Below are 56,782 nucleotides of genomic sequence, written 5' to 3'. Positions count from 1 at the left end.
GTCCATGACTAGGCTATGTGGCTCCTTTTTCGTTGCAATGAATTGCATGACTAATTGGATATTTATTGAAAATATTAAAATGATTCAGAAAATTTTCATGTGACGAACATGCTAACATAGGCTATAATGAGGTCTAAAAAAGAAAACGGGGCATAAGAATGAATCAATTTAAAGGTGGGAAAAATCTTATCTCGGAGAAGAACGAGCGTTTCTCTTCCGCCGGCTTTATTTTCGCAGCCATCGGTAGCTCAGTAGGTTTAGGTAATATGTGGAAATTTCCTTATATTACAGGAGAAAATGGAGGAGCGGCGTTCTTCCTTCTCTTCATTGTATGTTTGTTGTTGATTGGTTTACCCGTTCTGTTGGCAGAGCTGGCTATTGGCCGGAGCGGACGTGGAAGCGCGGCCACCGCGTTTATACGATCCGGAGGCGGGAAGGGCTGGTTGGCAGTTGGATTTCTGCAAGTCCTTGCACCGTTTCTAATTCTTTCCTTTTATATTATTGTTGCAGGGTGGACACTGAACTACGCGATGATTGCATTCAATGGACAACTGTTCAGTTCTAGTAATTATGCAGGTGAATTCAACACCTTTATCTCAGGATATATGCCGATTGTTTGGCAGGGGATAGCCATCCTTATTACGGCGGGTATAGTCATCCTTGGAGTATCGGGCGGAATTGAGAAATTTAATAAAGTATTAATTCCTGGCCTCGTCGTCCTTCTTATTGTGTTAATGATTCGCGCTGTAACCTTACCGGGTGCAAACGAAGGAGTAGCCTTTTTCCTCAAACCGGACTTTTCAGTGCTGACGGCTGAATCTGCGCTAGTCGCATTGGGACATGCCTTCTTTTCATTGTCGCTCGGAATGGGGATTCTCCTGACTTACGGATCATATGTTGATAAAAAACAATCACTGGGTACCGCTGCATTTGCAATCGGTGCAGGAGATTTGTTATATGCTTTTATCGCAGGGCTGATTATTTTTCCGACGACATTCTCATTTGGCATTGCTCCCGACCAAGGTCCTTCTCTGATTTTTATCGCTTTGCCTGCGGCTTTCTCGGCTATGCCTTTCGGTGCGTTCTTCGGTGGTCTGTTCTTTATCTTGCTGGCAATCGCCGCTTTAACCTCTGCCGTATCCCTTCTTGAAGTGCCTGTATCCTTCGCGATGGAGCGCTTTAATTGGAGCCGGAAACGTTCAGTTTGGATTTTGTCTCTAGTATGTTTCCTACTCAGTATTCCTTCGGCGATGTCACTGGGAATGTTCCCTGAGCTAGCATTTGGCGGCAAAGCGCTATTCGATTGGATGGACTTTATTACCTCTAACATTATGTTACCGCTTGGCGGTCTGCTGGTTACTATCTTTGCCGGTTATTTCTGGAAAGGTGCAGCGGAAGCGGCTGGACTTTCGGCACGATGGTTCCGCGTTTGGTTGTTTATGCTCCGGTATGTTGCGCCGATTCTGGTGTTCCTGGTGTTGCTCCATACCTCGGGAATTCTTTCCTTTTAATTCTAAAAAAAGTCTAACAAATAACCAAAAAAACTTACAACCCCTTGTGGTTGTGAGTTTTTTTGGTTATATGGGTGAGCGTATATTTCTTTCAAGGGGCTGTAATAAAGAGGGGGTTGGAATCAATTGGGTTATAGTCCATACTTTCTGAATGGCGGCGCATATTATGTCATAGGAAGCAAAAAGGGGGGGATAATCAATGAGTTGTGGAGTTGGAGGAAGATTCACTTCTACTGGAGAAATATTGGTTCTTTATATTTTATTGGTAATTGTATTATCTGCTTGTTTCTTTGTATAATAGCAAGGCTAATTAGAAAGAACAATAGTCATTGTTCCAAGACTATTGTTCTTTCTTCGCAAATGTTGATGGGCAAGTCAACACTTTATTTAGTTCCAATAAATAGAATAAATCCGATGTATTGATGATAACTGTCCATTATTCTGTTGTACTTACCTATTACTTCCCAGATGGTGTGGTCAAGAAAGGAATCAACATCCATTTGTTGATAATGGTCTGGATGCTCTATAAGATCCTCATTTGACTTAGGAAACAAGAAGGGACCATCTATCTGTGAATGATAGAATCCTATTGTATTTACTAATGCTGACCAATCACTAAGGTCCCATAACTTTTCAACATGATAAAATGTAGTAATCTCTTGAATGATTTCTGTAGACATTGGTTTATATTGGATCATTTCTCTGTCAAAAAGTTTGCCTCCAGTCCGCAAAACCCTATAATATTCCGAAAATGCCTTATCTGTATCAGTGAATATGGATACAGACTCAACAAGAATCACATCAAATGATTCGTTAGGAAAAGGAAGCGAACTTGCGTCTCCTACTAAGAATTGAATTGAAGCATTCTCTTTTTCAGCCCGCATTTTTGCTTTTGAGATCATATCTGGGTGAATATCTATACCTATTACATCATGACCCTGCGCAGCTAAATAACAAGATGTCCTGCCTGTGCCACAACCAACTTCAAGTATTCGGGAGGCAATTGGTAGAGGATATTGTTCGAATTGCTTTAAAGTTGCAGTAAACCCTCCAGGATGAGCATTCCCAATACCTAATTTAGCTAGTATATCCAAATATTTCATGAGTTTAGATTCCTTTCACTGTGGGTTTTATTTTTATAATATGAAAGAAAACTAACTTTGTACCTCAGAAGAAATATTACTGACTTAAGGACATACATAAAAAAAGGATTTTTTTGGATTTGACACTCTGAGGCTAGGCTACCAAGTGGTAGCTTTTTTTAAAAGACGGATTGTCAAGCTAAGTGCGACACTTCGGACATGAAAGATTCGTGAGCAGACTTCCACCCCAGACATTTCCGGGGGCGGTGGTTGATGAGATCTAGGGCGTGGGCAAGCTCCTCATCTGAAACTTGTGCAAAATCATGGCCTTTGGGAAAGAACTCTCGAAGGAGTCCGTTGCCATTCTCGTTAGACCCTCGTTGCCAGGACGAGTAGGGATCAGCAAAGTAGACATCCAGTCCATGAAAGGCTTCCAGAGCGCTATAGCAGGCGAATTCCTTTCCTCGATCCGCAGTAGCCGTTCGGAAAGTTTCTTGCGGATACTGGCTAGCCACAACACCAAAGGCGATCTCCATCGAATGAGCGGTACGGTCGGGCATCTTTACGGCCAGATACATCCGTGTCTTGCGCTCGATAAAGGTCGCGGCACAAGCACGGCTTTTTCCTCGGCTGGAAACCACCGTATCTAGTTCCCAGTGCCCGAAGGAATCTCTCTTTCGTACTCCCTTTGGCCGTTGACTAATGGTTTTCCCCACGAGGAATCGACCACGTGTCTCCAGTGGTTTACGTCGTTTACCCTTATGCCGTAGCACCTTTACTTCGCCTGCAACCAGACGACCTGCATATAGCCAACGGTAGATCGTCTTGAAGCATACGAAGGGTTGACCACTGGCTCTACGCTGTTCAGCAATCTGCTCGGGCGACCAGGTAAGTCGGAGTTTCTCATTGATCTCTCCGGCCAGTTCCGCGGTGAAACGACCTGTCGACTTACTCCCTTGTCGACGTTCGCTATACGCGATCTGAGCGGTCTCAGCAAGATAGGTATTTCCCTTGCCTCCTCGCTTCCGTTCTCTGGCAATGACGGAGTGATGACGTCCAAGTTCTGCCCCAATCGCTCGACTAGACCATCCCAATCCGTATAGTACTTCTAGTTTGCTTCGCTCCGTTATGCTAAGATGAGTGTAACCCATGGTGTGATTCTCCTTGTGTGAATGGTGTGTGGTAACTTCATTCTACACGAATCCCCATGGGCTTTCTCTGTTTAGCTGTCGCACTTCATATTACAATCCGTCAAAAACTAAAATCCCTCCTATAGCTGGGCATCAATCATCTGAACGAATTGCTCAGCGGCAACGGACAGCTTTCTGTCTCGTCGTACTGCAAAGCCTATACTGCGAGGTAGAAGTGGATCGTCCAAGCGCAGTTCATAAAGTTTTCCACTGTGAAGATCCTCTTGCACGAAAGAACGGCTAATAAAAGCTGCCCCATACCCTAACCTAGCGAATTCTGCCAGCAGTTCTATGCTCCCCAATTCGATATCTGGTATCACCGATAAGCCCTTAGCCGCAAACCATTGCTCGACAAATACTCTTGTGCTGCTCCCTTGAGAAAATAGGATTAAAGGTAACTGCGACACTTCTTTCATAGCTAGCGAACGACTCGCTATTTCTTGATAGGCTTCTCCTACTACAAAACAATCCTCCAACATAGCCAACGTTTGAATATTTAGCAGCGGGTCGTGGAGGGGCATATGTACAAAGGCACAGTCGATCTCACCATTTTTTAAACGCTCAGTGATCTCTGGCGTTTTTCCATGTGAAAGACGAATTCGTATCCCTGGGTATGCGCTATGAAAGGTGTTCAATTGCGGTAATAAAAGATGCTTGATCAGATAATCGCTGGCCCCGATTCGTATTTCTCCCTCATTTAGTTGCTTCAAGTTCTCAAGATGCTTCTGTGCATAATCCAGCATGGAAAAGGATTGTTCTACATATTCGAACAGCGCTCGCCCTTCTTCTGTAAGCTCTACACCTTTGGACAGCCTGTGAAACAGCTTCAGTCCCAAGGCTTCTTCCATTTGCTTAATGGCATAACTCACAGAAGGCTGTGTAATATGTAGTTCCCCTGCAGCTTTTGTTAAGTTTCGATGACGTGCCGTCTGCCAAAAAATACGATACCATTCCAAGTTGAACATGTGGTATAGATCACCTCTATATCATTATGGTAAAAATCCAATTTCATTTATTTCATTTCATTCATTATAATCAGGCTAGAGGAATAATTCAAAGGGGTGGATGAAATGGAATCCAATCAACCGGACTTAGAAGCACGTTCTCCATGGTCAACGAATAGCGATAAACACATAGTGAAGATTAGCCCAGCGAAAGCGGTAATCAATGGGACGATAACCATATCAGGAAGCAAAAGTCTGACGAATCGGGCTTTGGTAATCGCTGCTTTAGCTGATGGACGTTCAGAAATAAAGGGAATATTAAGAAGTGATGACTCTTACTGGTGTATTGAATCATTAAAGAAACTGGGGATTCCCGTTGTGATAGAAGAAGAGACAGCTGTTGTGGAGGGATGTGGCGGCAACTGGCCGAATCCGACTGGTGAGCTATATGTAGGAGCGGTAGGTACGGTTGCGAGATTCTTACCCGCTGCACTCTCGGCAGGGACGGGCACTTGGACGATGAATGGAAGTAAACGACTCTGTGAGCGACCACTCGCGCCATTACTCGACGCATTAACGACCCTTGGTGCACAATTTGAGTATAAACAAGCCGAGCGTTGTTTACCTTTTACAATAGAGGCAAAAGGTCTGCAAGGAGGAAAGGCGACGCTGCCCGGCTCCACTTCAAGTCAATTTATTAGTGGGTTACTGCTAGCTGCACCGTATGCCAAAGAACCGGTAACCGTGTATATTGATGGAGAAGTTGTGCAAAGAGACTATGTTGAAATGACTCTTGCCATGATGGCTTCCTTTGGTGTAACACCAGAAGCGTCTCAGGACGGTCAATCGATAACGGTTCCTACAAGAAAGTATCAAGGTCACATGATCACTTTAGAGCCTGATGTATCCACATGCTGTTACTTTTGGGCGGTAGCTGCGCTTACGGCAGGCCGTGTACGAATTGAAGGGATTAATGCTAGCATTACAAGTCAACCTGATATCGAGTTCTTAGACGTTTTGGAGTTAATGGGCTGTACCGTTCTTCGTGGGGAGAACTTTGTTGAAGTGCAAGGTGTCCCACGGATGAAGGGTGGATTCACAGTGAGTATGAAGAAGTGGTCGGATCAAACACTAACAATGGCTGCTATGGCTATTTTTGCAGATGGTCCAATCACTCTAAAGGATGCCGCACATATCAGACATCATGAATGTGATCGGATAGCCGCGATATGTGAAGAAATAAGTAAGCTCGGAATACGTGTAGAAGAGTTTGAGGATGGTCTAACGGTATATCCGGGTCAGCCAATCCCAGCTTTACTAAATTCTCATGACGATCATCGGATGGCTATGGCGCTTTCTTTAATCGGCTTGAAGATTGAGAATATTCAGATTATCGACCCTGGTTGTGTCTCAAAGACCTGTCCAGATTATTTTGACCGTTTGTCAGCGTTAGGCGTACAGGTCCAATACTAAATAAGGAGTGCATATATAATGGCAGGAAATACATTCGGTGAAGTGTTCAAAATTACAACCTTCGGTGAGTCACATGGTGTGTCGGTAGGGGTCATAGTGGATGGGGTAACACCTGGCGTAGAGATTAACGAAGCGTATATACAGAAACAGATGGATCGGAGAAAGCCGGGCCAATCTTCGGTGACTACCCCTCGTAAGGAATATGATGTTGTCCACATACAATCAGGAGTATTCGAGGGGAAAACAACAGGTACGCCGCTCTTTGTAGTTCTTCAAAATCACGATATGAGACCAGAAGCGTATAGTGAGATCCAGGACGCTTTTCGGCCGGGTCATGCCGATTTTACTTATTTAGAGAAATACGGTATTCGGGATCATCGCGGTAGCGGACGTGCTTCAGGTAGAGAAACTGCGGCAAGAGTGGCTGGAGGTGCGATAGCCCGTAAGTTGTTAGAGAGAAGAGGTGTACAGGTAGTAGCATACACGCAAGAAATCGGAGGTATAAAGTGTGAATCCTTCGATGAGGGTGTGATTGAACAAAATGCTGTCCGCGCCTGTGATCCGATTGCAGCTGACAAAATGATTAAAAAAATTGAGGGGTTAGCTGAGGTTGGAGATAGCTGTGGTGGCATTGTGGAATGCCGTATTCGTGGCGTGATTCCGGGACTTGGAGAGCCGGTCTTTGATAAATTGGATGCGGAACTGGCGAAAGCTATGCTGTCCATTGGCGCTGTTAAAGGGATAGAATTTGGAGCTGGCTTCGAAGCGGCAACGATGCTGGGGAGTGAGCATAATGACGCGAGGAATAGCGAAGGTTTTCTTACTAATCATTCCGGAGGAATCATCGGGGGGATTAGCACAGGACAAGAAATCGTATTTCGGATCAGTGTAAAGCCTACTTCTTCCATCTCTGTGCCACAGAAAACGACTAACATCAAAGGGGAAGAGCGAGAGATACGCACCGAAGGCAGACATGATCCATGTATTTGCCCGAGAATTGTACCTGTCGTAGAGGCTATGGCTTGTTTAGTGCTGGAGGATCAGTACAAACGACAAGCCGCAATGCTTGGATAATTCAAGAGCGGCATTAACAATAAAAGCAGCGATATACTAAGGCTTTAGTTCCAGCCTTAGCATATCGCTGCTTCATTTTTAGAGTATTCTAATCCAAAGCTGCTATTATTTCAGGGCTTTACCCAGGACTCGTTCAGATCCATTTCCCGAATACACTCAGCCGAGTCGTGCCTGTTGTTGTTAATCATTGGTGTGACCGGGTACACCTGCATTTCATCTGCTGAATAAGGCCGCAGAATCGGATTCAGTGCTTCCAGATCATTCGTCTCCTCATCAAGCCATCGAGTGATATCCTGTGGGGACAAAATCGCTGGCATCCGGCTCTCAAATTCACCAATTAGTGGGTTAGCTTCTGTCATGACCAGAGTGCAGGTGCGAAGAGGTTCCCCGCGCGTATCACGCCAAATTTCGTATAGACCAGCCACTCCGAACATACTGCGATTATTCATGACTACCCGAACTGGATAAGTCTTCTTGCCTTCTTTTTTCCAATAGTAAAATCCATTGCACGGGATAACACAGCGATGCTTGTCCACCATCTTGCGGTAGGTTGGATTCTGATGCACATTTCGGAGATCCGCATTGATCGCATCTTTTCCCCAATAAGGAACGAATCCCCAGCGGAACTCATCTAGAATTCGCTCACCATCCTGTTGCAAAACGACCGGCATATCTTGCGTGGGGCTAATATTATAGCGGTCTTTAAAGTAGTACATCACCCGGTTAATTTCAAAATGCTCCCTAATATCCTGCAGTTCGGCCGCCAGGGAAAAACGTTGACACATGAAACATCAGCCTCCTTTTGTTCCGTAGTGTTTGTTAAAGAAGGTAAATTATTCATGGTTCCCGTGATCATTCATTCACAATTTTTGAAGATTCAGCTGTAGCAAGTACTTACTGAATTACAGAAAAGTTGTTGGGAGAGGGTATCTTGTACTTACGAAGTTTTGAGATTATGAGGAAAAATGAAACGAACCATAGCAACTATCTATTTTCTATCTTAGCTATAAAGAATCTGAGCACGCCTTTTGCTGAGAAGCTAGGTGTACCTGTGATTGCCGGCAGTGACAGTCACCAATGTCTGCAATATGGGAGCGTTCTGAATCGGTTGAATACCACTTGCGCTACTGTGGAGGAATTGAAAGAAGCGATTAAGCGAGGCAACTACGAAATTGAGCTTTCGCCGTGTCTTCAAACCAAAGTGAAAGCTTCGGTCATAATGAAGAAACTATTGAAGCAGCTAAATGGCGAAGCTCCCTCCAGAGATGAAGCAGAGTTTGGCTATATGGCCTAGCCGATTCCAAACATTCCTGATATACTTTTTTCGTGAATGTAATTGGAGGTGGTACTGTGCTAATGCTGGTTTGCCCATTAGCTAGAAGTTCCTCATGCAAAGCCTAAATTAGGGCGATACTTTGCGTGAGGTGCGATAGGATGGATGATCGCCCAAACTTAACATTATCGTTTCTAATAATGGGCTTTGAACCTTATGGATTTTTCATAACAAATAAGGGGCTGAAGAGCAATGAATACACCATTTATTAGAAACCATCAATATAATTTTATTAAGAAACAAACGGATTTCCTTCTAAAGACACTACGAACTGTAGCGGATCGAAGAGTCTTGGAGACTGTAAGATATCGTTCAGTATTGAACGTTATTGAAGCTTTTCCAACGCTTACTGACAATCAGCAGCAAATGCTACAACAATTATCTACTTTTGAGACTCAATACGATTTTCAGAAATATCTAAGTGGACTAGAGTCTTATATAGATCCTTTTCCACAGATTACACCGAAACAGGTTCAGAAGTTATTCCCTAAGAATAAGAAACTGAAGGTACCTGATTTATCAGCTATCGACTTTCGATATATGACGTATCTGAGCTGGATAGATATTGCTACCAATAAATTATTTATTGTATATCCGTTCGAAGGACAGTTTATCGGGATCGAGGGAAGGATTACACCGACGAACAAGAAGGGGTATTGCCTGTTCTGTAATCGGCAGCAACAGCTTGCCTTCTTCACGGTCAAGACCAAGCTTGCGAAATCTTCGCCGGATGATTATTTCTCGATTGGTCAATATGTGTGCATAGATAGTGATGAATGTAATCATAGTATTACTGATATAGCATCACTGGAGAGGTTCATTTTCTCCACTCGTGCATAATGTTTTATTCTACGAACGGGAAAGTATTTCTCACTTTGGAAGTTTAAAAAGATAAATAAAACAGCGATTCTCTGGTTAAAGGAGAATCGCTGTTTTGCGTTTTTGGTTGATAAGTGCTCAAAGCAGCGGAGAGAACGGACTGATTGTGGAAAAGCGTAGCGTTCGCCCGAAAGCTTTCCGCAGGAAAGCTCGCTTCGAAAGCATATGCTGTCTCCGGATTTTCACCGCTAAGGGAAAAAATGAAAAATCTGGAGACAACAGCGATTGGAACAACAGTCCGTTCGCGGAGCGTTCACACAAAGTGCCTATGTCTATCCTACTCAAAAATGAAATTGAAGCTATTTCATTTCAAAGTTATTGTTTGTCTTTGGAATCTCTATTGATGACCCGTGTAGGCCGTGTTACCCAGTTTGTACGATTCATCGGTTTTACGGTATCAATTCTGGAATTCGAAAGTTCATTCGAAGGTTCTGTTGTTTCTGTTTCAGTAGAAGTTGTACCCTCTTGTTCCACTGGTTTTTTCCTCGATAGTCCTGTACCGTCATGTTTGCCTCTGTTCCATACTCTTCCCTTACTCATACATACACTCCATTCCTATACGCTTATTCATAAACCATATCATATTAGGACAAGTTAAGGAAGAAAGACATAAGCACAAATTAAAGGAATTTTCAAGTTATATTGGTTACTGGAGATTTCATTTGGGGATAGCTATAATAGTACTGATATTGAAAGGAGAGTACTTATATTATGGCAATCAAGATCATAACAGACAGCGGTTCCGACCTACCCCTTGACTACATGGAGAAGTATAATGTTTCCGTGGTTCATCTTCCGGTTCATTTTGGGCATGAGCTAATGCCTGCGGATACGGATACGAAAACCTTTTATGCTAAAATGAGTGTATCCAAGGAGCTGCCTACTACAGCAAGTCCAAGTCCAAACCAATTCCTTGAGACATTTAGGCAAGTAGAGGAAGGTACTGATATTATGGTCATTTGTATGTCCTCTAATATTAGTAGCACTTATCAGACGGCTATGATCGCTATGGAAATGTATCAAGAAGAAGGACACACCAATGCGATAGAGGTTATAGATTCTAAGACCTTCTCAGGAGGATTGTCACTGATTGTGGGCCTCGCGGCGAAGTGGTCACTAACTTGTACGAGTCTGCAGGAACTGAAGGAAAAGGTGCTTCAGCAAGTAGACGAAGTTCTCGCATATTTCACACTGGATACACTTGAGAACGTGATGAAAGGCGGACGTCTAAGTCGGATATCAGGAGCGGTTGCTTCTGTGCTAAATATCAAACTATTGCTCAAAATCAGCGAAGAGGGTACAGTAGAAGTAGTCGAGAAGACCCGGGGACTTACAAAGGCATTGAACCGTCTGCTTGCACATTTGGATGAGAAGCAGCATGATTACGAGAAGGCTGTTATCGCTATTGTACACAGTAACTGTGAGAAGTTGGCGCTTGAGATAAAAGAACGTATATTACAAAAGCACCCATTCAAAGAAGTTTTACTCTCTAGTATGGGGCCGGTTATGGGAACCTATGCAGGTGAAGGTGGAATCGGAGTAGCTTTTTAAAAATATAAGAATTTATAAGTTTCTCTGATAAATAGTTCTTATATTTCGCGTTTAAACGCTTACCGTCCTTAATTAGGACGCCGAAGGCGTTTATACTTGCCAGATGAAGTTTTTTTTCAGGAAATTTATGATCGTACATGGGACGAGTTCCTGTGTGCGATTTTTATTTAAAAATAAGAATTTATATGCTTCGCAGCTATAAGATTTAGCTATTCTTTAGATTGGATTTAGGTGGGTTTAATAATCGCGGATTATAGTTAGTTGGGGTGATTACTATGTATACGATTCTGATCGCAGATGATGAAGCAGAAATTGTGGAGTTATTGAGATTATATTTAGAGAAAGAGTACAACATTGTAGAAGCGAACAGTGGTACTGAAGCGTTAATGCAAGTTCAGAACCATAAAATTGATTTAGCGATACTGGATATTATGATGCCTGGTTTAGATGGACTGCAATTATTGAAGAAGATTCGTGAGGTTCATCATTTCCCGGTGTTGTTTTTATCTGCAAAAAGCGAACATTACGACAAAATCTTGGGTCTGGAACTCGGTGCCGACGATTACATTTCTAAACCGTTTAATCCATTAGAAATTGTAGCTCGTGCGGGAGCTTTGCTGCGGCGAGTACATCATTTTGATGCACAAATTGTTGAAGAAAAGGCAGATGAACAGATTGTATTGGGAGAATTAAAGCTGGATCAAAGCCAGTGTCTGCTCTATCGTTCAGGAGAACCCGTCGTCCTTACCTCTACTGAGTACAAAATTCTGGAATTAATGATGAAGCAACCAGGTCGGGTCTTTACACGGAAAAAAATATATGAGGCTGTGTGGGAAGATTTCTATGTGTACGAAGATAATAGTATCATGGTACATATCAGCAATATCCGTGAAAAGATTGAGCAAGACTCCAAAAAGCCGGTTTATTTAAAGACCATTAGAGGGCTGGGATACAAAATTGAAGCACCTATGGAGCAATAGAGATCAACGACCTTTACAATCATCGCTGACTTTGGATTTTATGTTATTTATTTGTATTCTGTTTTTTCTCGTGATTGTTTATTATTTGTTCATTAATCTTGATGTGAGCCATATGTTCGAAAAAAATAAAATCGCTGATCCTGATTTGAAGGTTGAAGCTAGTGCCTATCGAGATAATCTGGAGCATGGGGTAGAAACCAAACGTCTTCTGCGTAGCGGGGGATGGATCGAGGTCTTGGACCAAGACAAGCAGGTCATCGAGATTGTTGGAGAGAAGAAAGACGATGTAAGACAATATACCGATAACCAGCTTTTGAAAAGTCTGGAAAACAGAGAAGATCAGGCTTACTACTACTCGTTGACTACACGCAATAATCAGAATGAATCAGAGTGGCTGCTCCTGAAAATCCCTAGAGAAGCCATCGATATTTCAATTAATAGCGATTCATTAGTTGCATACTTCAACCACTCAATTTCATATTATGTCTTTTTGGGAGTTGGGATGGTTCTCTTGCTTATTATCGTGTACAGTTATTGGGTGGCACGAAGAATCAGGAAACCGCTACGTATCATTACGCTTGGTTTGAAGCAGATGATTGAAGGGAATTATGATACTCGTATCTCACTATATGCAGAGAAAGAATTTTCTCAAATAGGGGAGACTTTTAATTATATGGCGGACGTAATTGAGAAGACGACCAAAGAAAAACGCCAAGCGGAGGAAAGTAAGAAACGCATGATGGTTGATCTTTCTCATGACCTGAAGACACCCATTACGAGTATACAGGGGTTTGCACAGGCATTGGTTGAAGGTCGTGGTGAGGATGAAGAACGGCAGAAAAGATATTTAACCTATATCTATAACAAATCCTCGCAAGTTACCAAGCTGATTCAAAACATGGTGGAGCTGCTTAAAATAGATTCCCCGGATTTTTTGCTGCGTTTGGAGCGTCATGAACTGGGTGAATTTATTCGTGAAATCGTTGCAGACTCCTATGGTGAGATTGAACAAAAGAACTTTATCCTGCAGCTGAATGTTCCTGAACAGGAAGTATTCGCAAGCTTTGACGCGGAGCTACTTTCGAGTGTAGTTCATAATTTGATCTCCAATGCTTTGATCTATAATCCACCAGGGACACAACTGCGTGTGGAGGTTATACCCTCGGAGAGCGAGGTTGTCATTGAAATTGCAGATACTGGAGTGGGCATTCCTGAAGAGCTTTGGTCAACGTTGTTTGATCCGTTTGTTCGTGGAGATAAAGCACGGTCAACTACAGGAGGAACGGGGCTTGGTTTATCCATTGCTATGAAAAACACAGAGAAAATGGGTGGTACGCTTCATCTTAGTCGCCGAAAAGAGGAACCAACGGTATTCACCATACGTATTCCCAAATAGCGAGATGAAAGACATCCAAAATAGAAGACGGGAGAGAAACATGGCTAAACTGAACACATTCATTCGAATCTGTCTAGCAATCCTTTTGGTGTTAGGCATTGTATTTCTAGGCTCACGTGTCGATTTTATTTTCACGCCGATCCTTTCTTTGTTCAATGTTATTATCGTTCCTTTAATGTTAGCAGGATTTTTCTATTATTTACTGCGACCGCTGATCAATACTTTGGAGAGATATAAATTAAATCGCTCTGTTGCGATTATCATCGTATATGTGGTCATTTTATTTCTTTTGTTTGCTTTTAGTATTGGAGTATGGCCTTCTCTTCGAACACAATTAGTTAATTTCGTGGATAATATGCCAAATCTGATTGCTGCCATGAACCAGCAGCTATTGAAGCTGGAGGACAGTGGATTCCTAGCTTCTTTTATACCTGAAGATATGAACCTGGCCTCACAATTGACGGAATATTTGAATAAAGGATTTACACTGATTACGAATTACGTAACGGGTCTATTCTCCTTTGTTTCAAATTTTGCCATTATTTTATTTACCTTTCCAATTATGTTGTTCTACATGCTTAAGGAAGGCGGAAAATTTGGACGTAAGATTGTAAGTTTCTTCCCAAAGAAGTATCGTGGAGATGGGACTACTATGATGAGCGAAATAGACACCGCGCTTAGTGGATTCATCGTTGGGCGGGTACTTGTAAATCTGGCTCTTGGCGTTCTGATGTATATTGGATTCCTTATTATTGGTCTGCAGTATGCATTGTTGTTGACTGTACTCGCAGTTGTGATGAATTTTGTACCTTTCATTGGTGCAATTCTGTCCAGTATTCCTATTTTTATTATCGGATTCATCCAATCGCCGTCCATTGCAGTGTGGGCCATCATCATTGTTCTCGTAGCTCAGCAAATACAGGATAATTTAATCGCTCCCTACATTTTTGGGAAAAAGCTTGATATTCATCCGCTGACGACGATCATCTTAGTATTGGTTGGTGGAGATTTAGGCGGGATCATTGCGATTTTGCTGATTATTCCGGTGTATATGATTATTAAGATCATATTGATGAAGCTGTACAATTTGTTTGTCAAGAAGCACAGGGCTGAGGAGAGCCTTTAACATCTCTTAACTTATCAAATATTATGGAGGTATTCATATGAATGAAGGAACGGAGCAAGGATTAGTTCATATCTCAGATGATGTGGTCACATCGATCGTCGGACAAGTGGTTCTGGAAACGCCAGGTATTGCTGGGATGTCAGGTAGTAATATCTCGAACAACTGGGCTAAACGTCTGAGCGGTAAAAATGTAAAAAAAGGATTGTCTGTTGAAGTGAAAGAAGTAGACGTTGCCATCGATCTACGGGTTATTGTTAATTACGGATGTGTGATTCAAGAGGTCTGTTATATGTTGCAGAAAAATGTACGAAATGCTGTTGAGAATATGATGGGCCTCTCCCTTGTTTCGGTAAATGTGAAAGTTGAGAAAGTAACTCTTCCATTATAAGGATAGTTTTCGAATAGGCACCATGATATAGGCTTCTGCATAGAATGGAGCAAATCCATTTACGGAGGTCAGAACATCCATGTCGACATATAACACTGGGCAAGAGCAGAATGTGATTTATCAGGCCGATCCTGCTGCGATCCGGCACCTGCACGGTGTCCGTGATTCCTTGCATCAATCCTGCAAGCCATACCTAAATCATATGGTGAATGTACAGACTTTAGATGGCTTAGTGCATGAAGGTACTTTAGCCGGAGTAGATAATAAACACTTGTATTTGAACGTTGCAGTGAATGGGCAAATGCCGCGCGGATATTATAACCCTTACCAACCTCATCATCCGCATCCTGGTCCAGACCCAGGTCATTACCCAGGTCCTCCTTACAATAATAATGTGATCTTACCGCTTGTTTTATTTGAACTGCTTGCCATTTCTTTACTCTAAAGCTTATATTCTATGGAAAAAAGACATGTGCTGGATTCGCGATCGTACGTTGACGCGTCTAGCCATGTTTTTTTTCTGTGTAAATGAAGTTTACTATTGATATAATTGCTGTAAAACCTGGAGGTGTCATATGATTAGATATCCTATTTTGAAAAAGAATGCGACAGTAGGGGTAACCGCACCTTCATCTGGAGTAGGTGCTCAAAATGCGGAGCTAGTAAAGCTGTCTTCTAGTCGCATGGAGTCGAACGGATTCAATGTTATCTGTGGGGATACTGTATGGACGCAAGAGAAGGCTAAATCTGCACCAGCAAGAGTGCGCGCTCAGGAGTTTAATGAGATGATGGACGCTGAGCCTATTGATATCATAATTCCGCCTTGGGGTGGGGAGTTGTTAATTGAGGTTCTTGAATTTATTGATTTTGATGCCATGAGGGACAAGTGGATCTTAGGCTATTCAGACATTAGCGTGCTTTTGCTTGCAGTCACGTTAAGAACAGGGATTGCCACGGCTCATGGGACGAACCTTGTTGATTTAAGGGGAAAGTATTCTGATGATACCACAGCCATGTGGCAAGCGGTTCTAGAGACGAAAGCAGGGGGTTCTATCGTCCAGCATTCATCACTTAAATATCAGGGGGAATGGCAGCATGATGTTCCTTCACCTTGTGTGTTCCACTTGACAGAAGATACCCGTTGGAAGACTGTATCATCTGGTCCTGTAACTATGAAAGGGCGTCTACTAGGGGGCTGCATAGATGTAATTAGGCACTTAATTGGCACGCCATTTGGCAATCTAAAGTATTTTCAAGAACAAATGATTAATAATGAACCGATTCTATGGTATTTGGAAAATTGCGAACTGAATACGGTTGATGTACGTAGGTCATTAGTCCAGATGAAGCTGGCAGGATGGTTCGAGAATTGTTCTGGCATTATGTTTGGCAGAAGTCCTGCTAATCGACCTGTAGAGAACTATACGGCCGAAGACATCTACGCAGAGCTTTCTGAGGAGCTCCAGGTACCTATTGTTTATGATATCGATTGTGGTCATATTCCACCGCAAATTACGCTTATTAACGGGGCATATGCTGAAGTTGATGTGTCGGACGGAGTAGGGACGGTAAAGCAATTTTTCTATGAATAGGTGCATACCAAAAAGGGACAACCACTTGGGCTGTCCCTTTCTTTAAAATATAAGAAAGTATAAGTTTCACACTATACTTTTTGTCTTATATTTCTCGCATAAACGCTTAGCGTCCTTATAGGGACGCTAAGCGTTTATGCTTGGTTCTGTGTAGTTACAATAGCGGTGATTTCCTCATCCAGATCTAACCTTACATCTTCGCGATATGCGCGAATGCTATATTCGCTAAGCATGTAACGTAGGATCGCCTCGATCATGTTGGACTCAACTAGATATTGACTTCGTCCCTGTACCCAAACCTCAGCAGAGTATCCGGTGTCTTCTTCCCAGCTCAGTTCTACCTGAACATCTTCAGGGCGAACCGCTTTACGTTCAGCCATGTGTAGACAAAGGGCATTGATGATCTCATCCATACTTAGAACCATTGTTGACATTAGTAACGCCCACCCTGATCTTCTAAGCGACGACGTTCTTTTCTACGACGGAAGAAGGACATCACGAGCATTACGAGTACATAGATGGCAAGCATATTAATGGCGAAGCCTAGAATGTTACCGAAGGCACCCATACCGGCGAACATTCCGCCGAACAGTAAGCCAGCCAAACCACCAATCATCATACCTTTCATTAAGCCGCCACCGCTGAAGAAACCTCGTTTCGTATTTGCAGTAGACCCTGCTGTGGATTTATTAGTGCTATCGCTTTTCCTTACATTATCGGTTGTTGATTTTTTTGGAGTTGTTGAGTAGCTACGTGTGCCGGATTTAAATCCGCCACCACCTCGCTTCGCATCCACAAAGTTCGGGGTAGCTACGGCGAAAAATAGAGTAAAGGCCATTACAATCATCATTACGCGTTTCATTGGTTTCATTTAGTACGAAAACCCTCCTGTGAGTATGAATTTGTGTGCATGTCCAGTAATACGCAGCAAGTCCCACGAGGTTTCAATTTTTATCTAAAATATAAGAAAGTATATGCTGTGCAACTATATTATCCTTATATTTCTCACTTAAACACTTACCGTCCTTATAAGGACGCTGAAGGCGTTTATGCTTGTCATAATTTATACTTTTTTATCACAAAAGAAGCGTGGATCAAGGATCCACGCCATCAGCAGTTAGAAGGTTGTTACTTAAATCATTTATACCCGTCAGCGACTAGCTCAAGCGCTCCAGTAGCTGGATCGATGATCATGCCATGAACAGGTATATTAGGAGGAAGCAATGGATGACGTTTTATCAGATCCACCGTTTGAATTACCCCATGTTCTACGTTGTCAAACCCGCGTAGCCATTTGGTAAGCTTAATCCCGGAGTTCTCCAAGGTATTAAGCACCTCTTCGGACACTCCGCGTTCTTTAATGGAATTGATCATATGTTCTGCGTTGAGGGAAGCCATACCGCATTCATAGTGCCCAACAACGATAACTTCCTCAGCATCAAGTTCATATAACGCAACCATGACACTACGCATAACACTACCAAAGGGCTGAGAAATAACCGCTCCGGCATTTTTGATGATTTTGACATCACCGTTCTTAAAGTTCATAGCTTTTGGTAATAGTTCAACCAGACGGGTATCCATACAGGTGATAATCAACATTTTTTTATCTGGATAGCGACTTGTTAAATAAGCTTCGTAATCTTTATTTTCAACAAAACTTTTATTAAAGTTAATAATATCGGAAACATGGCTCATAGCTGTTCTTCCTCCCTAAAATCACTGAATTGTACTTACATTACGCATATCTCTTACCAGGATGTTGTTGCCGTAAATCTGTGAATCACTGTCTAACTTAAAGGAAGAGAAACTTTCCTCGGCATCGAGTCGCATCTTGTTTTCATAAAAAATTTCCTGCTGGCGGCTTACGATAAAGGGGAGGGAATCACTTTCAATCATAGAATCGCCGTCCTCCACTTCCGAAACAATTAGTAACACATTAATCCCGTCACACCCGCAGCCTTCCGTATCATAAAAGAGCTTGAAAAATCCTGGCTGATTTTCAAGCCTTTCCTTCAACTTCCTTTCTGCGAGAGGTGTAACTTGAATCATCATAGCCTGTTCACGCTCCTTCAAATTTTGTGCGAAGCAAGTCCTGTTTCTTATGTAACCCGTTGAATAATTTAAATTAGAGATGTAATCTCTGAAGTTGATTATACTCATTCAAAAAAGTATCATCAAGAGGAGTCAGCAAAACAGAGAAAGCAGGTGTAATAAAATGGAACAGCAAGTAAAGGAACAGTGGGAGAAATTTAGCGAGTTATTATCAAAAATAAGTGGATATTCAGAGGCCATAGAATTACTTCACTGGGATTTACGCACCGGTGCGCCGCGTAAGGGAGTAGAGGTTCGTTCGGGTACGATAGGGATGCTAAGTGGAGAACTGTTCAGACTCGGAATTTCGGAGGAGATGGGAGATTTTACAGCATTTTTTACCCGTCCTGAAGTGATTACCCAGCTATCACATGATCAGAAGAAGATCGTTACCGATTGCCGTAAAGAATATGAGCGCAGCAAGAGCATCCCTTCCAAAAGATTTGAAGAGTACGCTGTCCTGTCCGCACATTCCCAAACCATCTGGGAAGAAGCCAAGGAGAATAATGATTTTGCCACTTTTGAGCCTTACTTAAGCAAGATAGTTGCTATGAAACAAGAGTTTATTGATTATTGGGGTGTAAAAGGGACTCGATACGATACGCTTCTTGATATGTATGAGCCTGATCTTACTGTAGAAAAAGTGGATGAAGTATTCAGCCGCCTGCGTAGCCGCTTGGTTCCATTGGTAGAGGCTATTGCTGCTTCACCTAATAAGCCGGACACAAGTTTCTTACAGCAGATCTTCCCAAAAGAGCAGCAGGAAAAGTTCGGTAACTTTATTCTAGAGCAAATGGGCTACGATTTTGACGCAGGCCGTCTAGATGAGAGTGTGCATCCTTTTGCTACGGGATTGAATCCAGGCGACGTTCGAATTACGACTGCTTATCTGCTTGATAATGTGACTAGTGCCATATTCAGTTCACTGCATGAAGGTGGACATGCGCTTTATGAACAAAATATCAGCAAGGATTTTGTTGGAACACCATTGGCACAGGGAGCGTCGATGGGGATTCATGAATCTCAGTCGAGACTATGGGAGAACATGATCGGACGTAGTCGTGCTTTCTGGCAACGTTATTACGGTGATCTTCAACAGCAATTCCCTGAGCAGTTTGCAAATGTGGAGTTGGAAGATTTCTACCGGGCGATCAACAGCGTGGAAAACTCTTTTATTCGTATCGAAGCAGATGAGCTTACATACAATCTGCACATTATAGTGCGTTATGAGATCGAGAAGCTTATTTTTAATGGAGGACTTTCTGTAGATGATCTGCCTCAGGTTTGGAATGCTAAATATCAAGAGTATTTGGGTATTACTCCGCCTACTAACGCTCTTGGTGTGTTGCAGGATGTCCATTGGTCCGGTGGGGATTTCGGATATTTTGCTTCCTACTCCTTAGGTAATATGTACGCTGCACAAATTCTGAATACACTTCGCAAGGAGCTGCCGGAGTTTGATGAGTTAATTGCTGCAGGGAACCTACTTCCTATTAAAGAATGGTTAACTGATAAGATCTATCGTTTCGGAAATAGCTTGACCCCTTCCCAAATCATTGAACAAGTAACTGGCGAACCACTAAGCCCAGATTATTTAGCTGATTATTTAGAAGAGAAGTATACGGAGATTTACAAGCTGTAATCAAGTAGGGTACGCGTGGTATAATAGAAAGAAAGCTTAGACGGAAGGATATGGATATGGCAAATACTCACACCTACAGCCGGAGAGAAGAAGTCGCGAATGCGATTACGCACGGGATTGGAACGGTATTAAGCGTGGCTGCACTTGTGCTGCTTGTTGTTTTTGCAAGTCTGAAAGGAACGACATGGCATGTGGTCAGCTTCTCCATCTATGGAACGACAATGCTGCTTCTGTATCTTAATTCAACACTAGTGCATAGTCTCAAAGAGGGTAAGGCGAAGGATTTGTTCGAATTTTTCGATCATTCCGCTATTTATCTGTTTATTGCAGGCACATATACACCCTTTTTGTTAGTAGCTATTCGGGGTACACTTGGATGGAGTTTATTCGGCGTTATTTGGGGAATCGCAGTGTTTGGCGTTTTCTTCAAGGCATTTTTTGTTAAAAAGTTTCTGTTCATGTCCACCATATTCTACATCGCCATGGGGTGGCTGATTGTAATCGCCTGGAATCCTCTTTCGGCTGTTGTAGCGGACGGTGGTATGATCCTGCTGATGGCTGGTGGGGTGCTCTATACATTAGGTACGGTTTTTTATGTGTGGAGAGGGTTTCCGTACCATCATGCGATTTGGCATATATTTGTCCTTGCAGGTAGTGTTACACACTTCTTCGCCGTATTGATTTATGTACTGCCGATCCAATAATTTCAAGCGCATTTTCTTTGGGAATATGGGATTTTCAATAAAGAAAGAGATGACAAGTAAAAATGCTTGACATCTCTCTTTCTTTTAGGTATCATAAGGGACGTTGTGAAGGTGTAAAGTGTTTTTCCTTGACGAAGGGAGTGCCCTTAATGAGTCAGGAGAATAGGCTCGAGAAAACGAATCGTATCAATTTGCTTTTTGCCTTCTATGAACGACTGCTTACAGATAAGCAGCAAACGTTTCTTAAATATTATTTTCACGATGATTTTTCCTTGGGAGAAATCGCCGCTGAATTTGAAATCAGCCGCCAAGCCGTTTATGAACATATTAAACGGGCGGAGCAAGTCTTAGAAAATTATGAAGAAAAACTTGGTTTATTAGTGAAGCATGAGAGTCGTACCAAATATTTAGAAGAACTGCGCAGACTGCCGGAGAATGGGATGCTGCCTGAGCAATATAAACTTCGGTTCGCGGAGATCGTGGATCGCTTGCAGAGGTTAGAGTAGCATGAAGGGAGAAATCTGCATATGGCGTTTGAAGGTTTAACCGGAAGATTGCAGAATGTGTTCAGCAAGCTGCGCGGTAAAGGTAAAGTATCCGAAGATGACGTAAACGAAGCTATGCGCGAAGTACGGCTGGCCCTTCTGGAAGCCGACGTTAACTTCAAGGTAGTTAAAGAATTCGTAGCTAAGGTGAAAGAAAAGTCTATTGGCAAAGAAGTCATGGACAGCTTTACTCCTGGTATGGTCATTATCGACATCGTTAACAAGGAACTAACCGAGCTGATGGGCGGAAGCCAAGCGAAGCTGGCGAAGTCGAACAAGCCACCGACCATTATTATGATGGCGGGTCTACAAGGGGCGGGTAAGACAACCACTTCGGGTAAGCTGGCCAAGCTGTTACAGAAGGGTAATCATCGTCCATTGCTCGTTGCGGGAGATATTTATCGCCCGGCTGCGATCAAACAGCTTCAGGTGCTGGGGGAACAGATTAAAGTTCCAGTGTTCACGCTAGGTGATCAGACTAGTCCGGTAGAGATTGCCAGACAAGCTGTACAACATGCGAAGGATAACGGACTTGATTATGTAATTATAGATACTGCAGGCCGCCTGCATATTGATGAAGAACTGATGGAAGAACTGAAGCAGATTCGGGGCGTTGTAAATCCTGACGAAGTACTTCTTGTTGTAGATGCAATGACCGGGCAAGACGCCGTAAACGTAGCCGAGAGCTTTAATAAGCAGCTTGAGCTTACGGGGGTTGTATTGACGAAGCTCGACGGCGATAGCCGTGGTGGTGCTGCACTGTCTGTCAAAGCTGTTACTGGTTGCCCGATCAAATTCGCTGCGTTAGGTGAGAAGATCGACGCACTGGAGCCGTTCCATCCGGAACGAATGGCATCGCGGATTCTAGGCATGGGCGACATGCTGTCGCTGATTGAAAAAGCCCAGGCGAACATTGACACTGACAAAGCTAAGGAAATGGAACGTAAGATGCGTAATGCAGAATTTACGTTTGATGATTTCCTTGAGCAGATGGATCAGGTGAAGAAGCTTGGCCCGATTGATCAAATTCTTGATATGCTGCCTGGCATGAACAAAGCTAAGGGCATTAAGGACTTGAAGGTTGACGACAAGCAAATGGGCCGCGTTGAAGCCATAGTTCATTCTATGACTAAGTCGGAGAAGCAACAGCCTGAGATCATCAACCATAACCGTCGCAAGCGTATTGCTACCGGTAGTGGAACCTCGGTCGCTGAGGTTAACCGCCTCATCAAGCAATTTGATGAGATGCGTAAGATGATGAAGCAATTCTCCGGTATGATGGGCGGAGGAGGCAAGGCCTCCAAGAAGAACGCCATGAAGCAGCTTAAAGGCCTTGGTGGAAAAGGGATGAAGTTCCCTTTTAAATGATCTAGGTGCTCTAATATATCGAAACTATTATAAGGAGGTGATTTTTCGTGGCAGTACGTATTCGTCTGAAAAGAATGGGAGCGCATAAAGCGCCTTTCTATCGTGTAGTGGTTTCCGATTCCCGGTCCCCTCGTGACGGTCGTTTTATCGAGGAAATCGGTTATTATAATCCGATTGAACAACCGGCAGTAGTTAAGATCGATGAGGAAAAAGCTCTTAAATGGCTTCAAACAGGTGCGCAAGCATCTGATACCGTCCGCAACTTGCTTTCCAAAGCAGGCGTGATGAAGAAGTTTCATGAGCTTAAGCAACAGAAATAATGACTGATTGCGAGGGTCCTCTATGGAAGAATTAGTTGGAGTAATTGCTAAGGCTTTAGTGGATCATCCGGAAGATGTGACGGTACGAGCGGTGGAGAAGGAACACCTAATTGTCTATGAACTGTCCGTACATCCTGATGATGTAGGGAAGGTCATTGGCAAGCAAGGAAGGATCGCTAAGGCGCTCCGTACAGTAGTCACATCTGCAGCAGTCAAGAGCGATAAACGCGTAACTGTAGATATTTTATCTTAAATGATGCGTACAATGAGGGGCTAGGGATAGTATATCCCGGCTCCTTTTTGTTCAAATATATAGATGAAGCTTGTAAAGGAGAGGGTTATATGACAGAAGAATTAACCGTAGGCAGACTTGTGAATACACATGGTATTCGCGGGGAGGTTAAAGTATTATCCCATACCGATTTCCCTGATGTTCGTTTTGCTGCAGGTAAGAAGCTGCTGGTTATCCCCGCAGATGGCAGTTCTAAATTCGAAGTAACTGTAGATTCCGCTCGTGAGCACAAGGGTATGTTCATCGTTAAGCTCAAGGGGTATACGAACATCAATGAAGTGGAAAAGTATAAAGGTAGTCTCCTGAAGGTTCCAAGCAATGATTTGGTTGATCTGCCTGAGAACGAATACTACTTCCACCAAATCGTTGGTTGTGAGGTATACACGGATGAAGAGGGAAGCCAGCCGCTTGGTACCATTACGGAGATCCTACAGCCAGGTGCGAATGACGTGTGGGTTGTTAAGCCTGCAAAAGGACAAGACATCCTTATTCCTGTAATCAATGATGTAGTGCTGAATGTGGACATTGAGGCCAAACGAATTACTGTTCATTTGATGGAAGGGCTATTGCCATGATGAGAATTGATGTGCTTACGCTGTTTCCAGAAATGTGCGAAGGCGTATTTAGCACAAGTATTCTTGGCAAAGCTCGTGAAAAAGGAATCGTATCCTTAAATGCTGTGAACTTCCGTGATTTCTCGGGAAATAAGCACAATAGTGTAGATGATACACCGTATGGCGGCGGTGGGGGCATGGTACTCAAGCCTGATCCGATTTTTGCTGCAGTAGAGCATGTACTCGGTATTACACCAATTAAGGATGACAACGATAGTTCAGATAAAGCCGTATCTGTTAAGCCGCGTATAATCCTTATGTGCCCGCAAGGAAAAACCTACAATCAGAAGATTGCAGAGGAGCTGGCACAGGAACAGCATCTGATCTTCATATGTGGGCACTATGAGGGATATGATGAGCGCATTCGTGAGCATCTGGTAACAGATGAATTGTCAATCGGAGATTACGTATTAACTGGCGGAGAGTTGCCTGCGTTGACGGTTATAGATTCCGTAGTTCGGCTGCAGCCGGGAGCACTTGGAAATGAAACATCTGCGATATCCGACTCCTTCAGTACAGGGTTGCTGGAATATCCACACTACACACGGCCTGCTGAGTTTCGCGGCTGGAAGGTACCGGATATTTTGCTGAGTGGTCATCATGCTAACATCGACATATGGCGGAGGGAGCAGGCGCTGTTGCGCACGTTGGAACGTAGATCGGACCTGCTTGAGACTGCAGAACTTACGTTGAAAGACAAGAAGACACTGGAACGTCTAAGAAATGCAGACAACCCGGAGTGATAATTTAATGAAACAGGTATATCTGACGTCTTTTTAACGTATCTTACGTTAAGGAGGCGTTTTTGTTATGCATACTTGAGAACAAATAAATCAAAAGTTTTCAAATTAAAATGAGCATATGTGCGTTGAAAGCTTCTTTTTAGGGTAATGAATAGAGGTGCCGCACTAATATATGCAGCTTATGATACAGCAAGCTTAACTATTGAAGGGAATGAACTGAAGTGACTACGAAAACGCGTGAAGAATTCAAGCCTAACGTGGACACCATCCACAAGGAAGCGGAGCCGCTCCGCACCGTGAATGATATTATCGATTTTTATACAAATCGCAATTCCCATTCGCCATTTAAAGAGTGAACATATAAGACTGAACATATAAGACTGAACGTTAGGTATTGATCATTAGGCTGAATAAAACCATTAGATCCAGTGAATTTTCGATTCGCTGTCGCTAATGGTTTTATTCTTTTTTAAGAAGAGAAATGGCTCGCATAAGTAATATTCCCACTCTAAAAGCATATATTGTACAAGCTAAAGTATATGTCGGGGTATAGCGCAGCCAGGTAGCGTGCGCCACTGGGGTGGGCGAGATCCGGTTACTCCGATTAAACTGTAAATAACCACTTTTCAATGAGATCTAGGATCTCAGCGAAAAGTGGTTATTTTTTGACTATAAGAGTTCGTGGAGGCACATGTTATTCTTTGCGTAAGATTTTGTGTACTCCTGTAAGGAGTGAGTACAGCGCAACACATACGAGAACAGTAACAGCCCATGCATAGTTGCGAACGGTGTAAGTAAGCGAAGCTAAAATAACGAAAATGGTGATACGCAGTACGCCTTCCTTAATAAACTGTCTTCTTTCTACATTCATGAGATTGGCCTCCTCGAATGGATGGGATATTACGAACTGCAAACCGAAGATAGGTCTTTCATTATTTATAGCCTTGAGGAATACGAAAGATACAAAGATCGAAAAAAAGTAAATATTGACCCAAAGTCCGACCTATGTAAGTTCGCCGTTACCGACCTATACTCCTACACATAGAGTATATCATTACGAACAAGGAGGAGTACACTAGTGGAAGCTTATTATAACTGTTTGCGTTGTAAAAATAAAAGGGTGCGGATTCTGACTAGAGATGGTAGACAGTACGAAGGCGTTATTACAGATGTAGACAGAAACAATGTTTACTTAAGAACTGACAATGGTTCTGTGCATACTTCTGCTTTTTGGGGAAATCCTTTTGCCTCAAATCAGATATTAACTTTGAGTTTATTCACCCTGCTGGCTATTGCATTAATCTAATCATTAGGAATCAAAAACAGACCGCCCGGTTATCCGGACGGTCTATTTATTGCTGATTACTGTACTGTAATTGCACCTATATCCGAGCTTAGGGACAACAATGGTCCCCCACCATTAATATCGGTTTTTCCACCTTCTAATCCTTTGATCTGCCCAAGGTCACTTTCGGCTTCCACGCTACATTTCAGGCCATCGGCTAGTACCGCACTGAGGCTACCAACATTCGTTTTGGCTTTTAGACTGCTGTCATCCTTCATCACCGCTATATCCATGCGAATGCTACCAGTATTGGACTCTACAGTGGATTTGCCAGAGAGTTTAGCTCCTTCAATATTAATCGCTCCAACGTTGCTGACGATATGATAAATCCCTTCTAGATTCCGAAGACGAATTTGACCGACGTTATTTGTAATTTTATATTTATCTATGCTGGCGGGGATCTCTATATTATAGCTTATGCTAAAATCTGAATAACCATATTTGTCTTGAGCCCATGTCCATAAATCCTTCTTAGGACTTGATTTGGAATGCGTGGACACCTTTAAGGTATCTCTACTAACCTCTATTGAAACTTCAGCATCATCCATAATCTTTTGACGGTCAGATTTATGGAGAGAGCTGTTGTGGGATAAGATTGTCGCACTTACATGGATTTGATCTCCTGAAATAGATGTAACCTCTATTTCTCCGACAGCATTTTCTATGTTGAGTACGGATGCTGAACCGATCTCTTGTGATACTGAAAGTTCTTTGCTAATGCTATCTGCTTTAACTTCGTCAACCACCTTAGTAGCTGTTTCCTCAACGGCTTGCTGCACAATTGCAGATGCTTTGCCTATCTCTTGCTTGACAACTTCACCAATATTCTGCTGCGCATCTTCAGAAATACTCTTCTCTACCTCATTTTTTGCAGACTGTCTACCTGGTAATTCAGTGCATCCAGCCAGAAGTACAATGGACAATACGGCTACTGCTGCCAATACACTATTATTATTTCTTTTCCTCATTGAACGAACTCCTCCTCATATATGGGTGTATGTGATCTTACCTATGTGACTTCGTTATGTACTTCTGTAAGTATATCTTATGGATTTTTTCTGTAAAAACGGCTGAAGGCGGGTTATTGTACTGGACCAAAGACTAGGTCTCAAAAGTGTCCACTACACTTCGATTTTTAATTGTGCTAAAATAAATTAAAGATGACTCGCTGACGAAATACGGGTATGGATACATACTAAAAAGGGCGTAGAAGCTCTCATATAGAACCTTCAGCAACTACTGGAAATCACTTTTGATGGATAGAAGTACAGAGGTGTGCTAAGGCTACTTTGTATACAGATATAGACCGTTACCTCACTTGCAGAACAGGGCGGTCTTTTTAATTTCTTTCTTTAATAAATCCTGAAGGGTGGAGGGAGCCAAATGAAATATGTAGCCATTTTGCTTGCCTTAGTAGTTTTGGCGGTCGTATATTTTTTAGTCTGGAAACGGAAAATAAACACCACAAGCGATCATTTACGCACCACAAGTAGTAACGTAATCTCAATGGACAGTCATCGTAAAGCCAAACAGAGTCCAGGGGAGCAGCCTTGCTCTTCTTGTAAGAAGAAGAATGGAAAGCTAATCTTCTATGCACAAGACAATGGAACTGTAGTTGGTCTGTGTAAGGATTGCCAGTCGAAGGCGAAAAAAAGAGATATGCTGCCGCTTTAAATAGAAAAAATAATTTGTATTAGCCCGTCCTTTATGGTATTATTAACTCTGTTGTGTGGAATACGGTGGTCCGCTGCGGATAATGAGGGAGAGCAAAGTTCTCTCCGGAAGAGGCAAGAACACCTGTACGGAAGGAGGAAGTCCTTAATGAATATCCTACAAGCTATTACGCAAGAGCAACTTCGCAAAGATATCCCGAGTTTTCGCCCGGGTGACACTTTGAAGGTGCATGTAAAAGTTATCGAGGGAACTCGTGAGCGTATCCAGTTGTTCGAAGGCGTTGTAATCAAACGTCGTGGCGGTGGAATCAGTGAGACTTTTACGGTTCGTAAAATTTCTTACGGTGTTGGTGTGGAAAGAACATTTCCAATCAACTCGCCTAAACTCGAGAAAATCGAAGTGGCTCGTCGTGGTAAAGTTCGTCGTGCTAAACTTTATTACCTTCGTGAACTACGTGGTAAAGCAGCGAGAATTAAAGAAATTCGTCGCTAGAATAGTGACAAAGGAAAGGGGCTTGAGTTCAAGCCCCTTTCGTTTTATTATTTTTTGAAAATATAAGAAAGCATAAGTTTCACGTTATACATTATTCTTATATTTCTCGCATAAACGCTTACCGTCCTTAAAGGACGCTGAGGGCGTTTTAGCTTGGTATACAATGCGTGCGACATATACGCTTGGGGATCAGCTTCTCCGAAAAGGCCTCCTGAAGGAGTATCTGTGGAGGGGTTTTTGGCAGGAGTTTTTTTGTGTTGTATAGTAAGAGTAGTAATAAGAGAGGACGGTGAACTATGCAGCAGGAACAAAGTGAAACTTTGGAATCAAGCGCGCAGAACCCACGTAAACCCAAAAACGAAGTGTTGGAATGGATAAAGGCCATTGCAATTGCTTTAGTGTTGGTATTTCTGATTCGCTGGCTTTTGTTCAAGCCGTTTATTGTAGACGGACCTTCCATGCAGCCTAACTTCCATACTGGAGAACGTGTTATTGTAAATGAGATCTTGTACGATATTAGATCTCCACAGAGGGGCGAGGTTATAGTATTCCACGTGCCATCTGAGGGTAGAGATTTTATTAAACGTGTAATTGGTGTGGCTGGAGATACTGTAAAAGTAGAAGGGGATGTAGTTACAGTTAACGGGGAAGTTGTTAATGAGACATATATCCAAGATGCAATTGATGCAAAGCATAGTATCAACGCTTTGTATAATAATAAAGATTTCCCTAATGAAGAATTCCCGGATGGTACTGTACCTGAAGGTCATGTGTTCGTCATGGGAGATAATCGCTCTGATAGTACAGACAGCCGAATGATCGGTTATGTTCCTCTGGGGGATATTGTAGGCCGTGCAGATTTAATCTTCTGGCCGTTAAAGGATATTACACTGATTAACCATTAAGTTGACAGAAGTCAAAGGAGGTGACGGCAATGGCCATTCAATGGTTTCCTGGTCATATGACGAAGGCTAGGCGGCAAATCGAGGATAAGCTGAAGCTGATTGATGTTGTAATAGAATTGCTCGATTCCCGTCTGCCGCTTTCCAGCCGCAATCCGATGATTGACGATATTTTGCGGGACAAGCCAAGATTGATTATTTTGAACAAGGCGGATCTGGCAGATCCGGAAATTACACGGAAGTGGCTGGCGTATTTCAAGGGACAAGGGCATGTTGCTTATCCTGTTGATGCATCTACTGGAACGGGTGTTAAGGATATTCCAGAGCAGGTCAAACTGCTGCTAAAAGAAAAGATTGACCGGCAGATCGCAAGGGGAATGAATCCGCGAGCTATGCGTGCATTGATCGTCGGTATTCCTAACGTCGGCAAATCAACGCTCATTAACCGGATGGCTGGTAAGAGTATCGCTGCTACTGGTGACCGCCCAGGGGTTACTAAGGGTCAACAGTGGATTAAGACAGGCGGTAATCTGGAGCTTTTGGATACCCCGGGTATTCTGTGGCCGAAGTTTGAGGACCAAGAAGTAGGTTATAAACTAGCGGTAACGGGTGCAATAAAGGAAGAAATCCTGAACATTGAGGACATCGCCTTTTACGCAGTGAAGTATTTGGTGAAGGACTACGGATCCAGATTTCAAGAACGCTTTGGTATTGAGAAGCTTCCTGAAGATTTGGAGAATCCAGATGAGATCATAGCTGTTATGGAAGCCGTGGGTCGTAAGCGCGGTTGTCTGATTAGCGGTGGACGTGTAGATCTGGAAAAAGCTTCGCGGGCCTTGTTACATGAGCTACGGGCAGGTAAGCTTGGACGCTTTACGCTGGAAACGCCTTAAGTGGCGTGAATTCTGCGTTAAATGACTAGGTATGAAAGAGCCATCCGAAATTTCGGAGGCTCTTTTTTATGTGTCAGAAAGGATATATTTGGGGCCCCCACAAAGTACCTGAGTACGCATCGAAGCTAAGCCCCACTTTGTGGGGATATTTTATGGGGAATGGATCAAATTGGAACGTCTATTTTAAGATGACCATGTAAGCTTTACTGTGATAAGCTGACTTATATAGATCATAGAATAATTCATAATTGGCGGTGACAAAATAGTGAGTTCGTTAGATATGTTGGCCTATGAAAAAGAAGGCTGGGAACAGTCTTATCGCCGAATAGCAGGCGTAGATGAAGTGGGTAGAGGTTGCTTGTTTGGGGACGTCGTCGCAGCAGCGGTGATTTTGCCGGAGGGGCTTATTATTGATGGTGTAAATGATTCGAAAAAGCTTACAGCTAAAAAGAGAGATGCTTTATACGAGATTATAATGGAGCAAGCGCTGGCGGTAGGTGTGGGGTATGTGGATTCTAATGTCATTGATGAAATTAATATCAAGCAAGCTTCACGCCTGGCCATGAAAAAAGCGGTGGAGATTCTGGAACACATTCCTGACTATATGCTAATAGATGCTGAAAAGGTAGACCTCCCATTGCCACAAAGGGCAATAATTAAAGGGGATGCTAATAGTCAGTCCATTGCAGCAGCTTCGATTATTGCTAAAGTAACTCGAGACAGACTATGTGAAGGCCTATGGGAGGAATTATATCCTGATTATGGGATTGCGATACATAAAGGTTATGCGACCAAACTTCACCGGGAACAAATCACGGCTCTAGGTCCAACACCTATGCATCGACGCAGTTTTATTGGGAAGATCCTCGCAGAGCAGCAAACGTTATTCTAGAAATATAAGAACGTATATGTTATACGCTATACATTATCCTTATATTTTGCGAGAAACGGTTGTCATCCATATAGGACGACAAAGTCGTTTCTTCTTATAGCATGCTTAAAAAAGTGAAATGAATACCGATATAGTAAGAAAAGAGAAAATAGAGGGAGGAGAAACGGTATGAATATCGGAACATTGATCCGTGGATTGCTTGGAGATCATAAACCAGGCGCGGCCAAGTCTTTAGAGTTGAAAGAAGGGCAAGTTGTACGTGGTGTTGTTCTCTCTGTATCGGATTCAGGAAAAGAAGCGGTAGTGCAAATTCAAGGTACACCTGTTCGCGCGGAATTAGAAACTCCGCTACTGCCAGGAGAAACAATGAACTTGCAAGTTGGACCACCCGGAGAAGGCGGATTACCCGTATTGAAGCCGGTCTCCCTCAGTGAAACGGCGTTAGTCACTCCGCAAAGCATGGGCGAGGCATTGGAGTCGCTTGGGCTTGCCGATTCCAAAGCAGGTCGAGAAATCGTACTAGCGATGCAATCAGGAGGCGTTCCGCTGACCAAAGAGACAGCTGCTTTGCTGGATGCGGTAATGAGTGCTAAGCCGGCAGGTGTTCCTACTTCTGAGTGGCTTGACGCGGCTGTCATTTCTGTAAAGCGGGGACTACCCGTTACAGTCGAGAGTGTGAAAGGATTGCAGCAGGCCGTATTTGGGCCGCAACTGCATCAGCTTTTGTCAGCACTAGAAGATCAGATTACGATATGGGTAGGGCAAATCGCTAGTGAAGAAATAACAACTGCGGAACCTAAATCCGGAATGGGTACCAGTACTGGAAAGCTCGAACCTTCTGTAACTGCAGGCTCAATAAGTGGGATTAATGTGGGAGCTGTAGAGGGTGGCGATGCAGAGGTGGATGCTGTGCTGCTGGCAGCTAAAGGAAATGGACAAGCTGTAAGTAAAGCCGCTGAAGGCACTGTCGCAAGCGGAAGTACTACTCTTTCGGGCGGGACAGCTGAAAGTGCTTCTGGCCTTCCGACTACTATGAAACCGGATGAACAGGGTGCAGCAGTTAAGGTGACTCTTAACATAACTTCTGATAATGAAACGGGAATTGTAACTGGCAATCCAGTGGTGCTTGATGAGGCAGGTGAAGGTGCGCAGATCTCGAAGAGTGGGATTGTTTCGGAGCCTACTGCGGCGGGCAAAACAACTCCTACTATGACCTCCGGAGCTCTAAATAGTGCTTTAAGCGCTCAAATTGATGGTGCAGCGAGTAATCTTATCGGTTCCGATGAAGTTGAGATTCAGGGTAATGCCATGAATCTGAATAAGGATGGAGCATTAGGTAGCGCTGTAAATGCAGATAAGAATCAGGCAATAAATATAGATAAGAGCGTGGGTGTGACTGGTGGCGCGAGTGTGAGCGCCGAGGGACCTGCTGCTGGTGCAGCGCCTCAGGCAGCTACACCTAGCGGAGCCGCCCTGCTTGCGAAGCTACAGGGCGTGCTCACCGAGCTGCGCGGTTCCCTGCCGCAGCTCGCAATGGTCCCGCCCGCTGACGCGGCGGGAGCAAGCCCTGCCCCCGCGGCTGCTACGGCTTCGCTGATGCAGCCGGACACCGCCCCACCCGCGGACGCGGAGTCGTGGGTGGGGCGGGTGTTGAAGCTGCTCGGTGCGGAGCACGAGCAGCAGGCGGTGCGCGGCGGCGTTGTAGCCGCCGCTGAGACGGCCCGCGCGGCGGCGGGTACGGCCGCGCTTGGCAGTGCAGGTGTCGGCGGCGAACAAGCCACCGACACCCTGAAGGGCGTGCTGCTGCAGATCATGAGCAGCAGCGAGGTGCCGCCCGCGGTAAAAGAAGCCGCGAGCGGACTAGTGCAGCAGCTGACAGGACAACAACTGCTGCTTAATACAGATCGAACAGCTCCTTTCGCGCAAGTTACTTTGTTCTTGCCACTGCAAGGTCCGGATGGGCAGGAGACAGCGTCAGTTCATATTCAATCGCGTCGGGGCCGCAAGGGTGAATTGGATGCTGCCAATTGCAGGCTCTGGTTTGATCTGGATATGAAGCAAATCGGCCAGACACTGGTAGATGTGCAGGTTGTAGATCGAATTGTTAGTCTTAAGTTACATAATGATCATCCTTGGGTGCTTGAGCTGCTGGAACAGCGGCGTGAAGATATTAAAGCTGCAGTAGAGTCTATTGGTTATCAGCTGTCGGGTTTAAGAACTGAACCATTGCCAGAACTGAATCTTTCTACAGAGCTTGCCGGTACCCATGCTAGTAAGCTTGTTGATTATGTTCCCGATGCCTACAAAGGAGTGGATTACCGTATATGAATGAGCCTGTACAACCCATTTCACAAGGGCTCAAAAAAGCGGTTGCCCTCAAATATAGTCCAGGGCAAAGCGAAGCTCCTGTCGTTGTTGCCAAAGGACAAGGGGCGATAGCGGATCTGATTCTGCAAAAGGCCAAAGAAAGCGGGGTTGCTGTTCAGGAGGACGCAGCCCTCGTAGAGGTTCTTTCAAAGATCGATCTAGATCAACAGATCCCTTCTGAACTCTATCAGCTAGTGGCAGAAATCCTAAGCTTTGTGTATCAGAGCGACCGTTCCGCCGGTGAACGGAGACCGGAATGAAAGAGCCATACACAAAGGAGCGCTACAACCGCAAACAGAAGGGAACCGCTGCTGAAGAAGGAGCTGTGCAATACCTATCTACTTGTGGGTACATGATCTTGGAACGGAATTGGCGTTGTCGAACTGGAGAGCTTGATATCATTGCCGAGAATGAAGGCTGTATTATTTTTATTGAAGTTCGCAGTCGTAGTGGAGAGCTGTTTCAGGGGACTCCGGAGGAATCGGTGAATGCCCGAAAAATACATCAAGTGCGAAATACAGCACAGGTTTATATGCATATGAAAGGTTATGATGATCGAAGAGTTTCTTTTGACGTAATCAGCATTTTGCTGAATGATGATTTAAGCATAGCTTCTCTGGGGCATATACGTGAGGCTTTTTAAGCAGCACCCCATATTCTCACTCCATTCATTATGGGCACTAGCTTTCTTGTGAAAAAAGTCTTTACATAGTCTCCGCACAGTGGGTCATTTCTCAAAAGAAATGGGTAAACATTAGAGTAACTTTTTAATGTCATCATGAGGAGGGCTGTCTAAGTGAAGAATAAGCCTATTGATATGCAGGTTAGTTTTGCTTGCCAATATTGCCAGCAGAAGATTGAAGTGAAATTTACCGCAGAGCCTATATCAGTTGTCTGTTGCGCTAATTGCAATAAGACCTTCACGGTGATGCGGCCCACTATAGCTGAAGAAATATTAATAGATTGGAAAAATGAGGCGCTATTTCAAAAAATCCGAGCTGAAAAGTCACAAAACTGCAAAAACAGCCTCTTGGCGCTTGTTATTAAAGTCATAGAGCTTCTTACATGGCGTGATAGAGGGAATGGACAGGTGGAAGCGATCAAAGAGATGCGTGGCTGGCTCATTGAGAATGAAGAGGCTCCCCCTCTAGCTGAACTGATCCAGAGCGATGTTAATAAACGAACGCGTAAGCGGCGTGACTGGAGATAATAATACAAATTATGATCAGAAAGAAGGGTGAACATGGCTAACGTTTTTTTTACATCCGACCATCATTTTGGACATAAGTTGATTATTGATTTTGAATCCAGGCCCTTTATAGATGTGGAGCAAATGAATGAAGCCATGATTGAGAATTGGAATTCGGTAGTGAGTCCGGACGATAAAGTGTTTCATTTGGGTGACTTTTCGTTTCTTAACAAGGAAGCAACACATGCTATTGTGGAGAGGCTGCATGGATATAAGATACTAATTCTCGGAAATCATGATCGTGGCCGCAGTCGGGGGTGGTGGCTTGAAACAGGTTTTGACGAGGTTAGTGAATATCCACTTATTTATAAGGATTTCTTTTTCCTCTCCCATGAGCCGATGTATATGAATAAACATATGCCTTACGTAAACGTGCATGGTCATATCCATGGACAAAAATATGAAGGAAACAATTATTTTAACATTTGTGTGGAGCACTGGAACTATAAACCTTTGACCTTTGAACAGATTAGGGATTCAGTTGTAGTCAGTGAAGAGGGTTGAAATAGGTCTATAGTACTAGTTATGCGTATTTATGCAGTATGGTTTTTCTTTATAAAGATAGAATAATTGTTGATTGCGATAAGATTCTCTTAATATAATGAGATATAGAAGCTAAATTATTGCCAGAAAATAAGGAAGCACCTTTTTTCTTGAAGTTTTGACACCCAAACAGGGGTGTATTTCAGGAGATGAGGTGTTTTTATGTATGGAAAAATGCATAGTGCGTGTTTGTATGGAATTGAAGGGGTGATGATTGGTGTTGAAATTGATCTTGCGAATGGATTGCCTCAGACGAATATCATTGGCCTACCGGATTCAGCGATTCGTGAGGCAGTAGAACGAGTAAGAGCTGCCGTTAAAAATTGCGGATACCGCTATCCGCAGCAGCGCATTACGATAAATCTAGCACCAGCCGACTTACGAAAAGAAGGCTCTGCCTTTGATCTTGCGATTGCTCTTGGGATACTGATAACTAGTGGTCAACTGATTATGCCCTCTGCCAATGAGGTGCTCTTCATTGGAGAGCTTGCGCTGGATGGCAGTCTGCGGCCAGTATCGGGAGTGCTTCCAATGGTGGAAGCAGCGCGAAAGAATGGATTTAAGGCTGTACTGCTTCCGGAAGGCAATGCAGCTGAGGCAGCTTTGATCAGTGGCATAAATGTATACGCAATCGATCATTTGCGCGCATTACCGAATTCGGGAGAACCACAGTCCAATACAGCTTTGGGTATAAAAGAGGAAGGTGAAAAGATGCTACAGGAAGGGGGAGTTTCTGCTGAAGTACCTTCTTTATCATCACTTCCTTTTCCTGTATCTGTAAGCAGGGGGATGGATGCAAATGAACGACCTCCGGTTCTCGCGCTTTCTTTGGAACATCTTAAATATACCCCAGTTTACAGTACTTCTGAGGCATCCTCATTCGTTTTGAACGAGATGTTGGATGATTACAGTGACGTGTTGGGTCAACAACATGTAAAAAGAGCCTTAACCATTGCGGCAGCGGGCATGCATAATATCTTGCTCATCGGACCGCCCGGTACAGGTAAGACGATGCTGATTAAGCGCCTCCCGAGCATCCTTCCACAGTTGTCAGAGAGTGAGGCGCTTGACGTAACCAAAATTTTTAGTGCAGCAGGAAATTTAAAAGATGCTCATAACGGCTTGCTGCGAAGCCGTCCTTTTCGCTCCCCACATCATACGATATCGGCCGCAGGACTTATTGGAGGTGGAGGAATTCCAAAACCGGGCGAAGTTAGTCTTGCTCATCGAGGCATTCTCTTTCTAGATGAGTTACCCGAGTTCTCTCGGAATGTGCTCGAAGTGTTGCGCCAGCCACTCGAAGATGGGGTTGTTACCATAAGCCGCGCACGGGCATCCTTTACTTATCCTGCCAAGTTCATGCTCGCGGGTTCGATGAATCCATGTAGTTGCGGTTTTTTTTCAAGCGGTATTTCCCAGCAAAATTGTACTTGTAGTCCTGCTAGAATTGCACAATACCGAGCTAAGATATCAGGACCCTTATTGGACCGTATCGATTTACAGGTGGAGGTTCCTCGCCCAAAAGAATGGGATCGACAGGGACATGTTCTATCCTCGGCAGAAATGCGCATGAAGGTAATGGCGGCACAGGCGATACAAGACAAACGCTATAAATGCTTACCGATTTCTTGGAATAGTGAACTTTCCGGTGCTTCTCTCCGGCGATATGCAAGTCTCAGCAGGGAGGGTTCTCAATTGTTGCATGATATTCTGGAAAATTTAGGTCTAAGCATGCGAGCGCATGATCGAATTATTAAGCTATCCCGTACGATAGCTGATCTGGAGGGTGCACAGGATATTACTACCGCCCATCTTGCGGAGGCTGTGCAGTACCGTATTTTAGACCGACAGGCGATGGTAGAGGAATTATCATAATAAACGACCAGCAGCAAGTCTCGTAATAACAGAGACTTGCTGCTGGTTTAGTTTCTTAATCGTATTTTGTTATTTCTCCCTTACAATACATTCAATTCTACGGCGATATTGCCACGGGTTGCGCGGGAGTATGGGCAAGCTCCATGAGCAGCTTCTACTAAAGAGGTTGCGGTTTCTCTGTCGACTCCTTTAACCAGCACATCAAGCTTAACCGCAATGCCAAAACCTCCATCTTCAACTTTACCGAAGCTGACTGTAGCCGTTACTTCGCTGCCTTCAATTTTCACTTTTCCGATTCGAGCAACCATGTTTAGAGCGCTATCGAAGCATGCGGAATATCCGGCTGCAAATAATTGTTCTGGATTTGTGCCTTCGCCACCGGCGCCTCCCATTTCACGTGGTGTGCTGATTGTAAGGCTGAGCTTAGGACTTTCTGATTCGATATAACCGTTTCTTCCACCTACGGCTTTAACAGTGGTTTCATACATTTTTTGCTGGATGGTCATCATATTTTATCGCTCCAATTCTTAATTTGTTTGTGTACAATCTAATTTATCGCAATTAATGTAAAAGTCAAATTGATTTTTTGCTATTATTATGATGTTATGAGTGAATTATGATAAAATAAAGCTATAAGGCAGGTGAAAAGATATGAAAATGAATGAAGAAGATATGCAAAAGATAACCACAACTCCAGAGTTGCTGATTGAGAATCAACTCTGTTTCACCATTTATGCTTGCTCTCGTGAGATCACTAAGCTGTATCAACCCTATTTGGATAAGATCGGTTTAACATACTCGCAATATCTAGTAATGCTTGTGTTATGGGAACGGCAGCAATGTACTGTTAAAGAAATAGGTGAGGCGCTATTTTTGGATTCGGGAACACTGACTCCTCTATTGAAACGCTTGCAAGCTGCAGGGTTGATTGTGCGTGAACGTTCGACTCAGGATGAGCGAAAAGTTTTAATTTCACTAACTGAACAGGGCTGGGCACTTCAAAGCAATGCGGCTTGTATTCCTGGTAAAATGATGGAAGAAACGACTATGTCTAGCGATGAGACTGTAGAGCTGCTGGAGCAGTTCAAAAGCTTGCTGAACCGTGTTCATGAGGCGAACACTCAAGATAGTAAAAAGTAAGTATGATGAGGAGTCAATGCGATCGTTCGCATTCCGGCATGAAACCAAGCGAAAAAATGTGTACAAATCATGAATATATTTAAGGAAAGCGTTTTAAAAACATGTTACACTATTCTGGGTTCCTTTATATGGCATATAGGTAAGTATAAGCTTAGTCTTATAGATTTACTCAATGTCTCTCACAGAAACAAGGCCATTCTTATATGAGTGGTAGACAGTTTCTGCTGGTTCCGGAATAGTGCTGCATGTTTAGCATCAGCCTATCCCTAACCCCGCGGCAATCAAAACGGAAGGCGAGATGACAACAGGCTGCCTGTTAGGTCACCACGCTACTTTAGGAGGCTACCGCTATGAATATCCACGAGTATCAGGGAAAAGAAGTGCTTAAGAAGTACGGTGTGGCCGTACCGAATGGAAAAGTAGCTTATACAGTGGAGGAAGCGGTAGAAGCCGCAGAGTCACTGAGTACACCGGTTGTTGTAGTCAAAGCTCAGATTCACGCAGGTGGACGCGGTAAAGCTGGAGGTGTAAAGGTTGCTAAGAATATCGATGAAGTGCGTACTTACGCAACCGAGATTCTCGGCAAGACTTTAGTTACTCACCAGACTGGTCCGGAGGGTAAGGTAGTAAAACGGCTTCTCATTGAAGAGGGCTGTCAAATTGTTAAAGAGTATTACATCGGTATCGTTGTTGATAGAGGAACTGGTCGAGTGGTCATGATGGCTTCAGAAGAAGGTGGCACTGAGATTGAAGAGGTTGCAGCTACACATCCGGAGAAGATTTTTAAAGAAATCATTGATCCGGCAGTAGGTTTGCAGACTTTCCAAGCTCGTAAGCTAGCTTACAGCATCTCTATTCCTAATGAACTGGTAGGCAAGACTGTGAAATTCATGCAAGCGCTATATCTAGCTTTTGTGGATAAAGATTGCTCTATTGCCGAAATTAACCCATTGGTAGTTACAGCGGATGGTAATGTGATGGCTCTAGATGCTAAGTTGAATTTTGACCCCAATGCTTTGTTTCGCCACAAGGATATTCAAGAGCTTCGGGATCTAGATGAAGAAGATTTGAAAGAAATCGAAGCCTCTAAGTATGACCTGAGCTATATTGCGCTTGATGGCAATATTGGTTGTATGGTGAACGGTGCAGGCCTAGCGATGGCAACGATGGATATAATTAAATATTACGGAGGCGAACCCGCCAACTTCCTTGATGTAGGGGGCGGTGCAACTACCGAGAAAGTTACAGAAGCCTTTAAAATCATTCTATCGGATGAAAAGGTAAATGGAATTTTCGTTAACATTTTCGGCGGTATTATGCGTTGTGACGTTATTGCTAACGGTGTTGTGGAAGCGGCAAGTCAATTGGGATTGACTAAACCGCTTGTTGTACGTCTTGAAGGAACAAATGTTGGATTGGGTAAGCAAATCTTGGCTGGATCGGGACTTAACATTGTAGCTGCTGATTCTATGGCGGACGGTGCCCGTAAGATTGTATCTCTTGTGCAATAATGGCTCGGAAGTTGAAGCCAGTTATCGTATTTGACAATATAAGTAGGGATGTGACTTAAGGCATGAGCATTCTTGTAGATAAAAATACGAAAGTTATCACGCAAGGTATTACGGGAGCAACGGGCTTGTTCCATACTAAGGGTGCGCTTGATTATGGAACACAGATGGTTGGAGGAGTAACGCCGGGTAAAGGTGGAACGACAGTTAATATCACCCTTGAAAATGGCAGTGAAGTTAGTCTTCCGGTATTTGATACAGTCACAGCTGCTAAGGCAGCTACTGGTGCAACTGCTAGTGTGATTTATGTACCGCCAGCATTCGCAGCAGACTCCATCATGGAGGCTGTAGATGCAGAGCTGGATTTGGTTATCTGTATTACCGAAGGTATTCCTGTGCTTGATATGGTAAAAGTCTCTCGTTATATGGAAGGCCGTTCTACTGTATTGATTGGTCCAAACTGTCCGGGTGTTATCACTCCTGGAGAGTGTAAGATTGGAATCATGCCTGGTTATATTCATATGCCTGGTTATGTAGGAGTGGTCTCGCGTAGCGGAACGTTAACCTATGAGGCGGTTCATCAGCTGACCACGCGTGGAATTGGGCAATCTTCGGCTGTAGGTATTGGCGGAGACCCGGTGAAAGGCTCTGAGTTTATTGATATTTTGAAGCTGTTTAATGAAGATCCGGGTACGAAGGCAGTGATCATGATCGGAGAGATCGGTGGAACTGCAGAGGAAGAAGCGGCAGAGTGGATTCGTGAACACATGACCAAGCCAGTTGTAGGCTTCATTGGAGGAGCAACTGCACCTCCAGGCAAACGAATGGGGCATGCTGGTGCTATCATTTCTGGAGGTAAAGGTACAGCTAGCGAAAAAATTGCCGTACTGGAAGCTTGCGGAATCAAAGTAGCCCCTACGCCTGCTGAAATGGGTTCAACACTTGTAAGTGTGCTTGAAGAGCGCGGTATTCTCAATGCTTTTACATCGCACTAATTATTGAAGTTAAGACAGGGAAATCACTCCACGTAGTGAGGTTATTTCGTGTATAATTAATTTAAGAGGTAAGCAACCTTTTGTTCCTATCTAGGGATGAAAGGTTGCTTTTTTTATTTTAAATAGAAAATTATTCAATTTGAAGAAATACTTGCATTTTTAAGATGTGTAACACAAAATAGGGAAGGCTAAGCCTTCCATTTAAGGAGAGAAAACTTATATGGAAGTACGGGATCTACTTTTCGGTTTTAATGAAGTGGAAGGTATTGGCTGGAAAAGTATCGACAAGATTCGCAGAGCAGGGCTTTTGTCGGAAAAAGCAATTTTGTGTAGCGCGGAGGACTGGGAAAAGGTTGGATTGACTGAGAAAATGTCGATTCATCTTGCTTCCATATATACGTTGGAGTGGATTGCTAAGCGTCGTTTACTAATGGAAGAAAGTGATGTGATGATGGTTACGGTGTTTGATGCAGACTATCCCAATTTATTAAAGGAGACGGCTCAGCCACCATGGATCCTTTATTATCGTGGGCGTTTGGAACTGTTGTCGACACCCAGTGTGGCGATGGTCGGCACTCGTGTGCCAACAGCTTATGGACGGAAGGTAGGGGAGATCCTTGCGAAAGAGCTTAGTGCAGCGGGTCTAACGGTAGTTAGCGGACTAGCAAGGGGGATTGATAGCGTGTGTCATGAAGCTGCGCTAAGAAGCGGTGGAGGCACTATAGCGGTAGTAGCGACAGGACTTGATCGAGTCTACCCACCCGAGAATAGGGAACTTGAGCGATTGATTTCCCGTGATGGACTAGTGCTCACAGAGTATCCCCTCGGAACAAAAAGTCATCCAGGGTTATTTCCGCAGCGCAATCGTATTATTGCTGGTCTCACATATGGGACAGTGGTCGTGGAGGCTGATAGCCGCAGTGGATCACTAATTACAGCGGACGCTGCCTTGGAGTCTGGACGGGATGTCTTTGCTGTTCCTGGGCCTATTACATCTCCTAAAAGTAGAGGTGCTCTTGACCTGATCAAACAGGGAGCAAAGTTGGTTACCAGTGCAATAGATATTTTAGAAGAATATACTTCTTATCTCCCAACAAACCTCCCAAAACCGGGTGATAGTGGCTCCCCTAAACAGGTAGTTGACGACATGTTAATTGAAAAGAAATTGACAAATGAGGAGTCTCACCTATACCATATACTGCATCAAGGACCCTTTATTTTGGATGATCTGCTTGAGAGGACAGGATGGGATTTTGGACATTTGCATTCAGTTCTGTTATCTTTAATCATAAAAAAAGCGGTAGCACAATTACCAGGAGCTATTTATAAGGTAATTTAATATAGAGGTACGAGTGTAACGAGGAGGAAGAGTCTATGGCAGATGCATTAGTAATTGTCGAATCGCCAGCAAAAGCGAAGACAATTGGCAAATATTTAGGTAGTAAATATATTGTAAAGGCATCTATGGGACATATTAGGGATTTGCCAAAGAGCCAAACCGGTGTCGAAGTTGAGAATAATTTTAACCCTAAATATATTACTATCCGTGGTAAAGGTTCTATATTGAAGGAATTGAAAGACGCTAGTAAAAAAGTGAAAAAAGTTTATCTCGCAGCTGACCCTGACCGCGAAGGAGAAGCGATCGCCTGGCACTTGGCGCATGCATTAAATTTGGATCAAACACAGGAATGCAGAGTTGTATTTAATGAGATCACTAAACAAGCAGTAAAGGATGCTTTTAAGACGCCACGCAAGATTAACATGGATCTTGTGAATGCGCAGCAGGCAAGACGTATACTGGATCGGCTAGTAGGTTACAAGATTAGTCCCCTATTATGGAAGAAAGTCAAAAAAGGGTTATCCGCTGGACGTGTACAATCCGTTGCTGTAAAGATCATTATGGATCGAGAGAATGAAATCTCCGCTTTTGTACCCACTGAATATTGGAGCATTACGGCTAAGCTAGGGATTCGGGATTCCGTCTTTGAAGCTAAGTTTCATAAGCTGAATGGTGTGAAAAAAGAACTTAATCAAGAAAGCGATGTTCAAGAGGTCCTTGAAGCGATCAAGAACGCAGCTTTCAAGGTGAGTAATGTCAAGGAGAAGGAAAGACAACGGCATCCTTCGGCTCCTTTTACAACAAGCTCCCTTCAACAGGAAGCAGCCCGGAAACTTGGATTTCGTGCGGCTAAGACGATGTCTGTTGCACAGCAACTATACGAAGGTGTGGAACTAGGCAAAGAGGGAACCGTAGGTTTGATCACCTATATGCGTACGGACTCGACGCGTCTATCTGTTACTGCACAGGATGAAGCTAAAGAGCTGATTACTGCAAAGTATGGTGAAAAGTTCTTACCCGAAGCACCTCGCCAGTATTCGAAGAAGGCGGCTGGAGCACAAGAAGCGCATGAAGCGATTCGACCAACCTCAGCACTACGTGAACCAGAAATGGTCAAAGAGTTCTTGAGCCGGGATCAATTCCGTCTCTACAAGCTGGTATGGGAGCGGTTCGTTTCAAGTCAAATGGCTTCTGCCTTGCTGGATACGCTCTCGGTGGATATAGATGCAGGTACCGCCACATTCAGAGCTGTTGGTTCGAAGGTTTCATTCCCCGGGTTCATGAAGGTTTACGTAGAAGGCAACGATGATGGAACTACAGATGAAGATAAGTATTTACCACCTCTTCAAGCGGGAGATGCCTTAAATAAGCAAGAAATCGAGCCCAAGCAGCACTTTACACAGCCGCCACCGCGATATACGGAAGCGAGATTAGTAAAGACTCTTGAGGAACTGGGAATAGGGCGTCCAAGTACGTATGCACCAACTCTAGAAACGATTCAGAAGCGTGGCTATGTGGCTATTGAAGAGAAGAAATTCATGCCTACTGAGCTTGGAGAGTTAGTCATAGAGCAGATGGAACAATTTTTCCCTGAAATATTAAACGTAGAGTTTACGGCTAACATGGAAGGGGATCTTGACCATGTGGAGGAAGGTTCAGAAGATTGGGTGAAGGTTCTTGCCGAATTTTACGAGTCTTTTGAGAAACGTTTAATGTTTGCCGAAGAAGAAATGAAAGAAATTGAGATTGAAGATGAAGTCTCCGATGAGATCTGCGAGAAATGTGGTAAACCACTTGTATATAAGCTAGGACGTTTCGGGAAATTTCTAGCATGCTCTGGCTTTCCGGATTGCCGGAATACGAAGCCTATCGTAAAAGATATTGGAGTAACTTGTCCTAAGTGTAATGAAGGTAAAGTTGTGGAGCGGCGCAGCAAAAAAGGTCGTGTCTTCTATGGTTGCGATCAGTACCCTGGCTGTGATTTCGTCTCTTGGGATAGACCATCCACTAAGCCATGTCCTTCATGCGGGGCTTGGATGATTGAGAAACGCAATAAACAAGGCACGAAGCTGCAATGTACGTCTTGTGACCATACAGAGGAAGTTCTAGACAACGAAGAAGAGTTAGCAGAATAATAGTCTCTACAGGAGGAAAGAAGATAGTGACAGATACAGCAAAAGTAACAGTAATTGGAGCAGGTCTCGCAGGAAGTGAAGCGGCCTGGCAAATAGCATCTTTAGGAGTACCAGTAAGATTGTATGAAATGAGACCTGTGGTGAAGACGCCAGCACACCACACAAATCAATTCGCAGAATTAGTATGCAGCAACTCCTTGCGGGCGAATGGTTTAGGCAATGCTGTTGGTGTATTAAAAGAAGAAATGCGACGTTTAAACTCACTTGTACTAGGTGCAGCTGACCGCCACGCTGTACCTGCTGGTGGCGCACTTGCCGTGGATCGGGACGGTTTCTCGGGAGAGATCACCAATACATTGCACAATCATCCACTCGTGGAAGTCATAAATGAAGAACTTACGCATATACCGGAGGAAGGGATTGTTGTTATTGCAACAGGCCCACTTACCTCACCGGCATTATCCGCTGAAATTAAGGGTCTATTAGGTGAGGAGTATTTCTATTTTTATGATGCTGCTGCACCGATTGTTGAGAAGGACAGCATTGATATGAATAAAGTGTATCTTGCTTCCCGTTATGATAAAGGAGAAGCGGCATATCTGAACTGTCCAATGACTGAAGAGGAGTTTGACGTGTTTTATGATGCGTTGATTTCTGCAGAGACGGCGGCGCTCAAGGATTTTGAGAAAGAGATATACTTTGAGGGCTGTATGCCTATCGAAATCATGATGAAGCGCGGTAAGCAAACCGCGTTATTCGGTCCGATGAAGCCTGTGGGACTTATTAATCCGCACACAGGAAAGCTTCCATACGCAGTAGTACAGCTTCGTCAGGATAACGCTGCCGGAACGCTTTACAATCTTGTTGGCTTTCAAACGCATTTGAAATGGGGCGAGCAGAAGCGTGTGTTCTCGCTGATCCCCGGTCTTGAGAACGCTGAATACGTTCGGTATGGTGTAATGCACAGAAATACCTTTATTAATTCTCCTAAACTCTTGCATCCTACTTATCAGATGAAGGGCAAGGAAAGGCTGTTCTTTGCTGGCCAAATGACCGGTGTGGAGGGTTATGTGGAATCAGCGGCTTCAGGTCTTATAGCCGGAATCAACGCTGCTAGGGCAGCACTCGGTCAAGAGGGGTTGGTCTTCCCACAAGATACGGTTCTTGGCAGTATGCCAGCTTATATTACTTCCGCCGATCCAGAGCATTTTCAACCTATGAATGCCAATTTCGGTCTTTTGCCGAAGGTGGAGAAGAAGATTCGTAATAAGAAAGAAAAAAATGAGCTGCTAGCTCATCGTGCACTAGACAGTCTTGCTGAGTACGCCAATCGTACTGGCCTCGCTTATGTAGAGCCGGAAGCTATCGATAACCAAGCATAAACGCCCTCGGCGTCCTTATAAGGACGGTAAGCGTTTAAGCGAGAAATATAAGGCTAATGTATAACGTGAAACTTATACTTTCTTATATTTGAACAAAGCCCATCTTAAGGAGGTAACTACAATCATGGTACCGAGCTTTCATGCGACTACAATTTGTGCTGTAAGACATAACGGACAGGCAGCTATAGCAGGTGATGGTCAGGTTACATTCGGAGAGAGTGTAATCATGAAGACGACGGCCAGAAAAGTTCGTCGTTTATACAGGGGACAAGTAATAGCAGGGTTCGCAGGATCAGTAGCGGATGCTATCACCTTGTTTGAAAAATTCGAAGGCAAGCTGGAGGAGCACCATGGAAACCTGCAACGGGCAGCCGTAGAATTAGCGAAAGATTGGCGTCAAGATCGTATTCTTCGTAAACTTGAGGCATTGATGATTGTGATGGATAAGGAAGGAATGCTCTTGATCTCCGGAAATGGTGAAATTATCGAGCCGGATGATGATGTGCTTGCTATTGGTTCCGGTGGTAATTTTGCGCTTGCTTCGGGTCGAGCCCTCAAACGTCATGCTCCAAATCTTGCCGCTGCGGATATTGCTAGAGAAGCTCTTCAAATTGCATCTGAAATATGTGTGTATACTAACTCCAATATTATTGTTGAGCAATTATAGGCTCAGTGTCATAGAGACAAGGAGGAATTCACGATGGTGAATCAATCGCTAACACCCCGTCAAATCGTAGCCGAATTGGATAAATATATTGTAGGTCAGAAACAAGCTAAGAAATCGGTAGCTGTTGCGCTTCGTAATCGTTATCGGCGCAGTCTGCTAGCTGAGGAACTGCGTGATGAAGTCGTTCCTAAGAACATCTTGATGATCGGACCTACCGGTGTAGGGAAAACAGAGATTGCCCGGCGTCTAGCAAAGCTTGTCAATGCTCCGTTCATCAAAGTGGAGGCAACTAAATTCACTGAGGTGGGTTATGTGGGGCGAGATGTGGAGTCTATGGTTCGTGATCTGGTAGAGACCTCAATTCGTATGGTGAAGCTGGAACGTACGGAAAAGGTGAAGGATCGTGCAGAAGAACTGGCTAACGAGCGGATTGTCTCTATTTTAGTGCCTTCGTCTTCAAAAAATAAATCTCAGAAGAATCCTTTTGAGATGATTTTTGGCGGGAATTCTGGTCAAGAGGATTCAAAAGAAGATTCCGAGCCGGATGGAAGCTTAAGTGAACGCCGCCGCGGGGTTAGATTTAAGCTGCTCGCTGGTCAATTGGAAGACGATATCATTGAAATAGATGTTGAGGATACTGCGCCATCTATGATGGATATGTTTGCCGGGCAAGGGAACGACCAGATGGGTATGAATATGCAAGAAATGTTTGGTAGTTTGCTTCCAAAGCGGACGAAGAAGCGCAAGCTTCCTATTCGTGAGGCGCGTAAAGTGCTGATTCAGGATGAAGCGGCCAAACTGATTGATATGGACGATGTGATTCAGGAATCTGTGACTCGGGCAGAACAATCGGGTATTATTTTTATCGATGAGATCGATAAGGTTGCAAGTCAAGGGAAGGGTTCTGGTCCGGATGTGTCACGTGAAGGTGTGCAGAGAGATATCCTTCCTATAGTAGAAGGATCTACAATTATGACGAAGTACGGACCTGTGAAGACGGATTATGTGCTCTTCATGGCTGCAGGGGCTTTTCATATTGCCAAACCTTCTGATCTTATTCCTGAGCTACAGGGGCGGTTTCCGATTCGAGTAGAACTAAGCAGTCTGACACTGGAGGATTTTGTATCCATTTTAACGGAGCCAGAGAACGCTTTGACGAAACAATACGTTAATTTGCTAAAGACAGAGAACATTGAAGTGGAATTCCAGAAGGATGCTATTTATGAAATCGCCAAAATAGCTGCTTCAGTGAATCAAAATATGGAGAACATAGGTGCTCGGCGACTTCATACCATTTTGGAGAAGCTTTTGGAGGATCTATCTTTTGAAGCTCCTGAACTGACTTTGGACACTATGGTTATCACACCGGAGTATGTGCGTGAGAAATTGGCAAGTATCGCACAGGATCGTGATTTAAGCCAGTATATTCTTTAATGCGACAAATCTTGCTCATTGGAATTTGGGCATAACGAATTAGAAAATTACAATTTAGTGTCATTAAAAGGTAAAAAAATGTAAAAACATGCAATTAAAAAGATAATTTTGAGATAAAAAAGGAAAAAAATAGCAATAAAGTGCTAAAAGCCCTGTCTTTTTTTAAAAGATAGGGCTTATTTCTTATTGTAATAATATACAAATTAAATGAAAATCAATGTATGTGAAAAAACTAATAAAGTTATACATTGCGACAAGCTTCGACGAGAAAATTGATAAATAGAGGGTTTTTGTGCTTTATTTGTCGAAATCAAGCAGTTTTTTTTAAGAGAAGTTGTGGAATTCAATTCATTATGATAGCTTTGAAAGGAGGAATTATCTTGGGATTGCTGAATAGTGTCAGTTTTCAACGATTGCAGGGAGGCATTGATGCTGCCAATAAACGACAAAGTGTTCTAGCAAATAACGTAGCTAACGAAGATACACCAAACTTCAAACGTTCTGATGTTTCATTCGAAAGTTTCCTTCAACAACAGGAAAGTGGAATAAAACCTACACTTAGCGCGAAGGTAACGGACTCCCGACATTTTCAATTTGGTACCAACAGAATTGTACCAGCTGCTGTCGTTAGTACGGATGAAACTACCTCAATGAACAATAACGACAACAATGTGGATGTAGATCGGGAAATGGCGTTAAGCGCTGAGAACCAACTCAGGTATAGTTCTTATATCGAACAGATGAACAGTCAGATTTCGATGATGCGAACTGTAATTCAAGGAGGATAAGATGGCATGAACTTTGGTAGTAGTTTTGGGATAAGCGCATCAGCATTAACAGCTCAACGGTTGCGGATGGATGTGATTTCCTCCAACGTGGCTAATGCGGAAACTACAAGAGCGTCGGTGGTTGATGGCAAAGCAGTTCCATACCGTCGTAAACTTGTTGTTATGGAAGCGTCCGAAAGTAATAAGTTCTCGAATATACTAAATTCGAAAATGAACGGTAGTAGTAGTGAAGGTGTTAAGGTGCAGTCCATCATAGAAGATGCTTCACCGTTAAAGCCAGTATACAATCCGAGCCATCCTGATGCGGATGCTGAAGGTTATGTCTATATGCCAAATGTAGATATTACCAAAGAAATGGTTGATATGTTATCTGCATCTCGTTCTTATGAAGCCAATGTAACGATGCTAAACGCATCTAAAGCTATGGTAAGTAAAGCGCTTGAAATTGGCCGTTAAAACGTAATTAACACAAGTAACGCTTCCGAAGTGAGTTTTGTACGAAATAAATCTAGGAAGCATATGCTTACAAAACTTTTAGGAGGGAAACAGTTGATACAGAATATCACTAATGGGGTTCAAGCTGTTCAGCAGCTTGCCATGAAACCAACATCTGCCGAAGTTTCATCCACTCCTGCTAATTCCATGGAGAGCTTTGGCTCTTATCTAGAGAATGCACTTAATAAAGTGGCAGACCAGGAACAACATGCTAAGGATATGAGTAATAAATTTATATTGGGAGAAGTGAATATAGACGAAGTGATGATTTCTTCCCAACAGGCTTTACTGAGTTTGCAGTTGACTACACAAGTCCGGAACAAAGTGATAGAAGCCTATCAAGAAATTATGAGAACTCAGATTTAATTAAATCCTAGCTAGTTCCGGATGGGGTGACACTGTGAATGAAAGATTTGCCCAATATCGGGAGAAGGTTACCCTGTATTGGAACAGATTTAGTGGTAAACAGAAGATTTTATTCTTTTCAACATTGTTTATCATTCTAATAATAATTGTAGTATTAACCATGCAGCTTTCAAAGACAGAATATGAAGTAGCGTTTCAAGATTTGGACAGCACGGATTCGGCTGGAGTAATGACTTACTTGGATTCAGCAGGTGTTTCATACCGATTAAGCCAAGATGGAAAGAGTATCTCTGTGCCTAGCACAGAAGCGGCTCGAATTAAGGTGGATATCGGTTCTCAGGGGATTGTCCAGGGAGGCTCAATCGGTTATAAAGTCTTTAATGATAATTCGTCAATGATAGGAACGACAGATAGTGAGTTTAATGTGAAGTATAATAATGCATTAAACGGCGAAGTAGAACAGTTAATGAGAAGTATGCAAGGAATTAAGGATGCTAAAGTGCTAATTAATCTTCCTAAAGAGACAGTTTTTGCCTCTCAAGCTGATCAGGAGCAAGCATCTGCATCTGTAGTGCTTTCATTTAATCCAGGGTTCAGACCCAGTCAAGATAATATAGATGGGTATTTTAACCTTGTGAAGACTGCGGTTCCTAATCTACCAATCGATAACATTACGATTGCTAATAATGAAGTCGAGTTAATGCCAACGGCCAAAGGTGGACAAGCAGGAGTTTCTAGCCAGGTCGAAGAGAACTTCGCTCTTCAGAAGAAATTCGAAGAAGAAGTAAAGAAAGATGTGAAACAATTCCTTAGCACTCTTACGGGTCCAGATAAAGTTGATGTTCTTGTATTTTCGAAGCTAAACTTTGACAAGGAAAACCGGAAAGAGGATCTCGTAACCCCTGTGGATACAGAGAACATGAAGGGGATTGAGATCAGTTCACAAATCATCAGTAATTCGTATTCCGGCCAAGGAAATACAACTGGCGGAGTGGCAGGCACTGGTTCACAAGATGTAACGGGCTATCCTTCGCAAGCTGGTACGGATACTTCTACCTCGGAGGAATCTTCTGAAACGAGGAATTATGAAGTTAACCGAATCACAAAGGATGTCATCGCTAGTCCTTTTACTGTTAAAGATTTAACCATAAATGTTGCGGTTGAACCACCTACAGGAAAAAATACTTTGGATGATGCTACATCAGCAGCAATTCAAAACATTTTGGTAAATATTGTTCGTGCTTCTCTTGCAGATTCAGGTATTACATATACAGACGCTGATTTAACCAAAAAGGTTTCGGTGTATTCTCAACAATTTGGCGGTACCGCTGCCAACACTACACCAGGTGGTCTCGCCACATGGATGTTATGGGCAATCGGAGCAGCTGCGTTGCTGGTTGGAGCAGGTGGAGGATATCTGATCTACCGGAGTCGTAAGAAGACTGTGGAAGAGGAAGATGAAGACATTCCATTGCAGGTTCCTACCGAATTTCCATCTATTAATTTGGAGAGTTTGACGAATGACAGTCAAGTTCGTAAGCAATTGGAAAGTTTGGCAAAGAAAAAGCCAGACGAATTCGTAAATCTGCTGCGTACATGGCTTGCAGACGAACAGAGGTGAACTAATGGCAAAGGCTAGTCAGCAGGGGCTAAGTGGTCGTCAAAAGGCCGCGATCCTGCTTATCACACTAGGGCCCGAGGTATCGGCGCAAATATTTAAACATTTAAGAGACGAGGAGATTGAACAACTGACTCTCGAAATTGCCAATGTCCGTAAAGTGGACAGCAGTGAAAAAGAGTCGATCATGTCTGAGTTCCATCAGATATGCCTTGCCCAAGAATATATATCACAAGGCGGTATTAACTACGCCAAAGAGATTCTGGAGAAAGCGCTTGGTTCAGCAAAAGCCATGGAGGTCATTAATCGTCTGACCGCAACTTTGCAGGTAAGACCCTTCGATTTTGCACGCAAAGCTGATCCTAACCAGATTTTGAACTTTATCCAGAATGAGAATGTCCAGACTATCGCACTTGTATTGTCTTATCTACAATTCGAACAATCCGCAGCTATTCTCTCCTCGCTACCTCAAGAGAAGCAGGCGGAGGTGGCTAGAAGAATTGCTGTAATGGACAGTACCTCTCCGGAGGTCATTACACAAATTGAACGAGTACTAGAGCAGAAGCTTTCTGCTACTGTAACTCAGGATTATACAAATGCTGGCGGTATCGAATCGATCGTGCAAATCTTGAATGGAGTTGACCGGGGGACAGAGCGCACAATTCTGGATTCCCTCGAAATTCAAGATCCAGAGCTTGCCGAAGAGATCAAGAAGCGGATGTTCGTCTTCGAGGATATAGTCAATGTGGACAATCGTTCGATTCAGCGTATTATTCGTGATATTGATAATGCGGATCTGCAGCTTGCCCTTAAAGTTGCAAGCGAAGAAGTACGAGATGTTATTTTCCGGAATATGTCCAAACGTATGGCAGAGACATTCCGAGAAGAAATGGAGTACATGGGCCCAGTGCGGTTGCGTGATGTAGAAGAAGCACAAACGCGTATTGTAGGCACGATCCGCAGACTCGAAGAGTCTGGAGAAATTATCATCGCTCGTGGCGGAGGAGATGACATCATTGTCTAAGCTGATTAAGCATTCTCAGTATGTTCCAGTAGATGTACTCAAAAGATTGGAGCAGGCCCGGCAATATGCGGGCCTAACTGAGGAGCCCGTTCCAGAGGAGACTGTAAGCGAGACTCACTATCATGATCCCGCACGTGAAGAAGCAGAAGTGGCACGTAAGCAAATGCTTAAGGACGCCCAGGAATTTGCTGAAGAGCAGGTTCGGAATGCATCTCTAGAAGCGGAACAGATTGTTGAATCCTCAAAAGCGGAGGCTGAAGAGTGGTGGAAACAACGCCGTGAGCAGGATGAACATCTGGTAGAGGCCGTCAAAGCAGATGCTTATCAGCATGGGTATCAGGAAGGTGTATCTCAAGCTGAACAAGAGATGCAGCTCAAAGTTGCAGCGATGATGGAAGAAGCGCGTGCTGTTTTGAATGAGGCATATAAGGCAAGAGATGTCATTATTCAGGAAGCTGAACCTTTTTTAGTAGAACTAAGTTGTGATATTGCTGAGAAAATTGTGGATAGACAGTTAACGGTAGAACCGCAATTTGCAATGGATTTGATTCGGAAAAATTTGGCCCGCAAACGAGAGCAGGGTTTGATCTCACTCTGTGTATCTCCTGCACTGTTCGCTTTTGTAAACGCAGCGAGGGAAGAATTATCATTAGTGGTTGACTCGCAGGCTGAACTACAAATCTTGCCTGACTCGACCGTGAAAGATCAAGGTTGTGTAATCCGCTCCTCCTTTGGCAGCATAGATGCTCGAATCGATACTCAGCTTGCAGAAATCAAAAAAGAGCTGGTTAGAATCGCGCTGGACACTGATGAGCAGAGAAATGGGGAAGAAGATGCTTGATAGTAGCCGTTATAAGGAGCAACTTCGTAATCTCGATCCGGTTAGGATCAATGGGAAAGTGACGCAGGTTATCGGCCTTATGGTTGAATCGGAAGGACCTGATGCTAGCATTGGTGATGTATGCTATATCTATCCTTCCAAAGGAAATAAGCCGCTGCAAGCTGAGGTCGTTGGTTTCCGAGACAACAAGGTGCTATTAATGCCGCTTGGAGAACTGCAGGCTATTGGACCTGGCTGTGATGTAGTGGGTACAGGTAAGCCGCTTAGTGTGCAGGTAGGGTCAGAATTGCTGGGTAAGGTACTGGATGGTCTAGGACAACCACTTGATGGTTCCCTAATCCCGGCTCGAATGCCACATAGTTCGACCTTTAACATTCCGTCGAATCCACTCAATAGACCGCGAGTGCAAGAACCTATTAGCATCGGAGTAAGAGCGATAGACGGCTTGTTAACTATCGGTAAAGGCCAGCGGGTAGGGATTTTCGCTGGCTCGGGGGTCGGAAAAAGTACGCTCATGGGAATGATTGCACGTAATACATCAGCGGACGTTAATGTTATTGCTCTGATTGGGGAGCGTGGCAGGGAAGTATTGGATTTCATAGAACGCGATTTGGGACCTGAGGGTTTGCAGCGTTCAGTCGTTATTGTTGCTACATCTGATCAACCAGCATTAATTCGAATTAAGGGAGCACTTATTGCTACGACGATTGCTGAGTATTTCCGTGATCGAGGACTTAATGTGATGCTCATGATGGATTCGGTCACACGTTATGCTATGGCTCAACGTGAAGTTGGACTTGCAGTCGGGGAGCCTCCAGCTATGCGAGGTTATACACCATCGGTGTTTGCAAGCTTACCCAAACTGCTGGAACGTGCTGGTACTGGCCCTTCGGGCTCAATAACAGCCTTCTATACGGTATTGGTTGATGGCGACGACATGAATGAGCCGATTGCTGATGCTGTCAGAGGGATACTTGACGGACATATCGTACTCAATCGAAATATTGCTAATAAAGGACACTTCCCAGCGATAGATGTACTTTCCAGCATAAGCCGCGTAATGAAGGATATCGCTCCAGAAGAGCAGATCGCAGCAGCAGAAAATGTAAAACGACTAATGGCCGTTTACAAGGATTCAGAAGATTTAATTAATATCGGAGCTTATCAGAGAGGCTCCAATGCTCAGATCGACGAGTCGATGGAGTACATAGAGAGTATATGGGAATTCACAAAACAAAAGGTGAATGAAAAAGTTACGCTGGCTGAAGTTCAACAATCTTTAATTTCACACTTCTCAAGGAGTTGATTCAGTATCATGAGATTTCATTATACTTTTCAAAAAGTCGTTGACTTGAAGGGTAATGAGAAGACACAGGCAGAATGGATGCTTTCAAGCGCACTTGGAGAATTGCAGGCACAGGAAAGAAGCCTGGATGAACTCGCCTTTCAACGGAGCGCGATCATGCTATCCTTGCAAAATGCCGTAGAACAAAAGACACCTATGGTGAAGATTCGTGAAATGCAAGAGTATGTAGAATATCTGGATAAATGTATTGTCCGTAAACATAAGGACATTAGAAGTGCACATCAGGAAGTCCTGAAGAAGCAAGATCAGTTAAGCACAAAGGTATTAGATGAAAAAGTATGGTTAAAGGCAAAAGATAAGGCTGAGACACAGTTTCAGCAAAGTATGATTTTACGGGAACAAAACGAACTGGATGAGATAGCAACCGTCCGCTTCGCGATGAAATCCCTCTAAACCGGGAGGTTTCCGCTAGTGGCTAACAATGATATGGAACTTGAAAATGAAGGGTCAGCGGGGAAATTTGAGCGGTTCTTATTTTTAATGATACCGATTATCTTCACGCTAGTACTGCTTGGAGTCCTGTTGACGCTTTTTAATATGGACATTCGTAATAACGTGTTTCAGATTGCGAATAAAATTCCTGTACTGGAAAAGTGGGTTCCAGATCCACCGGCAGATCCTTCTGATCCGAAACAGCAGAGCAAGAAGCAGGAAGCGAGCTCTGAGACAACGATCAAAGAACTAAAGACTAAGCTTGTGCAGCAGGAAGAGAACCTGAAGAAGGTAACGGACGAAAAAACAGCCCAGGATACCAAGGTTCAGGCGCTTGAGTCGCAGATTGAGGGAATGAAGACGGAAGCTGCTGCAACTGCTGAGGTAAGCACGGACGAAACAGAAGACCCTTATCAGAAGCAGGTTGCTGATCTGGCGAAGCTGTACGCGGGCATGAAAGCTTCCAAAGCTGCACCGATTATGGAGAATTTGACTACAGAAGAAATGGTGCAGATCTTCAGCGCAATGAATAAAGCGAGCAAAACTGCGATTCTAGAAAAAATGGATCCGCAAAAAGCGGCAGATGTAACGATTAAGTTGAAAGAAACTACTTCTTCCAGTGATATGGCTATTGCAGCTCTTCAATCTAGATTAAAAAAAGAGGCAGGCACCACACAAAAGACTACAACTAGTACAAATCTGGATAAGGAAAAGTTGAACCAAACTTTTAGTTCAATGACTCCTGCCAATGCAGCTTCACTACTAGGAGAAATGTATAAGATTAGCCCTGATAAAGTAGTAACGATTATGAACACCGTAAGTGATAGTGTTCGTTCTTCTATTCTGGGAGAAATGACTAAAAATGATAGCGCGCAAACCGCGAAGATTGTTAATCGTTTGATGGGCGCTAAATAAATATTGAAAGGAGGTGAAATTGATATGAGTTTAGTTGTTCAATCGCTTGTGAGCGCAAATACAACATCGGCAAGTGGTAGCTCATCGACTTCTACTGGCACAACAGCTGCTGTACCTTTTGCTCAGACATTAGTGCAAACTATGGGAGGAAATACAGCAAATACCACATCGGTACCTGCTGATCCGCTATTGGGAAATCTAGCTTCTTTATTGCAAGGCCTTTTAAAGGAAGTTCAGACTACTGGAGAAAAGCAAGGGAAACAAGACCCACAGAATTCAAATCTCCTTGAGAAACTTACTGCGGATGTTGAAAATCTGGATGAAAGCATCAATAGCGATCCTGCTATGCTGATAGCTTTGCAAGCTTGGCTCCTTCAGGTATCTGCTCTTTTATCAGGGAGTCATGCAAATGAGGGGGATACTACATCTGAAGCGGAATCGGCAGGAAGCTTGTCGCCGTTGGCACAGAACGCTGATACGCTGCGATTTGCTGTTCAAGATGATTTGCACAGTTTAGTTACTCTGATTCAGGAAGCTGCAGTCAATGGAAACGAAGAAGTCGCAAACAAGGGAATAAGTTTGTTAAATAATTTCACGGCACTACTAGAACAGACCGCCTCTAATGCAAATAAGGGGAAGGGAAAGAACTCCAGTTTGGATGAAAATTCTGGTGTATCTGTACAACAATCTATTGTGACTGAAAGCAACAGTAAAACGACGGACAAGACACTTCAAAATCTAAGTAACCGTACTGGAGAAGCTGCTGCAATTAAAAATGAAGCAGTCCTAACTTCGCCTGTGACCTCAGGAACTGTCCAAGATCCTGAAGCAGAGCCTACGAATACACCATTGACCAAGACCGGTGTAACCGGAGAAACGAAGCATGCAGAATCTTCACAAGACTCCACACCAGGGATTGCGACTATGGAAGGGGATCATGAGGTTGTTACTGCAGGTCAACTATCTCTTCGGGGAGGAATTACAGCTCCGTTGAAGGCAGAGGTTCCAGTACCGGTTCAGCAGTTTGCACAGGAAATGACTGGTTTCATTACAGGTAAATTGGAGATTGTGCAAAAAGGCGGCATAGCTGAGGCTACGATATCACTCTTTCCAGAAAATCTCGGACAAGTGGATGTTAAGATTACCATGCAAAATGGCCATCTGGTTGCACAGTTCATGACTGAACATGCTGGAGCTAAAGATATGCTGGAACAACAAATGAACCAACTTCGGGCAGCGTTACAATCTCAGGGCCTGCAGGTAG

General features: G+C 43.6%; 64 protein-coding genes (1 of these 64 running past the window's edge). 52 read left to right on the top strand and 12 right to left on the bottom strand.

All coding sequences use genetic code 11. The features are described from left to right. The first annotated feature begins 158 nt into the window (after positions 1-158). Both MHH52_RS18220 and MHH52_RS18215 read left to right on the top strand, forming a co-directional pair. The gene (locus tag MHH52_RS18220) at positions 159-1,511 is read left to right on the top strand and encodes a sodium-dependent transporter (RefSeq protein WP_340003903.1); all 1,353 of its coding nucleotides are present in this window, start codon (positions 159-161) and stop codon (positions 1,509-1,511) included. Between the two features lie 199 nt (positions 1,512-1,710). Continuing rightward, complete coding sequence (locus tag MHH52_RS18215; protein ID WP_082651031.1) at positions 1,711-1,809, top strand: sporulation protein YjcZ; 99 nt, start codon at positions 1,711-1,713, stop codon at positions 1,807-1,809. Between the two features lie 85 nt (positions 1,810-1,894). Here the strand turns inward: MHH52_RS18215 and MHH52_RS18210 are convergent, their stop codons facing one another. From MHH52_RS18210 to MHH52_RS18200, 3 genes are all read right to left on the bottom strand, one after another. Continuing rightward, positions 1,895-2,614 (bottom strand): class I SAM-dependent methyltransferase, encoded by a 720-nt coding sequence (locus MHH52_RS18210; RefSeq protein WP_340003902.1) that lies wholly within the window; start codon positions 2,612-2,614, stop codon positions 1,895-1,897. Between the two features lie 173 nt (positions 2,615-2,787). After that, positions 2,788-3,744 carry an IS30 family transposase gene (locus MHH52_RS18205; protein WP_340003901.1) on the bottom strand — a complete coding sequence of 319 codons (957 nt, stop codon included), beginning with the start codon at positions 3,742-3,744 and terminating at the stop codon, positions 2,788-2,790. A gap of 119 nt (positions 3,745-3,863) precedes the next feature. Then, a complete protein-coding gene (locus MHH52_RS18200) occupies positions 3,864-4,748 on the bottom strand; it encodes a LysR family transcriptional regulator (RefSeq protein ID WP_340003900.1) in 885 nt (294 codons plus the stop codon). A 105-nt stretch (positions 4,749-4,853) separates the two neighbouring features. Between MHH52_RS18200 and aroA the strand changes: the two genes are divergently transcribed. Both aroA and aroC read left to right on the top strand, forming a co-directional pair. Next, on the top strand, positions 4,854-6,200 hold the full coding sequence (aroA, locus tag MHH52_RS18195) for a 3-phosphoshikimate 1-carboxyvinyltransferase (protein ID WP_340003899.1): 1,347 nt from the start codon (positions 4,854-4,856) through the stop codon (positions 6,198-6,200). An 18-nt stretch (positions 6,201-6,218) separates the two neighbouring features. Beyond that, on the top strand, positions 6,219-7,274 hold the full coding sequence (aroC, locus tag MHH52_RS18190; protein WP_340003898.1) for a chorismate synthase: 1,056 nt from the start codon (positions 6,219-6,221) through the stop codon (positions 7,272-7,274). A 110-nt stretch (positions 7,275-7,384) separates the two neighbouring features. On the opposite strand, the gene MHH52_RS18185 is transcribed toward aroC, so the two are convergent. Then, positions 7,385-8,059, bottom strand: a complete 675-nt coding sequence (locus tag MHH52_RS18185) for an SOS response-associated peptidase (protein WP_340003897.1) — start codon at positions 8,057-8,059, stop codon at positions 7,385-7,387. A 170-nt stretch (positions 8,060-8,229) separates the two neighbouring features. Between MHH52_RS18185 and MHH52_RS18180 the strand changes: the two genes are divergently transcribed. Together MHH52_RS18180 and MHH52_RS18175 are read left to right on the top strand one after the other, a co-directional pair. Next, positions 8,230-8,568, top strand: a complete 339-nt coding sequence (locus MHH52_RS18180; protein ID WP_340003896.1) for a PHP-associated domain-containing protein — start codon at positions 8,230-8,232, stop codon at positions 8,566-8,568. A gap of 231 nt (positions 8,569-8,799) precedes the next feature. Next, complete coding sequence (locus MHH52_RS18175) at positions 8,800-9,447, top strand: FusB/FusC family EF-G-binding protein (protein WP_340003895.1); 648 nt, start codon at positions 8,800-8,802, stop codon at positions 9,445-9,447. A 354-nt stretch (positions 9,448-9,801) separates the two neighbouring features. On the opposite strand, the gene MHH52_RS18170 is transcribed toward MHH52_RS18175, so the two are convergent. Next, positions 9,802-10,026, bottom strand: coding sequence for a hypothetical protein (locus MHH52_RS18170; protein ID WP_313637746.1), 225 nt, complete (start codon positions 10,024-10,026; stop codon positions 9,802-9,804). A 171-nt stretch (positions 10,027-10,197) separates the two neighbouring features. Here MHH52_RS18170 and MHH52_RS18165 point away from each other — a divergent pair, with 171 nt between their 5' ends. From MHH52_RS18165 to MHH52_RS18135, 7 genes are all read left to right on the top strand, one after another. Further along, positions 10,198-11,037, top strand: a complete 840-nt coding sequence (locus tag MHH52_RS18165) for a DegV family protein (protein WP_340003894.1) — start codon at positions 10,198-10,200, stop codon at positions 11,035-11,037. A gap of 275 nt (positions 11,038-11,312) precedes the next feature. Then, positions 11,313-12,017: a response regulator transcription factor gene (locus MHH52_RS18160; protein ID WP_313637750.1), complete on the top strand. Its 705-nt coding sequence runs from the start codon at positions 11,313-11,315 to the stop codon at positions 12,015-12,017. Between the two features lie 112 nt (positions 12,018-12,129). Next, the gene (locus MHH52_RS18155; protein ID WP_340003893.1) at positions 12,130-13,413 is read left to right on the top strand and encodes a HAMP domain-containing sensor histidine kinase; all 1,284 of its coding nucleotides are present in this window, start codon (positions 12,130-12,132) and stop codon (positions 13,411-13,413) included. A gap of 40 nt (positions 13,414-13,453) precedes the next feature. Next, positions 13,454-14,539 carry an AI-2E family transporter gene (locus MHH52_RS18150; protein WP_340003892.1) on the top strand — a complete coding sequence of 362 codons (1,086 nt, stop codon included), beginning with the start codon at positions 13,454-13,456 and terminating at the stop codon, positions 14,537-14,539. A 37-nt stretch (positions 14,540-14,576) separates the two neighbouring features. Continuing rightward, on the top strand, positions 14,577-14,927 hold the full coding sequence (locus MHH52_RS18145; protein WP_340003891.1) for an Asp23/Gls24 family envelope stress response protein: 351 nt from the start codon (positions 14,577-14,579) through the stop codon (positions 14,925-14,927). Positions 14,928-15,006: 79 nt separating this feature from the next. Next, positions 15,007-15,372: a hypothetical protein gene (locus MHH52_RS18140; protein WP_340003890.1), complete on the top strand. Its 366-nt coding sequence runs from the start codon at positions 15,007-15,009 to the stop codon at positions 15,370-15,372. Positions 15,373-15,502: 130 nt separating this feature from the next. After that, the gene (locus tag MHH52_RS18135) at positions 15,503-16,519 is read left to right on the top strand and encodes a S66 peptidase family protein (protein ID WP_340003889.1); all 1,017 of its coding nucleotides are present in this window, start codon (positions 15,503-15,505) and stop codon (positions 16,517-16,519) included. Between the two features lie 134 nt (positions 16,520-16,653). On the opposite strand, the gene MHH52_RS18130 is transcribed toward MHH52_RS18135, so the two are convergent. The 4 genes from MHH52_RS18130 to MHH52_RS18115 form a co-directional block, all read right to left on the bottom strand. After that, complete coding sequence (locus MHH52_RS18130) at positions 16,654-16,944, bottom strand: YxcD family protein (protein WP_340009723.1); 291 nt, start codon at positions 16,942-16,944, stop codon at positions 16,654-16,656. Positions 16,945-16,952: 8 nt separating this feature from the next. Continuing rightward, entirely contained in the window at positions 16,953-17,390 is a 438-nt protein-coding gene (locus MHH52_RS18125) for a hypothetical protein (protein WP_340003888.1), read from the bottom strand. Positions 17,391-17,656: 266 nt separating this feature from the next. Then, entirely contained in the window at positions 17,657-18,217 is a 561-nt protein-coding gene (locus tag MHH52_RS18120) for a carbonic anhydrase (RefSeq protein WP_313637766.1), read from the bottom strand. Positions 18,218-18,238: 21 nt separating this feature from the next. Next, positions 18,239-18,574: an iron-sulfur cluster biosynthesis family protein gene (locus MHH52_RS18115; RefSeq protein ID WP_340003887.1), complete on the bottom strand. Its 336-nt coding sequence runs from the start codon at positions 18,572-18,574 to the stop codon at positions 18,239-18,241. A gap of 163 nt (positions 18,575-18,737) precedes the next feature. Between MHH52_RS18115 and MHH52_RS18110 the strand changes: the two genes are divergently transcribed. From MHH52_RS18110 to MHH52_RS18070, 9 genes are all read left to right on the top strand, one after another. Beyond that, positions 18,738-20,255 carry a carboxypeptidase M32 gene (locus MHH52_RS18110; protein WP_340003886.1) on the top strand — a complete coding sequence of 506 codons (1,518 nt, stop codon included), beginning with the start codon at positions 18,738-18,740 and terminating at the stop codon, positions 20,253-20,255. A gap of 56 nt (positions 20,256-20,311) precedes the next feature. Next, positions 20,312-20,959, top strand: a complete 648-nt coding sequence (locus MHH52_RS18105) for a hemolysin III family protein (RefSeq protein WP_313637774.1) — start codon at positions 20,312-20,314, stop codon at positions 20,957-20,959. 149 nt (positions 20,960-21,108) lie between these two features. Continuing rightward, entirely contained in the window at positions 21,109-21,465 is a 357-nt protein-coding gene (gene ylxM, locus MHH52_RS18100) for a YlxM family DNA-binding protein (RefSeq protein ID WP_036688609.1), read from the top strand. Positions 21,466-21,486: 21 nt separating this feature from the next. Continuing rightward, entirely contained in the window at positions 21,487-22,872 is a 1,386-nt protein-coding gene (gene ffh, locus MHH52_RS18095) for a signal recognition particle protein (RefSeq protein WP_313637776.1), read from the top strand. Between the two features lie 47 nt (positions 22,873-22,919). Further along, positions 22,920-23,192, top strand: coding sequence for a 30S ribosomal protein S16 (gene rpsP / locus MHH52_RS18090; protein WP_036688604.1), 273 nt, complete (start codon positions 22,920-22,922; stop codon positions 23,190-23,192). 22 nt (positions 23,193-23,214) lie between these two features. Next, entirely contained in the window at positions 23,215-23,445 is a 231-nt protein-coding gene (locus MHH52_RS18085) for a KH domain-containing protein (protein WP_036688600.1), read from the top strand. Positions 23,446-23,534: 89 nt separating this feature from the next. Next, positions 23,535-24,059 carry a ribosome maturation factor RimM gene (gene rimM, locus MHH52_RS18080; RefSeq protein ID WP_340003885.1) on the top strand — a complete coding sequence of 175 codons (525 nt, stop codon included), beginning with the start codon at positions 23,535-23,537 and terminating at the stop codon, positions 24,057-24,059. After that, on the top strand, positions 24,059-24,841 hold the full coding sequence (trmD, locus tag MHH52_RS18075; protein ID WP_340009721.1) for a tRNA (guanosine(37)-N1)-methyltransferase TrmD: 783 nt from the start codon (positions 24,059-24,061) through the stop codon (positions 24,839-24,841). Before rimM ends, trmD begins: the two co-directional genes overlap by 1 nt. Positions 24,842-25,062: 221 nt before the next feature. Beyond that, positions 25,063-25,197 (top strand): hypothetical protein, encoded by a 135-nt coding sequence (locus tag MHH52_RS18070; RefSeq protein ID WP_340003884.1) that lies wholly within the window; start codon positions 25,063-25,065, stop codon positions 25,195-25,197. Positions 25,198-25,535: 338 nt separating this feature from the next. On the opposite strand, the gene MHH52_RS18065 is transcribed toward MHH52_RS18070, so the two are convergent. Beyond that, the gene (locus MHH52_RS18065; RefSeq protein WP_313637783.1) at positions 25,536-25,712 is read right to left on the bottom strand and encodes a hypothetical protein; all 177 of its coding nucleotides are present in this window, start codon (positions 25,710-25,712) and stop codon (positions 25,536-25,538) included. A gap of 207 nt (positions 25,713-25,919) precedes the next feature. Here MHH52_RS18065 and MHH52_RS18060 point away from each other — a divergent pair, with 207 nt between their 5' ends. Then, positions 25,920-26,147, top strand: coding sequence for an LSm family protein (locus tag MHH52_RS18060; protein WP_340003883.1), 228 nt, complete (start codon positions 25,920-25,922; stop codon positions 26,145-26,147). A 56-nt stretch (positions 26,148-26,203) separates the two neighbouring features. Here the strand turns inward: MHH52_RS18060 and MHH52_RS18055 are convergent, their stop codons facing one another. Next, the gene (locus MHH52_RS18055) at positions 26,204-27,154 is read right to left on the bottom strand and encodes a hypothetical protein (RefSeq protein WP_340003882.1); all 951 of its coding nucleotides are present in this window, start codon (positions 27,152-27,154) and stop codon (positions 26,204-26,206) included. Positions 27,155-27,569: 415 nt separating this feature from the next. Here MHH52_RS18055 and MHH52_RS18050 point away from each other — a divergent pair, with 415 nt between their 5' ends. The 11 genes from MHH52_RS18050 (at position 27,570) to MHH52_RS18000 (ending at position 37,073) form a co-directional block, all read left to right on the top strand. Further along, positions 27,570-27,860, top strand: coding sequence for a hypothetical protein (locus MHH52_RS18050; protein WP_340003881.1), 291 nt, complete (start codon positions 27,570-27,572; stop codon positions 27,858-27,860). A gap of 147 nt (positions 27,861-28,007) precedes the next feature. After that, positions 28,008-28,352, top strand: coding sequence for a 50S ribosomal protein L19 (gene rplS / locus MHH52_RS18045; RefSeq protein ID WP_036688590.1), 345 nt, complete (start codon positions 28,008-28,010; stop codon positions 28,350-28,352). A 296-nt stretch (positions 28,353-28,648) separates the two neighbouring features. Continuing rightward, positions 28,649-29,257: a signal peptidase I gene (lepB, locus tag MHH52_RS18040; RefSeq protein ID WP_340003880.1), complete on the top strand. Its 609-nt coding sequence runs from the start codon at positions 28,649-28,651 to the stop codon at positions 29,255-29,257. Between the two features lie 29 nt (positions 29,258-29,286). After that, positions 29,287-30,147 (top strand): ribosome biogenesis GTPase YlqF, encoded by an 861-nt coding sequence (gene ylqF / locus MHH52_RS18035; protein WP_313637795.1) that lies wholly within the window; start codon positions 29,287-29,289, stop codon positions 30,145-30,147. Positions 30,148-30,427: 280 nt separating this feature from the next. After that, positions 30,428-31,039 (top strand): ribonuclease HII, encoded by a 612-nt coding sequence (locus MHH52_RS18030; RefSeq protein WP_340009720.1) that lies wholly within the window; start codon positions 30,428-30,430, stop codon positions 31,037-31,039. Positions 31,040-31,207: 168 nt separating this feature from the next. Further along, positions 31,208-33,367, top strand: coding sequence for a DNA ligase (locus MHH52_RS18025; protein WP_340003879.1), 2,160 nt, complete (start codon positions 31,208-31,210; stop codon positions 33,365-33,367). After that, complete coding sequence (locus tag MHH52_RS18020; RefSeq protein ID WP_340003878.1) at positions 33,364-33,666, top strand: EscU/YscU/HrcU family type III secretion system export apparatus switch protein; 303 nt, start codon at positions 33,364-33,366, stop codon at positions 33,664-33,666. Before MHH52_RS18025 ends, MHH52_RS18020 begins: the two co-directional genes overlap by 4 nt. Continuing rightward, positions 33,663-34,049 (top strand): YraN family protein, encoded by a 387-nt coding sequence (locus MHH52_RS18015; RefSeq protein WP_313641616.1) that lies wholly within the window; start codon positions 33,663-33,665, stop codon positions 34,047-34,049. The genes MHH52_RS18020 and MHH52_RS18015 overlap by 4 nt, the downstream gene beginning before the upstream one ends. A 153-nt stretch (positions 34,050-34,202) precedes the next feature. Next, positions 34,203-34,616: a hypothetical protein gene (locus MHH52_RS18010; protein ID WP_340003877.1), complete on the top strand. Its 414-nt coding sequence runs from the start codon at positions 34,203-34,205 to the stop codon at positions 34,614-34,616. Between the two features lie 33 nt (positions 34,617-34,649). After that, complete coding sequence (locus tag MHH52_RS18005; RefSeq protein WP_340003876.1) at positions 34,650-35,159, top strand: phosphoesterase; 510 nt, start codon at positions 34,650-34,652, stop codon at positions 35,157-35,159. 201 nt (positions 35,160-35,360) lie between these two features. Beyond that, on the top strand, positions 35,361-37,073 hold the full coding sequence (locus MHH52_RS18000) for a YifB family Mg chelatase-like AAA ATPase (RefSeq protein ID WP_340003875.1): 1,713 nt from the start codon (positions 35,361-35,363) through the stop codon (positions 37,071-37,073). A gap of 80 nt (positions 37,074-37,153) precedes the next feature. Here the strand turns inward: MHH52_RS18000 and MHH52_RS17995 are convergent, their stop codons facing one another. Beyond that, positions 37,154-37,582, bottom strand: coding sequence for an organic hydroperoxide resistance protein (locus MHH52_RS17995; protein ID WP_340003874.1), 429 nt, complete (start codon positions 37,580-37,582; stop codon positions 37,154-37,156). 142 nt (positions 37,583-37,724) lie between these two features. Between MHH52_RS17995 and MHH52_RS17990 the strand changes: the two genes are divergently transcribed. The 18 genes from MHH52_RS17990 to MHH52_RS17905 form a co-directional block, all read left to right on the top strand. Next, positions 37,725-38,213 (top strand): MarR family transcriptional regulator, encoded by a 489-nt coding sequence (locus MHH52_RS17990; RefSeq protein WP_340003873.1) that lies wholly within the window; start codon positions 37,725-37,727, stop codon positions 38,211-38,213. Positions 38,214-38,563: 350 nt separating this feature from the next. Next, entirely contained in the window at positions 38,564-39,724 is a 1,161-nt protein-coding gene (gene sucC, locus MHH52_RS17985) for an ADP-forming succinate--CoA ligase subunit beta (protein ID WP_042128955.1), read from the top strand. Between the two features lie 62 nt (positions 39,725-39,786). Continuing rightward, positions 39,787-40,716 carry a succinate--CoA ligase subunit alpha gene (gene sucD, locus MHH52_RS17980; RefSeq protein WP_340003872.1) on the top strand — a complete coding sequence of 310 codons (930 nt, stop codon included), beginning with the start codon at positions 39,787-39,789 and terminating at the stop codon, positions 40,714-40,716. Between the two features lie 220 nt (positions 40,717-40,936). Beyond that, complete coding sequence (dprA, locus tag MHH52_RS17975; RefSeq protein WP_340003871.1) at positions 40,937-42,055, top strand: DNA-processing protein DprA; 1,119 nt, start codon at positions 40,937-40,939, stop codon at positions 42,053-42,055. A gap of 35 nt (positions 42,056-42,090) precedes the next feature. After that, complete coding sequence (gene topA, locus MHH52_RS17970; RefSeq protein ID WP_340003870.1) at positions 42,091-44,190, top strand: type I DNA topoisomerase; 2,100 nt, start codon at positions 42,091-42,093, stop codon at positions 44,188-44,190. Positions 44,191-44,216: 26 nt separating this feature from the next. After that, positions 44,217-45,572, top strand: a complete 1,356-nt coding sequence (gene trmFO / locus MHH52_RS17965; protein WP_340003869.1) for an FADH(2)-oxidizing methylenetetrahydrofolate--tRNA-(uracil(54)-C(5))-methyltransferase TrmFO — start codon at positions 44,217-44,219, stop codon at positions 45,570-45,572. Between the two features lie 124 nt (positions 45,573-45,696). Continuing rightward, positions 45,697-46,239, top strand: a complete 543-nt coding sequence (gene hslV, locus MHH52_RS17960) for an ATP-dependent protease subunit HslV (RefSeq protein ID WP_042189455.1) — start codon at positions 45,697-45,699, stop codon at positions 46,237-46,239. Positions 46,240-46,272: 33 nt separating this feature from the next. Then, on the top strand, positions 46,273-47,673 hold the full coding sequence (gene hslU, locus MHH52_RS17955; RefSeq protein ID WP_340003868.1) for an ATP-dependent protease ATPase subunit HslU: 1,401 nt from the start codon (positions 46,273-46,275) through the stop codon (positions 47,671-47,673). A gap of 380 nt (positions 47,674-48,053) precedes the next feature. Next, on the top strand, positions 48,054-48,461 hold the full coding sequence (flgB, locus tag MHH52_RS17950; protein WP_340003867.1) for a flagellar basal body rod protein FlgB: 408 nt from the start codon (positions 48,054-48,056) through the stop codon (positions 48,459-48,461). A gap of 6 nt (positions 48,462-48,467) precedes the next feature. Further along, entirely contained in the window at positions 48,468-48,917 is a 450-nt protein-coding gene (gene flgC, locus MHH52_RS17945; RefSeq protein ID WP_340003866.1) for a flagellar basal body rod protein FlgC, read from the top strand. Between the two features lie 93 nt (positions 48,918-49,010). Next, positions 49,011-49,322 carry a flagellar hook-basal body complex protein FliE gene (fliE, locus tag MHH52_RS17940; RefSeq protein ID WP_313641382.1) on the top strand — a complete coding sequence of 104 codons (312 nt, stop codon included), beginning with the start codon at positions 49,011-49,013 and terminating at the stop codon, positions 49,320-49,322. 34 nt (positions 49,323-49,356) lie between these two features. Continuing rightward, complete coding sequence (gene fliF / locus MHH52_RS17935; RefSeq protein WP_340003865.1) at positions 49,357-50,943, top strand: flagellar basal-body MS-ring/collar protein FliF; 1,587 nt, start codon at positions 49,357-49,359, stop codon at positions 50,941-50,943. Positions 50,944-50,947: 4 nt separating this feature from the next. Beyond that, positions 50,948-51,964, top strand: a complete 1,017-nt coding sequence (gene fliG, locus MHH52_RS17930) for a flagellar motor switch protein FliG (RefSeq protein ID WP_340003864.1) — start codon at positions 50,948-50,950, stop codon at positions 51,962-51,964. After that, the gene (locus tag MHH52_RS17925; RefSeq protein WP_340003863.1) at positions 51,957-52,805 is read left to right on the top strand and encodes a FliH/SctL family protein; all 849 of its coding nucleotides are present in this window, start codon (positions 51,957-51,959) and stop codon (positions 52,803-52,805) included. Before fliG ends, MHH52_RS17925 begins: the two co-directional genes overlap by 8 nt. Beyond that, entirely contained in the window at positions 52,786-54,111 is a 1,326-nt protein-coding gene (gene fliI / locus MHH52_RS17920) for a flagellar protein export ATPase FliI (protein WP_340003862.1), read from the top strand. Before MHH52_RS17925 ends, fliI begins: the two co-directional genes overlap by 20 nt. A 9-nt stretch (positions 54,112-54,120) precedes the next feature. Further along, a complete protein-coding gene (gene fliJ / locus MHH52_RS17915; RefSeq protein WP_340003861.1) occupies positions 54,121-54,564 on the top strand; it encodes a flagellar export protein FliJ in 444 nt (147 codons plus the stop codon). Between the two features lie 18 nt (positions 54,565-54,582). Next, a complete protein-coding gene (locus MHH52_RS17910; protein ID WP_340003860.1) occupies positions 54,583-55,518 on the top strand; it encodes a kinesin in 936 nt (311 codons plus the stop codon). A 24-nt stretch (positions 55,519-55,542) separates the two neighbouring features. Beyond that, positions 55,543-56,782: the 5' portion of a flagellar hook-length control protein FliK gene (locus MHH52_RS17905; RefSeq protein WP_340003859.1), read on the top strand. The gene runs 230 nt beyond the window's last position; the window shows 1,240 of its 1,470 coding nt (coding positions 1-1,240); the start codon lies at positions 55,543-55,545; the stop codon falls past the right edge of the window.

The organism is Paenibacillus sp. FSL K6-0276 (assembly GCF_037977235.1).
GTDB lineage: Bacteria > Bacillota > Bacilli > Paenibacillales > Paenibacillaceae > Paenibacillus_AQ.
This window is presented reverse-complemented; position numbering and strand designations above follow the sequence as displayed.

What these genes read in the sequence shown, in the direction of transcription:
- fliG (WP_340003864.1), top strand. Translation starts at nt 50,948, where the DNA reads ATGGCAAAGGCTAGTCAGCAGGGGCTAAGTGGTCGTCAAAAGGCCGCG.
- MHH52_RS18120 (WP_313637766.1), bottom strand. Translation starts at nt 18,217, where the DNA reads ATGAGCCATGTTTCCGATATTATTAACTTTAATAAAAGTTTTGTTGAA.
- trmD (WP_340009721.1), top strand. Translation starts at nt 24,059, where the DNA reads ATGAGAATTGATGTGCTTACGCTGTTTCCAGAAATGTGCGAAGGCGTA.
- MHH52_RS18155 (WP_340003893.1), top strand. Translation starts at nt 12,130, where the DNA reads ATGTTCGAAAAAAATAAAATCGCTGATCCTGATTTGAAGGTTGAAGCT.
- MHH52_RS18110 (WP_340003886.1), top strand. Translation starts at nt 18,738, where the DNA reads ATGGAACAGCAAGTAAAGGAACAGTGGGAGAAATTTAGCGAGTTATTA.
- MHH52_RS18050 (WP_340003881.1), top strand. Translation starts at nt 27,570, where the DNA reads ATGAAATATGTAGCCATTTTGCTTGCCTTAGTAGTTTTGGCGGTCGTA.
- topA (WP_340003870.1), top strand. Translation starts at nt 42,091, where the DNA reads ATGGCAGATGCATTAGTAATTGTCGAATCGCCAGCAAAAGCGAAGACA.
- flgC (WP_340003866.1), top strand. Translation starts at nt 48,468, where the DNA reads ATGAACTTTGGTAGTAGTTTTGGGATAAGCGCATCAGCATTAACAGCT.
- hslU (WP_340003868.1), top strand. Translation starts at nt 46,273, where the DNA reads ATGGTGAATCAATCGCTAACACCCCGTCAAATCGTAGCCGAATTGGAT.
- dprA (WP_340003871.1), top strand. Translation starts at nt 40,937, where the DNA reads ATGGAAGTACGGGATCTACTTTTCGGTTTTAATGAAGTGGAAGGTATT.
- MHH52_RS17990 (WP_340003873.1), top strand. Translation starts at nt 37,725, where the DNA reads ATGAAAATGAATGAAGAAGATATGCAAAAGATAACCACAACTCCAGAG.
- MHH52_RS18115 (WP_340003887.1), bottom strand. Translation starts at nt 18,574, where the DNA reads ATGATGATTCAAGTTACACCTCTCGCAGAAAGGAAGTTGAAGGAAAGG.
- MHH52_RS18140 (WP_340003890.1), top strand. Translation starts at nt 15,007, where the DNA reads ATGTCGACATATAACACTGGGCAAGAGCAGAATGTGATTTATCAGGCC.
- MHH52_RS18145 (WP_340003891.1), top strand. Translation starts at nt 14,577, where the DNA reads ATGAATGAAGGAACGGAGCAAGGATTAGTTCATATCTCAGATGATGTG.
- fliI (WP_340003862.1), top strand. Translation starts at nt 52,786, where the DNA reads ATGGGGAAGAAGATGCTTGATAGTAGCCGTTATAAGGAGCAACTTCGT.
- ylqF (WP_313637795.1), top strand. Translation starts at nt 29,287, where the DNA reads ATGGCCATTCAATGGTTTCCTGGTCATATGACGAAGGCTAGGCGGCAA.
- ffh (WP_313637776.1), top strand. Translation starts at nt 21,487, where the DNA reads ATGGCGTTTGAAGGTTTAACCGGAAGATTGCAGAATGTGTTCAGCAAG.
- MHH52_RS18205 (WP_340003901.1), bottom strand. Translation starts at nt 3,744, where the DNA reads ATGGGTTACACTCATCTTAGCATAACGGAGCGAAGCAAACTAGAAGTA.
- MHH52_RS18175 (WP_340003895.1), top strand. Translation starts at nt 8,800, where the DNA reads ATGAATACACCATTTATTAGAAACCATCAATATAATTTTATTAAGAAA.
- ylxM (WP_036688609.1), top strand. Translation starts at nt 21,109, where the DNA reads ATGAGTCAGGAGAATAGGCTCGAGAAAACGAATCGTATCAATTTGCTT.
- hslV (WP_042189455.1), top strand. Translation starts at nt 45,697, where the DNA reads ATGGTACCGAGCTTTCATGCGACTACAATTTGTGCTGTAAGACATAAC.
- MHH52_RS17995 (WP_340003874.1), bottom strand. Translation starts at nt 37,582, where the DNA reads ATGATGACCATCCAGCAAAAAATGTATGAAACCACTGTTAAAGCCGTA.
- MHH52_RS18215 (WP_082651031.1), top strand. Translation starts at nt 1,711, where the DNA reads ATGAGTTGTGGAGTTGGAGGAAGATTCACTTCTACTGGAGAAATATTG.
- MHH52_RS18200 (WP_340003900.1), bottom strand. Translation starts at nt 4,748, where the DNA reads ATGTTCAACTTGGAATGGTATCGTATTTTTTGGCAGACGGCACGTCAT.
- MHH52_RS18065 (WP_313637783.1), bottom strand. Translation starts at nt 25,712, where the DNA reads ATGAATGTAGAAAGAAGACAGTTTATTAAGGAAGGCGTACTGCGTATC.
- MHH52_RS18055 (WP_340003882.1), bottom strand. Translation starts at nt 27,154, where the DNA reads ATGAGGAAAAGAAATAATAATAGTGTATTGGCAGCAGTAGCCGTATTG.
- MHH52_RS18165 (WP_340003894.1), top strand. Translation starts at nt 10,198, where the DNA reads ATGGCAATCAAGATCATAACAGACAGCGGTTCCGACCTACCCCTTGAC.
- rplS (WP_036688590.1), top strand. Translation starts at nt 28,008, where the DNA reads ATGAATATCCTACAAGCTATTACGCAAGAGCAACTTCGCAAAGATATC.
- MHH52_RS18130 (WP_340009723.1), bottom strand. Translation starts at nt 16,944, where the DNA reads ATGGTTCTAAGTATGGATGAGATCATCAATGCCCTTTGTCTACACATG.
- MHH52_RS18185 (WP_340003897.1), bottom strand. Translation starts at nt 8,059, where the DNA reads ATGTGTCAACGTTTTTCCCTGGCGGCCGAACTGCAGGATATTAGGGAG.
- MHH52_RS18170 (WP_313637746.1), bottom strand. Translation starts at nt 10,026, where the DNA reads ATGAGTAAGGGAAGAGTATGGAACAGAGGCAAACATGACGGTACAGGA.
- MHH52_RS18150 (WP_340003892.1), top strand. Translation starts at nt 13,454, where the DNA reads ATGGCTAAACTGAACACATTCATTCGAATCTGTCTAGCAATCCTTTTG.
- MHH52_RS18000 (WP_340003875.1), top strand. Translation starts at nt 35,361, where the DNA reads ATGTATGGAAAAATGCATAGTGCGTGTTTGTATGGAATTGAAGGGGTG.
- MHH52_RS18015 (WP_313641616.1), top strand. Translation starts at nt 33,663, where the DNA reads ATGAAAGAGCCATACACAAAGGAGCGCTACAACCGCAAACAGAAGGGA.
- MHH52_RS18220 (WP_340003903.1), top strand. Translation starts at nt 159, where the DNA reads ATGAATCAATTTAAAGGTGGGAAAAATCTTATCTCGGAGAAGAACGAG.
- MHH52_RS18210 (WP_340003902.1), bottom strand. Translation starts at nt 2,614, where the DNA reads ATGAAATATTTGGATATACTAGCTAAATTAGGTATTGGGAATGCTCAT.
- aroA (WP_340003899.1), top strand. Translation starts at nt 4,854, where the DNA reads ATGGAATCCAATCAACCGGACTTAGAAGCACGTTCTCCATGGTCAACG.
- fliJ (WP_340003861.1), top strand. Translation starts at nt 54,121, where the DNA reads ATGAGATTTCATTATACTTTTCAAAAAGTCGTTGACTTGAAGGGTAAT.
- MHH52_RS18085 (WP_036688600.1), top strand. Translation starts at nt 23,215, where the DNA reads ATGGAAGAATTAGTTGGAGTAATTGCTAAGGCTTTAGTGGATCATCCG.
- lepB (WP_340003880.1), top strand. Translation starts at nt 28,649, where the DNA reads ATGCAGCAGGAACAAAGTGAAACTTTGGAATCAAGCGCGCAGAACCCA.
- MHH52_RS18025 (WP_340003879.1), top strand. Translation starts at nt 31,208, where the DNA reads ATGAATATCGGAACATTGATCCGTGGATTGCTTGGAGATCATAAACCA.
- MHH52_RS18180 (WP_340003896.1), top strand. Translation starts at nt 8,230, where the DNA reads ATGAGGAAAAATGAAACGAACCATAGCAACTATCTATTTTCTATCTTA.
- MHH52_RS18030 (WP_340009720.1), top strand. Translation starts at nt 30,428, where the DNA reads ATGTTGGCCTATGAAAAAGAAGGCTGGGAACAGTCTTATCGCCGAATA.
- aroC (WP_340003898.1), top strand. Translation starts at nt 6,219, where the DNA reads ATGGCAGGAAATACATTCGGTGAAGTGTTCAAAATTACAACCTTCGGT.
- sucD (WP_340003872.1), top strand. Translation starts at nt 39,787, where the DNA reads ATGAGCATTCTTGTAGATAAAAATACGAAAGTTATCACGCAAGGTATT.
- MHH52_RS18005 (WP_340003876.1), top strand. Translation starts at nt 34,650, where the DNA reads ATGGCTAACGTTTTTTTTACATCCGACCATCATTTTGGACATAAGTTG.
- MHH52_RS18125 (WP_340003888.1), bottom strand. Translation starts at nt 17,390, where the DNA reads ATGAAACCAATGAAACGCGTAATGATGATTGTAATGGCCTTTACTCTA.
- MHH52_RS18020 (WP_340003878.1), top strand. Translation starts at nt 33,364, where the DNA reads ATGAATGAGCCTGTACAACCCATTTCACAAGGGCTCAAAAAAGCGGTT.
- MHH52_RS18160 (WP_313637750.1), top strand. Translation starts at nt 11,313, where the DNA reads ATGTATACGATTCTGATCGCAGATGATGAAGCAGAAATTGTGGAGTTA.
- MHH52_RS18105 (WP_313637774.1), top strand. Translation starts at nt 20,312, where the DNA reads ATGGCAAATACTCACACCTACAGCCGGAGAGAAGAAGTCGCGAATGCG.
- sucC (WP_042128955.1), top strand. Translation starts at nt 38,564, where the DNA reads ATGAATATCCACGAGTATCAGGGAAAAGAAGTGCTTAAGAAGTACGGT.
- rimM (WP_340003885.1), top strand. Translation starts at nt 23,535, where the DNA reads ATGACAGAAGAATTAACCGTAGGCAGACTTGTGAATACACATGGTATT.
- MHH52_RS18135 (WP_340003889.1), top strand. Translation starts at nt 15,503, where the DNA reads ATGATTAGATATCCTATTTTGAAAAAGAATGCGACAGTAGGGGTAACC.